The following is a 57,671-nucleotide window of genomic DNA, read 5'->3' on the forward strand; positions in this document are numbered from 1 at the left end:
TGATCACAGCTTCAATTTCTGATAAGTCTGCCCGGTGCCCACTCAGCATTAGCGGACCGGCTTCCGTTGCGGAAAACCCGACTCCTTTCTCCGCTAAGTATCTTGCCTGCCAGGGTGTTTTGATTACACTGACTCCCAGTTCCGGGAGCGGAAAATATAGCTGGCGACAAAGTTCTTCTTCCGTCAGATAATCACTGGCCAGGCCGGTACCACCTACACATAAACTGCCATATAAGCCATCTGCCTGTAATTTGTTGTTCCTGTTAACGATGTATAAAGCAGCTCCCGGTAAAGCCTGGTATAGTATCCTGGCATTTGTGGCGCCAGGTGCAGGAAGCGTACGTCCGCAGACAAAAATTGCATACTCCGGTGTTCCAAACATGTCTTCCAGCAGGATATCCGTATTCAGCTGGCTGAATTTGCGAACAGGATCTGCCCAGGCGCCGATACCGGTGAGAAAGATATGCTGAAGGGATTTAATTTTCTCCCGTCCCCGGCGTGTTAACACGTCAGTAAACGCACTGAATACCGGCGCTTCAAAATGTATGTGTGTGATGCCATAAACCTCTATCCAGCTTATGATCTTATCTATTTCGCTTTCGTTTTCCGGAGGAAGAATGGACAAGCATCCTCCTGATAAACACCAATTGAATATCTCCTGCACGGAAGATTGCAGACTGGTATCTGTTCTTAATAAGTAGCCGCCTGCTTCCTGTACCGGGTATGTATCCTGCATTCCTGCCAGGGCGCTGAAGAGTGCCTGGTGACTGAACATGAATCCAACAGGATTTGATAAAGACTCCAGGCTATATATGACGTATGCCAGATCATCGGCAGTTACACCGGAAGCCGATGGAAGTTCATTGCATTCCAATATGGAGTTCCACTCCTGCTGTATGTTAAGGACCTTTACATTTATAGCTAAAACATCTAACGTGTTGTTCGCCGTTATTAAAACCCCAACGCCCGCCTTGCTGATAAGCGTATCGGAAATACCGGGAGGATAAGCGGGATTCAATGGAACAAAGGCTGCACCGGTTTTGAGAATGCCTAATATAGCAGGAACCAGGTATTCATTCCGCTCCATCATTACACCAACCAGCATCGATTTCCCGACACCTGTATTTTCTTTAAGGTGATATGCTATCTGACCGGAGATACGGTCAATATCCGCATAACTCCAGGAAACATCCTTATATCTTATAGCGGTTTTTTCCTGGAAACGGCTAACGGATTTTTCGAACCGGGAGAGAATCGTTTCTGTTTGCATACTATTTCCATTTCCCGGGAAACGACCCAACAGTGCTTTCCGTTCGTCTTCGCTGACTACATCAATATCGGCAATTTTAATGTCAGGATCTGCTACCACCGCTGCTACTATTTTTCTGAAGTAAGCGGCAAATTTCAAGATAGTTTCCGGTTTGAACAGGCTGTCCTGGTAGCCAATAGCCAGTCTTATTTCACCATTATTTTCAAACGCAGTTAAAGACATATCAAATTCAGCTACGAGATGGCTGGCTTTGTAGGAGGATATTTTTAAATCAGGAATAACAAACCTGGTTTCTTCAAAATTCTGAAATACGAACATGACATCATACAATGCGCTGTGCGCTCTTGCCCGTTTGATCTTTAACCTGTCTAATAACCGGTGATATTCATAGGACTGATTCTCCAGGAAAGCGAATGTCCTTTCCTTCACCTCATTCATAAACTGCCGGAAGCTTAGTTGTTCTGCCGGAAAATTTCTGAAGGGCAGTATTTTAACAAACATGCCCAACATATGCTGCAGGTCACTATGATCCCTTCCCGATGCGGGGATACCGATCATGATATCCTCCTGGTTGGTAATTTTTTCAAGCAAAATATTGTAAACGGAAAGCAGTATAATGAACAAAGTAGCTCCTTCTTTATCAGCAATTGCCTTGAGACGACCGGTATGTTCCTCTTCAATTCTGAAGTTGACGTTTCCTGCATGATTGTTCTTTTGTTCCGGCCGTTCAAAGTCAACCGGCAAATCTAACTGCGGCATATCCCTGGAAAGCTCCTGGTACCAGAAATCATTCTGCTTGTCCATTTCGGTCCTTCTCTCCTCTGTATCCAGCCATTCCACGTAATCCTTATACTGTAACGTTAACGGCGCGAGTGTGCCATTATTAAACAATGTCTTGAATTCCCTGATAAATATTCCCCAGGATGTACCATCCATTACCAGGTGATGGGTATCCACTACCAGTACATGCTTTTCCGGTTGCATTTCAATTAATGCTACTCTTAACAACGGTGCGCGGGAAAGGTCGAAACGTGCAATGATCTGCTGCACCAGCTGTTTAACATCTTCCTCTTCAGCCACATGATGTGTTATGGTAAGCGCAGCACTATCTGCAATCTGCTGCACCACCTCTTCCCCTATCACCTGGAAAGAAGTACGGAATGCCTCATGCCGGGCTACCAGTTGCTCCATTACCTGTTTCAACTTGTCTTTATCCAGGTTTCCTTCTATCACCACTACCCTGGGCATGTTGTAAGCGAGGGTCTGTTTGTCGTATTCTGAAAAGTAGTATATCGCTTTTTGTGCCGGCGAGAGGCTATAATAAGGCTTGGGGGTTGCTTTGGGCACACGGGACACCTGCATTGCCCCCACCTGCCGGATATACTCCGCCAGGCTGGCAATCACGCGTCTTTCAAAAATTTCTTTGAGTGGCACCTCTGTTCCCAGCTCGCTCAATATTTTGTTCACCAGTACAGTTGCCCTCAGCGAATGTCCTCCCAGGTCGAAGAAGCTGGAATTTACACTGATCGAATCTTTATCCAGCTTCAATATATCAGCCCATATTTCCACCAGCTTCGTTTCTACTAATCCGGATGGTGGTATATACTCATCCGTAGCGGATACGTGAGGCTCCGGAAGTGCTGCTCTGTCCAATTTTCCGTTTGAAGTTAGTGGGAGGTGATCCAGGTAAACAAAGTAAGAGGGAATCATGTAGTCCGGTATTTTCCCTAACAGGTAAGTACGCAGCTCTGATACCTTAATCTCCTTCTCAGCAGTATAATAGGCCACCAGGTATTTGTCGTCTTCCTTTTCACGGGCTTCCACCACCACTTCACCAATATGGCTGTTACCTGATAAGGCATGCGCTATTTCTCCCAGCTCTATTCGGAAACCTCGTAATTGTACCTGGTGGTCTTTCCTGCCAAGGTATTCAATTTCACCACCGGGCAACAGACGGCCAAGGTCGCCGGTGCGGTAAAGCCGCCCGCCGGTTTTATACGGATCCTGTACAAACTTTGCAGATGTTAAGGCTTCGTTGCCCAGGTAGCCCCTGGAAACGCCCGATCCGCCTACGTATAACTCACCGGTGACCCCTGCCGGAACCAGCCGCTGATGCGCATCCAGCAGGTAAACAGATAAAGTAGGGATAGGTTTGCCGATGTTGCTGATATTACTGCCGATCTCTTTTTCTGTGATCTCTTTATAGGTAACATGCACGGTCGTTTCCGTAATCCCGTACATATTAATCAGCTTAACAGCAGGATACATCTCCCGCCACGATTGCAATTTCCCCGGCCTCAGGGCTTCTCCCCCGAAAATAACATAGCGTAAAGACAGCCCCGTTACAGACAATTGCAAAAGATTATAAAAAGCGCTGGGCGTTTGATTCAGCACCGTCACCCCTTCTTCCCCCAATAATTTAAGATACAAACCTGTATCACGCGCTGTCATCTTCGGAACGATAATCACCTTGCCGCCGGTTAACAATGCCCCAAAAATCTCCCATACACTGAAATCAAAGCAATGACTATGGAACATCGTCCAAACATCCGTGGGGCCAAAAGAAAACTGGAAATCATCGTTGCTGAGCAACCGCACTACATTACGATGCTCTACCATCACTCCTTTGGGATTCCCTGTTGTTCCCGAGGTGTAAATAACGTAACATAAGTTCGATGGTAACGGCTTGTCAGCCAAAACAGCGGGGAACTGCTCCCGGTCTTCTATCCGCACCACCGCTATACCTGGCTTTACCTGGTCAGCAAATTCCTCTGTTGTCAGCACCAGTCGCGTCTGACTATTATCCAGCAGGTAATTCCTCCTTTCCTCCGGATAGGTAATATCAACCGGCAAATAGGCGCCACCGGCTTTCAGAATACCCAGCATGCCTACTACCATTTCTATCGAACGGTCCATCAAAAGACCTACTACAGCATCAGGTTTCACTCCCCGGGCCGTTAGCTGCGCGGCCACCTGCCCCGCCTGTTCATCCAGCTGGGCATAGGTAATAGCGACGCCTTCATATTGTACGGCTGTATTCCCCGGCCACTTGGTTACCTGTTCATCAAACAGGTCCAGTATCGTTTTATCTTTAGGATAATGGCTGTTGGTATAGTCCAGGCTATCCAGCAATCCCTGCTTTTCTGCATCATCCAGGATATCTATCTCCCATAATTGCAGCGAAGGTTGCAGGAGCAAACTATCCAACAACCTGGAGAAGCGTTGCATCATTAACTCAACAGAAGCCTGGTCGAAGTATTCCGAGTTATACAGCATCTTACCTTCAACCCCATCTTCCGATTGAAGCAGCAAGAGATTGAGATCATACTTGCCATATCCGTAGTTGTACTCGTATAAATCAATATGCAGATCGTCAATCCGGGGAATTTCGTAAGATTTATTTTCATACTGGAACAGCACGTCAAACAATGCTGTTCTGCTCATATCTTTTTCAGGAGCCAGATAGCTTACCAGCTTATCAAAAGGGATATCGCTATGCGAAAGATCCGCATTAAACTGGTTGTTAAGCCTTGTCAGGTATTCCTGGAAACTATCTGAGGGAAATATCTGGCTGCGTACAGGCAGCAGATTCGCCAACGGTCCTGCCACGTCCTGTAATGCGCCATTGTTCCTGTTATCTGTACTGGTACCAATAACAATTTCTTCGTGCTGAACATATTTATAAAGTAAGATTTTAAAAGCCGCCATTAAGATCAGCCGGGGTGAAATGAGCCGTTGCTCTGCATAACGCAGCACCTGGGAAGAAATGTGCTGAGATAAGCTGACATCAATTGCCGCCCCTTTATAAATATGCACGGCAGACCGTGGACGATCTGTTGGTAACTCCAGTGCTTTAAGTCTTGTTCCCAACCGTTGTTTCCAGTAAGGGAAAAGATAAAAATACAATTTCGATAAGGGGCCCCGCTGCCATTCCGAAAACTGTGCATAACGCAGTCTCTCTGTTTCTTCCAGGAAAAGTTCACCCTGTGATCTTCTCCGATAGTTTTCCAAAATATCCCGCGCTATCTGTAAAGTAGCGTGCCTGTCCACCACGAGGTGATGAAAAATGAGCAGCAGCTTACAGCTATCTGTATCTATTTCAAACAGCACGGCCCTTATCGGGGGTTTGGCAGGATCAAAAGGCTTATCTCTCTCCGACGTAATTTCAGCTTCCAGGGAACTGTCTTTGTGCCGGTAGGTTCTTTTTTCCAGCTGTATACCAGCATCATTTACAGGTTGCTGGAAGATGATATCTTTCACCTCAACAAAACAGGTTCGGAGTGCGGAATAATGTCTTACTACGCTATTGACACTTTCTTCCAGCCATCCAACATTCAACGTTCCTTTCAGGTCAATCTCCAAAGGGATATTGTGATAAACGGGGCTTCCATTGTACAGATAGTCTTTCTCGAATTTATCAATAAACCATAATCTTTCCTGGTGATAAGATGTGCGTACCAGGACCAACTCTGCCTCGGAAGTACGATTGCCGGACACCGTCAATTCATTGAATACCTGCAGCCGCTCCTGTTCAGTGAGCAGCGGGATGTTTTGCAGGGAATTCCTGCTGTTCTGTGTGATCCTGGAAAGCAGGCTCAAAAAAACAGCCGTGATATTCTGAACAAAGTTGTAAGTGAACCTGCTATGATGATACCAGACATCCAGCTTCTGGTCCTCTTCTGCATGAAAAGAAAAGTAAAGATCCAGTGAGCAGCCATTGACATCGATTGGCAAGGCAATACCTTTCATACCCAAACCTACACCTGATATGCGTTTGATAGCCGGACTACCTGCCAGGATTCTTTCCAGCGGATACCTGGCGTGCCGGAAATCATTGAATAAATCTTCCTTAACAGCGTTGAGCAGCGCGCTAAAATCTGTGTCGGGAGCAATGTCAATGCCTACAGGTATGACGCCTTTTCCTGCATCCTGTTTCTCTTCTTCCGAATAAGTATGGGTAAACAGCAATACTTTGCCGGTCGATGAATATTTTTGTATCAGTACCGACAGCGCAGACAACAGCACAATATGCTTCGCTTTATCTGACGAGGCAATACCGTTCAGGTTCCCGCTGACATGCCGGGGTATTTCCACTGTATAAACTCCATAGGTATTCCCTGAAGGCAGCTGCTGATCGTCGGTAACGCCATCGAAGTAGTTTTCAGCCCTGAAGTCCTTTAATCGCTGCTTCCAGTAATTCCTGGCAGATATATTTTTGTTGGACTCTAAAGCTTTAATATTTAACATAGAATTTTCAGACATCGCCAAATACATTTTAGGGTAAAGAACATTGCAGCCGGGATAAACTGCGACAAAAAGAGAGGAAGTACCGGGTTAAAAATTGAAGGAGATATCATCTTCCATCAGATCTATTGCCTGATCCGAGCTTTGAATGATACTGGCAAGATCTTCATCCAGCCTGCCCACCACGTTCTCCAGCAATGCTTTGAACTGCTGGGCCAGCAATATTATATCGGGTCTTGTAAAATAGTCGGAAGAATATTCGAAACGGAAAGTAAATGACTGATCGCTGTCATATACATACAGTGTCAACGGATATTTGGAGCTGTTGTTTTCAAACGGGTATATAACAAACTCATCTTGCTGTCTCTCCTTTCTGTCCTCAAAATTCTGGAAAACGAAAGCCACATCAAAAAGGCTTTTAACAGGATTGGTCCTGTTATTATTCAGCTCTCTTACAATATCTCCCAGATCATATATCTGCCTGCTGTTGGCTTGCAGCATATAATTATGTAATTCAGCGATTGCATCTTTAAACCGGGTATACGGATTTATCTGGTAGCGGACAGGCAACATCTTCACGAACATGCCCACCACATTTTCTGTTTCCTCCTGCATCCTGCCGGAAGCAGCGGTTCCCACAACGATGTCTTCCTGCCCGGAAAGCTGGGAAAGGAACAAAAAATATACAGTAAAAAACCCTGAAAATGCGGTTACATGTTGTTCTTTCAGAAAATCAGTAAACGGCATTAAAAGATGATTGTCAATTTTGAGCGTAACATTCCCTCCATGATGAGATACCCCATCGATGATTTCTTTTGTTACAGGAAGCGTAAGCCTTGGTACACCGTATTCAAATGTCTTCAGCCAAAACTCCCTGTGCGAGAGGTATTCTTCCGTAAGCCGGAATTTATGCTCCCATTCGGAATAGTCCTTATACTGTATTTCCAGTTCGGGCAGGCGCTTACCGTAATAGCTGTTCAAGAAGTCGTGATGAAGAATTTTCTTTGAGATGCCGTCACAGATAATGTGATGGCAATCTATTACCAGTATTTTCCGGCCGCCTTCCTGGTGAATAAGTGTGCAGCGGAAAAGAGGGGCTTTATCCAGTTCAAATGGATGTATAAGTTTTAAAATAATATTATGGAGGTCTGGAGCAGATGTGGTAATATGCTCCAGGGAGAAATCTACTTTATCATGGAGATGCTGATAGAGCTCCCCATCCCTGATATGGAATTCGGTTCTAAGGCCTTCGTGTCTTTTCACAAGTGCGTGCAGCGCCTGTTCAATTCTGTCCTGGTCGAATGATTGGGAAACATCCCAAGCCATAGGAAGATTATAGGACGTCACTTTTCTATCCAGCTGATAACTGGCATAAACACGCCGCTGGGCGGAAGAAGCATGATAGGCCGGCTTTACATCTGCTTTGGGTATGATAAATACATCATCCTTCATCAATGATCCGACAAGCGTTGCCTGTTTCTTTATCGTAAGATTTTCAAACAGCTCACTTAAAGAAACCCTGACGCCAAACTCTTTGAAGAGCCTGGATGATAATCTCATTATACTCAATGAATTTCCCCCAATGCGGTAAAAATTTTCATTAACAGATATCGATTTATCTGTTAAAATATCTTTCCATATCTCCAGTATTTTTTCTTCCAGTTCATTCTCCGGGATGGAAATTTCCCGGGCTACAATTTTACTTTGCAGCGTCTGGTAGTCTACCTTTCCGTTGCCTAGCAATGGAAGCTCACTTACTTCTACAATAGATGCAGGCAGCATTGATGCGGGCATCAGTTCCTGCAAATGCTTCATGGCAGCGTCAGAGAGCTGTTGGGCACCGTCTTGAAAATTTTTCCTGGTGATATAGGCAACCAGGGCATCGTCGATATTTTCTCCTGCATGCTTTGTCACTACTGCCTCCTTTATAAAGGGGCTTGTCAGAAGCATATACTCAATTTCATCCAGTTCTATCCTTATTCCTCTTATTTTCACCTGGCGGTCTTCCCGGCCAATGAGGTCTACATTTCCATCGGGCATCAACCTTGCCCTGTCTCCTGTTTTATAGACGGCTGTTTCGTCTCCGGCAGCAGACCTGAAAGTCAGGAATTTCTGCGCAGTCAACTCCGGATTATTCAGGTATCCTTTTGTGAGATAAGCAGAAGCAATGTACAGATCGCCCACTATAAGCGGATCGCAAGATTCCAGGTTCTCATCCAGGATCAGCAGGGCTGCACCATCCATAGCAGTACCCACTGAAATCCTTGCAGCGTTTACATCTTCTGGCTTAATCCGGTAGCAGGATTTTATCATGGTGGCTTCTGTTGGACCATACAGATTCACCAGTTGGATGCGGACGCCAAACACCCCATACCATCCCCGCAGTTCCAATGGGTTAATTCTTTCTCCTGACAGCAAACAATATTTCAGGTGCCGGAAAAGATCCGGTGATAATGCTGCTGAACTTATTATCCTGAACAAACTGGGTACACAATGAATATACTGTATACCAGCATCATTTACCCAGGCAACCATTTGTTCCGGCAATGAAATCTCCTGTTTAGGAGGCGGAATGCAGATAGTACCACCTGTCAGCAGCGGTGCAAGAATATCCCGGAGATATGCATCGAAGTAGGGGCTGATGAATTGACTGAACCTGCTGCCTGCAGTAACCTGGAACGCGCCTGTTTCCCACTGCAAAAATTGTATCAGGCTACTGTTCCGGCCAACAATGCCTTTAGGTATCCCGGAAGAGCCAGAGGTAAAGTATACATATATGCTGTCATTTTCTTGAAACGCCGGGTAGTCAAATGGCTGCTCAATATAGTCCGCAGTGGATTCCAGCAGTTCCTCTGCAAGGATAACCCGGGCGGAACAATAATTGCCGGACATGGCGGCGATGTTGTCTGTGGTGGAAGTGATCAGAAAAGCAGGTTGCAGCTCGTCCAGGACGGCCTGCATTCTTTTCTGGGGAAGCGATGCGTCGATAGGAACATACACGCATCTGGCATTGAATATGCCAATCATGGCATAAATATTCAGCAGCCTGTTGTCAGTTACTACCACAACGATGGTGTCAGCCGGGCAAGCTTGCTGTATAAAAAAACCGGAGATTTTGTCAGAGATGGATAACAACCTGGAGTATGATATTTTCTCCTCGTCTACTTCAATCGCAATTTTGCCTGCATGTGCACGCAGACTTTTGTTTAATTCCGCTTGTAGAATCATGATAAAATTATTATGGGAAAACAGATTTACAAACTTTCAGCAACACAGTATGTTGCGTCTGTAAGAGAAGCGTGTGCGACAGCTTCAGGCAGGGTGGCCTGGCATAGTCCCGGGTTAATAAAGTAATAAGGTTTCAGTTGAATGTTCGGGCAAACATAGCTTCGCTAAAGGTTGTCACAACTTAAAGTTAACAACAAAACAAAAATGAGAACTTAATGAAAATTATTTGCCTATCTTCTCACAATATAATTATTTACTTCAGGTTTTCGAAACTATTTTAATGCTTTTCTAATTTTTTTATATTCGCTTCCTGTTCAGCATGTTTCAATAATAGTACTGCGATATCCCTGTGCCCATTCTTCTGCGCACATTCAACAGGAGACTCTCCTTTGCGGTTAACAGATGCCAGGCTGGCGCCGTTACAAAGCAGGGCATCAACGAAATTCACATGCCCTTTATCTACTGCACGCATCAACAATGATTCACCGTCAGCATCAGGCTGATCTATATCCACCCCCTTCTGCAGGAAGCGTTGCAGAAAAGATGACAACTCCGGAACACTAAACATATCAATGCCCTTTCCAATAGGAATGTCAAACCGGTGCCACCAGAAATTAACGCTGACGGACATATCAAGCGACAACACATTGTGCCACCAGCCTGTGGGTATATAAATAATGTCACCCGGATCAACAATACAATGATAAGGCTGCGCCTGTAAAAAGAGCGGAAATTGTTCTACATCTGCGTCGTGCAGTTCCACTTCGCTCATATGCCATTTACCCGGCAGCTGACTAGGATACAATAACGGTGTATCTTCCGGAGAAAATAACACCATGTCTTTTCTTCCGCAAACCTGGTAAAAGAAATTATGACTGTTGTCATAGTGCAGCCCTGAATCACAACCGGCTCCGCCCATCCATAAATTTACCTTATCCAGGATGTCCCCATCCCGGATGAATGCAGGTATTTCAAGATCATCCATCAGCATTGGAAAGAATCCGGGTATTGATAACTGCGCCAGGTAATAAGAGGTTCCCTTGCTGGCTGGCAAGGTGAATAAATCGGATACTTCATCGAAAGGGCCGCCGATCCACTTAACTTCCCTGATAGCATAGTTATAACTGCCCTTCTCCGTATAGGCCACCCGCACTGTGGTCGATCCGATCTTTTCCTTCAGATAATCAACCGACCATTTATTGAAGCAGGTGTTGCCTTCCAGGCCGCCTTTAATTACTACCGGCTTCCTGTTATAGTAGAATGTATTAAAATCTGCGTCAGATAAAGCGCTGACAGTGTCGATGTTTCCTGCGATATTCATAGCATTATATATTTTGATGGTGATGAACGGGCGATTCCATAGTCTATTTAGGGTTGGACTGACACTAAAAATATAAATCATGCAAAATGCCAAATGAGATAACGGTCATTAACAGATCATCTTCAAATGGCGCATTGATATAAAAACCTGGTTGTTTGTAAATATTGACAAGCCGCTGCACTTCTGCCGGATCAAAAACGCCTTGTTCCTTAATTGTTTCAAAAGACAACAGTTCATTGATATACGCGATATTGCGTTGTATCAGGTAGGGACTTCCGGGAGCCACAAAACCAAACTTCTCCCGATCCACTACCTTTTGCGGAACAAACCGTTCCGCCATTTTCTTCAGTATATATTTTTCCGTATAATCCTTTAATTTCAATTGAGCGGGTATCCTGGTAGAAAACTCCACCAGGTCCTTGTCCAGGAACGGATACCTTACTTCCACTGAATTCGCCAGCGCCATCCTGTCTCCGTGATCTGAGATCAGATGATCCACCAGCCGCAGTTTATAATCTATGTAGGCCCTTTTATGCAGCACATCCCTGTTCCTGATCCGGTCTGTATTCACAACAGGGTGCTGAAGGCAGTCAATGTCGTCAAAAATGGCTCTGAGTTCTTCGGAATATAATTGTTTCTTCACCTTATTAAACTGGAGAAAATCACGCTCGTAAAAAAAACTCCTATCATTCCACACATGATGCCGCAGGCGCTCTTCAGCCATCGTAGCCGGGCTTCCACCTCCGTTGTCATGCCTCATTTTATCAAAACGGTAACCCACATAACCGGCAAACAATTCATCCGAACCTTCACCGGATAATATGACCTTGACCCCTGCCCCGCCCGCAGCCTCAGATAAGGAAAGCGAAGCTGTATTATAGGTTTCCTTTACAGGGCATTCGCAATGATACACCGCATGTTTCAGGCGCAGGCTTATATCATCATAAAAAAAAGTCTTCTGACTCAGCCGGGCATTGGCACGATCCGCCACCAACCGCTGGTACATCGACTCTGACAAACCGGATTCCACGAAATCTATTGAAAACGCATCTATGTGCATAGAAGGCTGCAGGTGTCGCATTTTCATCAGGATCATGGAAGAATCCAATCCCCCGCTTAGATAGAGTCCAACAGGAACATCGGAGCGCAAACGCAATTTTAAGGAAGCCTCGAACAGCGACTCCAGCTGGTCAATATACCATGCTTCATGCTGAAACGGGATGTCTGCATGCTGTTCAGGATAAACAAGGTCCCAGTATTCGTGTTTTGTCAAACTTCCGCTGGCACCGATTTCCAGGTAGTGGCCGTTCTCTAGGCTGTAAATATCCCGGAACATGGTTCTGGGGCTAATTAATCCCGCAAACGTCAATACCTGGTCAAGCCCTACAAAATCCACCTGGCGGGGAGCATCCGGATGTTTTAAAATGGCTTTTATCTCCGATCCGAAAATGAAACTGTCACTCGTTTTGGTATAGAAGAAGGGAATAATACCCATATGATCCCTGGCACAGAACAGCGAGCCGCACTTTTTGTCATAAAGTGCAAAAGCAAACTGTCCATTGAGCATATTCAGAAATCCCATGCCGTGTTCCTCATACAAATGAACAATCACCTCCACATCGGAACCGGTGGCAAAGCGGTGTCCTTTCTCCATCAATTCCTTCCTGATTTCAATGTAATTGAATATCTCCCCATTGCATATAAGTACAACAGAGTTGTCCTCATTGTGAATGGGCTGCATCCCGTTTTTTAATCCAATAATACTTAACCGGCTAAATCCAAAGGCAAGGTTTCCGGACACCAGCGTGTCCTGTGCATCCGGCCCTCTGTGGATCAACTGCGCATTCATTTGCTGAACAATGGCCTGATCATTTCCGGAAGCCGGGCGTTTAAAATTTATAAATCCGCAGATACCACACATTTGCTAAAGAATTTAATTTTCTGTGAGTTTAAATAGAAATGGCAACAGATACGTTCAGGATTTTTTCATATTTATATCCAGGATACGACCGTGAGGATTATTGAGAACATTCACCAGGATGTTTTGGTAGTACCGCATAAATATTTGAATAGTGGCATGTTCATACAACTCACTACTGTACACAAATGCAATGCGAATGCCTTCTCCTTTACCGGGGTATACTTCCGCTTTGAGTTCGTACCGGGTTAGTCTCCGTTCCTTTCTCGTGTCTATTGTTGTGAACGCCAGCAGATCCAGCTCCACTTCATTGTCAAGAAAGTTTGCATAGGAAAAATGAATATGAATAAGCTTTTCATGTTTATCTCTTTTTATCAGCGACAACATCTCATCAAATTGAAAACCCTGGTTGTCAAATGCATTTAAAACGCAATCTTTCACCGCTGCTAAAAAACCGTCGTATGGCAATTCCCTTTCTACCTGCACTCTCAGTGGCAGCTCATTTACAAATGTGCCGACTATATCGCGGAACTCAGGCCTGTTCCTGCCGATTGTATCAGACCCAACTATAATATCGGTGTTACCTGACACCCTGGCTAGCAGGATATAATACACGGAGAGCAGGAACATAAATTCCGATACGTTTGCACTGGCAGTAAATTCCCTGATCCGGGCATAAAGTTCATCATCAATTACCAACTCGCTGCTGGCGGCGGTGTAAACAGTCACTTTATCCCTGTTCATCATCACCGGCAGGTCGGGAGCACGCAGCTCGCCAGACAACTGCCTCCTCCAAAATTCCCTTTGAGCAGTATACGCACCTCCTTCAGCGTGTTGCCATACTGCATAGTCGATATACCTGTAGGGAAGATGTTTCAGTTCTTCACCCTTATACGCCAACTTAAATTCATTCATTAAAATGTTAAGCGAAATGCCATCACACACAATATGATGTATGTCAATCAACAAAATATTCCCCAGTCTTTTGTCCTTTAACAAACCTACTCTTAGCAGCGGAGGGGTGGACAAATCATGCGGTTTGACAAAATCAGCCAATGCGGCGGCGGCATCGTTATATTTCCCGGCGTCCAGCCTGGAAATACTGAACGTTACCACTTCTTCCACTTGTTGAACCACTGTATCATCTGCCATAAACAAGCAGGTTCTCAATGCCTCATGTCGCCGGATCAGGTATTCAAATGTTTGCTGTAAGTTATCAGGATCTACTTCCCCTTCCAGCTTGTAGGCACTGTTGATGTTATAAGCAAGGCTGTCTCTTTGGGACACCTGTTCATAATACAACCGGCGCTGCGCCGCAGAAGCCGGGTAAAAAGGTGCTTCACCGGCTCTTATAAAAGCAGGCAGGAGATTTTTATGATGGTTCACAATAAGGCTGCTAAGCCCTCTTACGGTGGGGTGTTCGAAAATATCCCTTAAAGTAACTACCGAAGAAAATGTACTGTTAATGGCATTAATTAAGCGATGGGCGATAATGGAGTGTCCGCCGATGGCGAAGAAGTTGTCCTCCACCCCAACATTATTTTTCTCCAGGTGCAAAACATCCGCCCAAACTACGATCATTTTTTCCTCCATTGCATTCGCGGGCGGTGCATAGCTTTCTGATGGCAGGAATTCAGGATCCGGCAAAGCCTTCCTGTCCAGTTTGCCGCTGGCTGTGAGCGGCATCTGTTCCAGCTGTACAAAAGCCCCAGGAATCATATAACCGGGCAACTGGCCTTTCAAAAAGTCCCTTAGCCGGGTTTCATTGATCTGATCTTCCGCAGTATAATAAGCTACCAGGATTTTGTCGTTGCCTCTTTCTTTTACAGTCACCACTACTTCTTTCAGCATACCGGACAAAAGCAGTTGATTTTCTATTTCCCCCGGTTCTATCCTGATTCCCCTGACCTTTACCTGGTTATCGATCCTGCACAAAAACTCCACATTACCATCGGGAGTCCATCTTGCAAGGTCTCCTGTTTTGTAAATCCTTTCCCCTTTTATAACGGGGTGCTGTATAAATTTTGAATCTGTCAGCTCCGGATTATTCAGGTATCCCCTGGCCAGTCCTGCACCCGCTATGTGCAGTTCACCGGCAACCCCTACCGGTACAGGTATACCATTTGCACTGAGTATATATAGCCTGGTGTTATCAATTGGCTTACCTATCGGCACAGGCTTCGATGTTTCCTCCATCGTGCAGTTGTAGTGCGTAACGTCCACCGTTGCCTCTGTAGGACCATATAAATTGATCAGCGAGCTGCCACAATTCCTGAATAAAGAATCCCGGAACATGACAACATGTTCGGCCTTCAACTCCTCCCCACTTGAAAATACCTGTTTCAGGGTATGCAGGCGGGTAAAATCAAATGTGGCATCTAGCGCCGGGAGAAAGGCACTCAACATAGACGGAACAAAGTGTATGGTAGTCACGCCATTTTCGGATATGGCAGCAACTATTTTCGAGGGTTCCTTTTCAGCTCCCGGCTCCAGCAGGCAAAGCGAAGCACCGGTAAATGCCCACCAAAAGAGTTCCCAAACAGAAACATCAAATACCAGCGGCGTTTTCTGTAGCAGCACACTCTCTTCCCGGAGCGGGTATTCCTTTTGCATCCAGTATAGGCGGTTGATAACTGAATGATGTTCAATCATCACCCCTTTGGGTTTTCCGGTGGAACCGGATGTAAATATGATATAGGCAAGATCCTGACCTGACAACCCCGCATTTTCAAATCCAGCCGGCTGTGAAAGTATTTCAGGGATTACCCTGTTCAAATCCAGCAGCTGGTAATCATTGCTGCATTGCATGTCGCCGGAAGGATTCCGGGCCAATACCATCCGAATACCGGCGTCTTTTAAAACGGACTTTATTCTTTGCGCGGGATGGCCGGGATCAACCGGAACATACACACCACCGGCTTTAAGGATACCAAATATAGCCGGTATCAGCCACTCATTGCGCTCCATCATTACCCCAACCAGCTCTCCTTTCTTCAGACCTTTTACTTCACTCAGATAACGGGCTGTTTTGTCAACCCTTTCCTTGAGTTCCAGGTAAGTATTGCTCCCATGATGAAAACGAAGCGCAATATTATCCGGCGTCTTTCCCACCTGCTCATCAAATACCGCGGTAATGGTCTTATTGGGGTAGGCTGTGGCGGTATCATTAAACCGGTGAAGCAACAGGTGCTGCTCATCGGGGGGAACCATTTCAATATTTGCCAGGCTGATGTTGACATTATTGACTACCTCATTGATTATCTGCTGAAAATAGCCAGCCCATCTTTCAATCGTCTGCCTTTCAAATAAATCCGCTGCATACTCAAACTCGAAAGTAAATAAGGACTGGTGTTCTGCCACTAGTAGGGAGAGGTCGAATTTGGAAATTTCCTTTGTTGCTTTCAGCCTCGACAATTTCATCCCTGGCAGTGAAAACTCCTGTTGTTCAAAGTTCTGCACGGCCATAAAAACATCAAACAGGGGATTACGGCCGCTTCCTCTATCTATCTCCAGGTCTCTTACCAGCATTTCATAATCCCGGTCCTGGTGATCGAAAGCCTCAATAGCTGTTAATTTTATCTCCTGCAGGAAGTCCCGGAAAGAGCGATCCGCACGTGGAAAATTTCTCAATGCAATCGTATTGACAAAGGGGCCTATTGTCCTTTCCACGTCTTCATGAAACCTGCCGGAAGTTGGTGTACCCACTACGATATCTTCCTGATTTGTCAGCTTACTGAGCAGGATATTATACACAGCTAGCAACAGCATGAATATAGTAGTATGCTCCTCCCTCGTTATACTCCTAAGCCTGGCCGACTGAAGTTCATCTAACTGAAAAATAACTGCACTGCCTTTATAGGTCTTATGAAGCGGTCTTGAAAAATTGTATGGCAGATCAATCACCGGGGGAACGGGCGAAAATTTGGCAACCCAGAATGCCCGCTGCTGCTGTATTTGCTCTTCCTTTATCCTATTTTGTTGCCATTCCGCATAATCTTTATACTGCAATCTCACCCCGGGCAGCGGCTGATCATTATACAGGGAGAGGAATTCCTGCATAAGCACACTGTTGGATATTCCATCGGAAATGATGTGATGAATATCTACAATCAGTATTTTTTCCACGTCAGATTCAAAAAGCCCCACCCTTATAAGAGGAGCGTGCTTCAGGTCGAAGGGCCGGATAAATCCCTGTACCTTTGTTTGCATATCGGTGTGTTCCTGCTGATAGTGTTCGATGGAAAAACCGGGTGCTGCCAACACGCTTTGCACTATTTCTCCATCCACCACTTTAAATTGTGTCCGTAAAGCTTCATGCCTGCCGATCAGCTGCCTGAAGCTATCCTCCAGCTTCAGCACATCTAACGCACCTACAATTCTTACGCCCTGCGGCATATTATAAGCGAGGGACATCCTGTTCATTTCATGGAGAAAATAAAGCCGTTTCTGAACGGCCGACAGCCGGTAACAGCCGGTACCGGACGTTATGCGAACAGGAGGGGCCAGTTCATTTGAACTCGCTGAACTGAAAAAGTCAAGTATCTCTGGCTTCCGGCTCCTGATAGATGCAATAACTTCGGGTGTAAGTGCCGCCTTATCGCCACGGACTTTTACATCGTTATCAGCAACAGAGATTACAATGTTATTCTCTTTTCTTAACCGGGTGATGTACTCATCTATTCTCATAACGATATTTCAATTACGTCATCATCGCCTTCGAACGCATGTTCAGCCGGCAGTATGGTGGCAATATAAGATGCAAGCTCTGTTATGGTTTGTCTGACAAAAACTTCTTTTAGCGGAATTCGTACTCCCAAAGTTTTATTCAGCCTGTTTAACATAGTAATTGCTTTCAAAGAGTGTCCCCCAAGCTCAAAAAAGCTTGTTGTTACCCCTATCTGTTGCTCATCCAGTTTCAGCACTTCCGCCCAGATGATGACCAGTGCCCTTTCCAGGTCATCTGCAGGCGCTGCAATATCCATTGTTTGTTGTATTTCCGGAGGAGGCAATGCATTGCGGTCCACCTTTCCGTTAGACGACAAGGGGAACTGATCCAGTTGAACCAGGTATGCCGGAAGCATATATCCCGGTAGCAAGGTGCTTAAATATTTTCTCAGGTCTGACTTATCTGTTTTCTGTCTGGCAACATAATACGCGCATAAAAAAGGCGCTGCACCATTGTCGCTTCTCACCATGACCACCGCATCCGTTATGCCATCATACCGGAGAATATTATGTTTCAGGTCATCCGGCTCAATACGTATACCGCGTATTTTAATCTGCTGGTCTGTACGACCTAAAATTTCAAGTTTACCATCTTCATGCAGGCGGCCAATATCCCCTGTTCTGTATATCAGGTCATTGTTGTCTTCAGCAAACGGATTCTGTATAAACAGGGCATTGGATATCCCGGCATCCACGAGGTAGCCGGCGGTTCTATATGGCGTACGTATATATACTTCGCCCCTTACTTTCTCCGGACAAGCGTTCAATGTATCGTCCAATACCATGAACTGGGCTCCCGGCATAGCAGTTACAGGTATGAAGGACGCGAGGTGGTCTGTTGGTTTGATGAAATAAAATCCTTTTACCAGTGTTGTTTCTGTAGCACCATAGAGATTAATCAGCTGAATGCTGTCTCCAAACCTGGCATACCAGTCACTCAACTCATAGGGTAAAATCTTTTCACCGGCCAGCAATATCCATTTCAGCTGGTGAAAAACCGGCCCGGACAAATCGCCTGTCCTGATCAGTTTGAAAAGACTGGGGACACAATGAATCAGATTTATCCGCTCGCGCTCTATCCAGGCAATGAGACTATCTCCGTCGGCAAAGATGTCTTCATCCGGAATACAAAGCGTACCGCCGGCACAAAGCGCTACGAAAATATCTCTCATGGATGCATCGAATCCCGGGCTGGTGAACTGACTGATCCTGCAGGACTGTTCTACTTTCAATGTACTGATTTCCCAACCGATGAAATGCGAAAGGCTTCCGTTCCTGCCCGCCACTCCTTTAGGGGTACCGGTTGTGCCGGAGGTAAAGTAAGCATATATAATATCCTCTATTGTATAATCGTTTGCCCGCTCAAACAGTGAAGAAGCACGCTCAGCTTCCTCGCCGGTAACAGACACCCACTCCGGCCGGCCAGCAAAAGGTAACTGCGCTACCACCTCCGATTCCTGATCAGTGAGGATCAATTTCATTTGCACACTGTTCACCATTGCGGCCAGCCGATGATCCGGCAAAGTTGGGTCCAATGGTACAAATGCCAGCCTGGCTTTTAAGAGTGCTACCATCGAACATACCTGCAGGTATTTGTTTCTGCAAAAAACACCCACAAATGAACCGGGCGCTAACCTCAACGATGAAATAGTATTGGCGATTCTGTTGATGGTTGATTCCATTTCCGCATAGGAATGTGCAACACCGTTATATACTACCGCATCGTTCTGGCTATGTTGACGAAATGATGTGCGGAGCCGTTCCTGTATGGTCATCCTGCCATGCGCTACTTCGATGTCAGCTGAAAACGTTGCTTTCATTGTGGCATCAGCCGCCTCATCGAACACACTGATACTGCTCAAAGTGGACAATGGACGGATGGCAATACTGTGAATAATATGCTTCAGTCCACTGAGCACCTGGTCAATAGTAGCCTGATCGTACCTGCACTGATTAAAATCAAGTTGTATGGTAAAGTCATTCTGCGGCAGTATGCGTACAATAAGGTCATAATTGGTTTTGACATTATAGGCTGCAGAGATGATATCAAAGCCTTTCCCATTCTTCTCTGCAGCTGACATATCTTCCAGTTGCCTGGCAACGGGGTAGTTTTCAAATACCATGATATGATCTATCAGCTTCCTGCCCAACTTACTGAAAGACTGAAGTTCTGATAAAGAATGGTAGTGATACTGCTCGCTCCGGAGGTCATCCTCCTGCGCTGCCTTCAGCAATTCGCTCAAACTGCAGTCCAGGTCTATTTTAAGCCTGACAGGGACTGTATTAATAAACAATCCAACCATGGTTTCCACCCCTTCAATCTCCGCAGGGCGACCTGAAACCACGGCTCCATAAACAACATCTTTCACATTGTTAAAACGGGCAAGCAGGATACCCCATGCCACTCTTATAATGGTGTTAATTGTTACGCCATATCCGACGGAAACCTTTGCCAGTGATGCGACCACTTCCTGTGTCAGCTTTAACTCACTGATCAGGTGACTGCCCTGCGCCATTTCACCCACAGCAATTTCTTTTTCTGGTAAACCTGCCAGCAGATCATATCCTTCCAGGTAAGTTTTCCAGTAACGTGCGGATTCGTTCCTGTCTCTGCTCTCCAGCCAGTCTATATACCGGGAATACGGTTTAACAGCAGCATTGATAAGGGATTCACTTAATTGCAGCTTCGTATAAATTTCGTTGAAGTCCTTTACGATAATACCAATACACCAGCCATCCATCAGTATATGATGGTGGCTCCATATCAATTCATATTTCCTGTAACCAGTTTGGAGTACGGTCAGTCGCATCAGCATATCTTTCTGTAAAAGGAAAGGTTTCAACCGGTCGTGGTTCCGGTATACTTCCAGGACCTGTTCCCTGCCCGATTCCAGGCATTCATCCTGCACGTCGTGATAATGGAAGTCCATCTTCCTTTCTTTTAGTACTACCTGCAACGGGCGATGATACCGGTCATGTAAAAACTGTGTCCGTAGCACTGCGTAACGTGCTACCAGCATATTCATGGCCGATTCAACCGCGGCAATATCCAGCTCGCCTTCAATATGAATGACGGTTTGACCATGATAATCTTCTGCATCAGGATTTAATAACGAGTGAAACAGAATTCCTTCCTGCGTGGGAGACAGCGGATAAATATCTTCCACCTCCTGCTGCTCCTGTAATTCGTCCAGCAAACCTACGGGGATACTTTTGCAGGTAAGATCGGAAGGACACAGTAATAGCCTTTGTCCGGAGCCGCAGTAATCAATTAACTCACCTAAGCATTCCCTGTATGCATTCATGAACGAGCTTATCGTATCCGGACGGTACTGTGATGTGCTATAGTTCAGCTGTACCTGCAGCTGGCCGGAGCTGATCATTGCAACAATATCCCAATCATACAATCGCACATCTTCCGGCGAGATCGTTTCTCCATGAGGATCCGAAGTGATCTTATAAGATCTGCCCGCGGTATCACTATCGAACTGACCCAGGTAGTTAAACATGATTCCGGCGCCTTTCTCCTGCCCTTCCGGACCTGACCTGCGCTGCTGCATGAGCAGGTAGTCCATTCCTCCGTTCGGGACATTTCTGAGTGTTTCCCGAATATCGCGGATCAATACACCCAGGTCATCGCTGTTGCTGGTTAGTACTACAGGATAAATACTCGTAAACCAGCCTATAGTGCGGCTCACATTGACCGTACCACCAATATCCGAGCGGCCATGACCTTCCATGTCAACGCGTAGTTCCGGCACCGCATACTGCCTGTGCATACTCAGGTAAAGGGCGGCCAACAATATATCATTCACCTGCGTATGTTGCGCATGGTGTATTAGCTTCATGGTAAGGTTACTGTCTAAGGCAAAAACCTCTCGACGTATGGAGGCCTGCATTCCCCGGGCACCTGGATAATCTTGAGGTAAACGGAAAACCGGTTGTTCATCTATCCGGAGCCAATGCATGCCGGCTGACCGGTAGGCATCACTTTCCGCATACGACAACAAAGCAGCGGACCATTGCTGGAAGGCGTCTGTCTTCAACGGTAGTGACAGTGTCTCTCCCTGCACAGCCTGACGATATAATGTTTCGATATCCTCGAACAGTATCCGCCAGGAAACACCATCGATGACCAGGTGATGAATAATCAATACCAGGCGGCTGCCGTCCGGTACATGAAACAGCCCGAGCTTTAACAACGGGCCCGTGGCAAGGTTGATACCTGATTGAAGGGCATTACAATGTGATATGAAATCGGCCTGCCAGTCATCTTTCTTATACAGGTCAACCACCTCCAGTGATACCGGCATACCAGTATCCTGGTTGCGCTGAACCACTGTATCGCCCTGTTCTTCAAACACCATACGTAATGCATCATGATGATCCGTCAGCTTCCTGAATATTTTAAGCACCCGATCTTCGGCTAGCTGCTCCGGGAAGTGAAGCACCACCGACTGGTTAAAGTGATGCTTTTGTTCCAGTGGGCCATCAAAGAACCATTGCTGGATCGGCGTCAACCCAACTTCCCCCGATACCGCTGCCTGAGAAGAAATAGCGGACAAACGTCTCAGTTTCAACGACAACTCACGGATAGTCTGACTGCCGAAGATATCCCTGATTGTTGTTTCATATCCTGCGGAACGAAGACGTGAGGTAATTTGTATGGATTTGATAGAATCGCCACCCAATGAAAAGAAGTTGTCGGTAACGCTTACCTGTGCGATGCCCAGTACACTTAACCATATTTCTGACAGCAGTTTCTCTTCCGGCGTAACAGCTGGTACGAACGCTCCTGATGATGACACTTCAGGATCAGGCAAACCACGCCTGTTTATTTTTCCGTTCGGAGTTAAAGGCATGGATTCCAGTTGCACAAACAAGGCAGGAATCATATAATCCGGCAGCTGTTGCTGCAGGAAAGTACGCAATGAAGCTGCCGGAACAGGTGAAGCCGACACGAAATACGCAATCAGGGATTTTGTTCCATTCAATTCCCTGATAATCACCGCCGCCCCCTGAACTTGTTCGTGTTTCAGCAGGCAATTCTCGATTTCACTCAATTCTATTCTGAACCCACGTAACTTTATCTGGTTGTCTATTCTGCCCAGGAACTCGATATTACCATCCGGCAGCCACACGCCAAAATCGCCTGTTCTATACATTAATCCCGACCCGCTGATGGTATCGGGTAAAAATTTCGTGTTGGTCAGATCGTTATTATTCAGGTATCCTTTTGACACCCCGATACCTGCAATACAAATCTCTCCTTTTACGCCAGGCGGTTGCAGCTGTTGACGACTATCCAGTATGTATAACAGGGTATTGTCCACCGGCTTTCCAATCGGTATAATGTGATTCTTCTGTACATCATAATCCTCCACTACATAGTAGGACACTACATCCGTACATTCGGTAGGGCCGTAAGAGTTCATGACCTTTGCCTGGAAGTGGCCGGATTTTATCCAGCCGGCAAAAACACCCATATTGATATTCTCTCCTCCCAATACAACATATCTGATGTATTTGAGGCGATCATATTTATTGGGAGCACATTCTTCCAGTAAAGGATAAAAGGCTGCAGGCGCACAGTTTACCATGGTTACTTTTTCAGCTGCTATTGTAGCTAACATTTTAAGATAATCATGCTGTATCTCCTCTGCCAAAGTCAACCTTGATCCTGTTACTAATGGTGCGAAAAAGTTTTTCTGTGCCAGGTCAAAGGCGATAGGGGCTATCAGCAGGAAATTATCGGCTGTGGTTGTATCCAGCGCCCTCACATACCAGTTCACCAGGTTCAGGAACGAAATATTTTTAATGGCGGCACCTTTCGGGTTTCCGGTAGACCCTGAAGTGTAGATCACGTAGAACAGGTCGGCAGCGGAAGCCCGCGGGAAAGTCCCGGTCACAGGAACATCCTTTATGCTTTGTTCCAGTGTATCATACCGCAAAATGTTTGTATCAGTTATGCTATATACATCTTCTTCCGGAATATCAGTGATCAGTACTTTCATTTTGCTATCCCTGGCCATAAATCTGATCCTTTCAACAGGCGTTTTGGGATCAATCGGAAGATAGCAGGCGCCCGACCGTAAAATTCCCATGATAGTAAACACCAGGCGTTCTGATTTTTGCATCAGTACGCCTACCACGTGATTTACGCCAACACCGTGCTCTTTATTCAGGTACAGTCCGATCCGGCGGGCTTTGTGCATTAGTTCAAGGTATGTCACGGCTATGCTACCAGATGTGACTGCAATATTATCCGGTGTTTTTGCCACCTGTTTTTCGAACAGTGAAATAATATTTTCTTCCTGATCAATGTCAACAGCGGAATCATTGAATTCAACCAGCAACTGGTCTATTTCTGTCTGATTCATCAGGTTGCCTGTAATTACCAGGGCATGAGGGGACATTACAATATTATTCAGTGCGCTTTCAAAATATTGAATGAATCGTTGAATAAAGGTTTGTTTGAATTTCTGTGTCGAGTAGTTTATGCTGATTTCAAAATTCCCATTCCTGGTACTGATGTTAAAATCGAGATCGGTATTTGTAACTGCATAAGATTTGATATCCAGGTCGGCGGATATCGTTGCGGGCGCATGCCTGTCAGTCTCGTATAAGGCCTCATTGTAGATATGGAAATCCACGTAATTAAAGATCGAATCAAACAGCGGATTTTCGTTAACCCCTGCGCGATCAATGAGTTTAAGTATGTCAAATAATGACAACTGCTGATACCTGCCAACATCAATCATCTTTTTATCGACCAGCTGCAGCAATCCGTTCCAGGAAAGCTCATTGGGGAACCTGAATCTGTAAGGCACGGTATTCAGGAAGCAGCCCAGTACCTGGTCTCCGCCTTCTTCCGCGGGGCGGTTGCTGGATACCAGTCCTACAATTACCTCATCGTTATAAGTAAACATCTTCAGAACAGCCAGGTAGGCCGACACCAGGATTGTTTTTATACCAATCCCTTTATCCCTGGAAAAAGAGGTCAGTTTTTCATATAGCTCGCCTGAAAGCCGTTGCTGTTCCTGTCCTACACTATGCCGTTTTACATGCCCTGTATCCGCCAGTTCCTGTTTGGCAACGTCATGCAATTCCTCCTGCCAGTACTGGGATATTGCCTTATTACGTTTGGCGAGCAGTTCCTGTATCACATAGTGTTTATAGGAAACGTTGATGGCTGCCGGGCGGAACGAGCGATCCGCCAATAATTTCAGATAAGTGTTATTGAGTTCCGTCATGAATGAGGCAACACTCCATCCATCCATAATCGAATGGTGACATACCCATACCAGGAAATAGTTTTCATGAGACAACCTGAAAATATTCATTCTCCAGAGAGGAGGCTGTTCATAATTGAAGGGCGCCTGCCTGTCGGATGCCATAAATTCAATTACAGTGGACTGTTGCTCATTTTTCTCCAGGTGTGAGATATCAGAGAAACGGATAGCTGCGTCAATGTGTTTGTATTCAACATGCAACGGCACTTCATAATCACTCATATTGAAGGCAGCCCGGAGCACCCCATGCTTTTCAACCATCAACTGCAAGGCTTGCTGAAACAAATCGGCGTTGAATGAGATATAGCGAACATTGAATGTACTCTGATCATGATACAAAGCGCCTTCACTGGCAGAAAGAGAATGATAGATCATTCCTTTTTCGATATCGCTCATCGGAAAAACTTCCGCTATATTTTCACGGCCCATAAAACTGGCATTCAGCTCATCCAGCTCCTGCATAACCTTCCCGGCAGCGGCAACAGCAAGAGGTTCCTGTTGCTTTGTTTCGAATCGCTTTGCCAACAGGGAGATAGTAGGACACTCAAATATGTCAATTAACCCGATACCCGTAGCGGCCCGTTTCCTGATGGCGGGCAGCAGCCTTATCGCCTTGATGGAATCGCCTCCTATAGCAAAGAAATTATCTGATAAAGAGATGGCACGCGTACCAAGTACTTCTTCCCACGCATCCAGCATTATTTTCTCGCTGTCTGTTTCAGGCGCTGTACCGGCATCCTGTTTTCCAACCCCCGGCATGGGTAACGCTGCTTTGTCAAGCTTTCCGTTTGAGGTTAACGGGAAGTAATCCAGGTAAACAAAATAAGACGGGATCATGTAGTCCGGTATTTTCTCCAACAGGTAGGTGTGCAATGTGGTACTGCTTATTTCCTCCTCAGCAGTATAATAGGCCACCAGGTATTTGTCGTCTTCCTTTTCACGGGCTTCCACCACCACTTCACCAATATGGCTGTTACCTGATAAGGCATGCGCTATTTCTCCCAGCTCTATTCGGAAACCTCGTAATTGTACCTGGTGGTCTTTCCTGCCAAGGTATTCAATTTCACCACCGGGCAACAGACGGCCAAGGTCGCCGGTGCGGTAAAGCCGCCCGCCGGTTTTATACGGATCCTGTACAAACTTTGCAGATGTTAAGGCTTCGTTGCCCAGGTAGCCCCTGGAAACGCCCGATCCGCCTACGTATAACTCACCGGTGACCCCTGCCGGAACCAGCCGCTGATGCGCATCCAGCAGGTAAACAGATAAAGTAGGGATAGGTTTGCCGATGTTGCTGATATTACTGCCGATCTCTTTTTCTGTGATCTCTTTATAGGTAACATGCACGGTCGTTTCCGTAATCCCGTACATATTAATCAGCTTAACAGCAGGATACATCTCCCGCCACGATTGCAATTTCCCCGGCCTCAGGGCTTCTCCCCCGAAAATAACATAGCGTAAAGACAGCCCCGTTACAGACAATTGCAAAAGATTATAAAAAGCGCTGGGCGTTTGATTCAGCACCGTCACCCCTTCTTCCCGCAATAATTTAAGATACAAACCTGTATCACGCGCTGTCATCTTCGGAACGATAATCACCTTACCGCCGGTTAACAATGCCCCAAAAATCTCCCATACACTGAAATCAAAGCAATGACTATGGAACATCGTCCAAACATCCGTGGGACCAAAAGAAAACTGGAAATCATCGTTGCTGAGCAACCGCACTACATTACGATGCTCTACCATCACTCCTTTGGGATTCCCTGTTGTTCCCGAGGTGTAAATAACGTAACATAAGTTCGATGGTAACGGCTTGTCAGCCAAAACAGCGGGGAACTGCTCCCGGTCTTCTATCCGCACCACCGCTATACCTGGCTTTACCTGGTCAGCAAATTCCTCTGTTGTCAGCACCAGTCGCGTCTGACTATTATCCAGCAGGTAATTCCTCCTTTCCTCCGGATAGGTAATATCAACCGGCAAATAGGCGCCACCGGCTTTCAGAATACCCAGCATGCCTACTACCATTTCTATCGAACGGTCCATCAAAAGACCTACTACAGCATCAGGTTTCACTCCCCGGGCCGTTAGCTGCGCGGCCACCTGCCCCGCCTGTTCATCCAGCTGGGCATAGGTAATAGCGACGCCTTCATATTGTACGGCTGTATTCCCCGGCCACTTGGTTACCTGTTCATCAAACAGGTCCAGTATCGTTTTATCTTTAGGATAGTGGCTGTTGGTATAGTCCAGGCTATCTACCAGTGCTGCTTTCTCCAATTCAGAGAGCAGCTCGATTCCGTATAGGGTTAATGCAGGTGCAGCTACCATCCGGCTAAGTACCTGTTGCAGGTGATGCAACATATTTCTGATAATCTCATCAGCATATGTGTTACTATTATAACTGATTTTCAGCAGGATGTCTTTCCCGGGATATATCGTTACCCAAAGGTCATAGTTCGTTTTCTCGTATGTTTCTACCGCTGTGATGCTGAGTCCATCGCTGATATTCTTCACGTCTTCATCAAGCGGGTAATTCTCGAAGGCCATGATGTGGGTGAACAAACGGCTGCCCAATTCATTTAGTCCCTGTATTTCTGACAACGGATAATAATGGTGTAAATTCGCTTCCAGGTCCTGCTGCTGTGTATCTTTTAGCAGTTCTTCCACTACCGCTGCATTATCCAGTATAATTCGTACTGGTACGGTATTAATAAATAAACCGACCATCGATTCCACACCGGCAATTTCACCGGGGCGGCCGGATACGACCGTACCAAATACAACATCGTCCAAATTGCAATAGCGACCGAGCATTATTCCCCAGGCTACTTTAAATATTGTATTAATGGTTACCCCCACTTTTGCAGAAAGTGATTCAATGGATTTTGTCAGCTCCTCACTGATAGGCGCCTGATGTGTAACGATAGTATAGGATGAACTATCTGAAATACGCAAGGCTTTCCCGGGCAGATCCGCCTGTTGGGTATATCCCCCGAGATACTCCTTCCAGTAGGCGGCCGATTTATTTTTGTTTCTCGTCTCTAACCACTCTATATAACGGGAATATGGCGTTACCATACCCATTGAAATGGATTCGCCGGACAACATCCTGGTATAAACTTCTTTAAAATCCCTGACGATAATACCAATACACCAACCATCCATCAGTATGTGGTGATGGCTCCATAAAAGCTCATACTCCCTGTGCCCCGTTTTGAGAACTGTCAGCCGCATTAACCTGTCTTCCTCCAACAGGAAAGGTTGGGACCTGTCAAGATGCCGGTAAGCTTCCAGCACCTGCTTTCTACCTGATTCCAGGCATTCTTCACGAACGTCGTGATATTGGAAGTCGATTTTTCCACTCTTTAACACTACTTGCAGCGGGCGATGATAACGATCATGCAAAAACCGTGTCCGCAGTACTGCATAACGTGCTACCAGTGCATTCATGGCCGATTCAACCGCCGCAATATCCAGTTCGCCATCCATATGGATAAGCATCTGTTCAAAGTAATGATCGGATCCTTTATCCAACAAAGCGTGAAATAAAAGCCCTTCCTGTGTGGGAGACAGCGGGTATATATCTTCCACCTCCTGTTGTTCCTGTAACTCATCCAGCAAACTTACCGGGATGCTTTTCCAGGTGAGATCAGAAGGACTCAGTAATATTTTCTCTCCGGAGCTGCAGTAATCAATGACTTCACTCAAACACTCCCTGTATACATCCATGAATGCGGCTATCGTATCCGGACGATATTGAGACGTGCTATAATTCAACTGTACCTGTAACTGACCGGAGCTGATCATCCCGATGATGTCCCAATCATACAACCGTATTTCTTCCGGCGAGATGGTTTCCCCATGTGGATCTGAAGAGATACCATAAGATCTGCCCATGGTGTCGCTGTCGAATTGTCCCAGGTAGTTAAAACTGATCCCGGTGTACTTGTCGTGCCTTTCCGGAACTGACCTGTGCTGCTGCATGAGCAGGTAGTCGATCCCTCCGTTAGGAACACTGCTGAGCGTTTGCCGGACATCGCGGATCAATACGCCGAGGTCATCGCTGTCGCTTGTTAGTATAACGGGATAAATAGTCGTAAACCAGCCTATAGTGCGGCTTACATTGACCGTAGCGCCAATATCTGAGCGGCCATGTCCTTCCATGTCAACACGTAATACCGGTATCGCATACTGCCTGCGCATACTCAGGTAAAGGGCGGCTAACAACATATCATTCACCTGCGTGTGTTGCGCATGGTAAAGTAACTTCACAGTGGTATTACGGTCTAAGGTAAAGGCTTCGCGTCGTAAGGAAGTGCGTCGTCCCTGCGCAACGGGGTAGTCCCGATGCAGCCGGAAGACAGGCTGCTCATCGATCCGGGACCAGTACGCACTGGCCGAACGGAAGGCATCGCTTTCTGCATACCGCAACAAAGCAGCAGACCACTGCTGGAAAGCATCCGTCTTCAACGGTAGCAATAGCGTTTCTCCCTGCGCGGTTTGACGATATAACGTTTCGATATCCTCAAACAGGATTCGCCAGGAAACACCATCAATAACCAGGTGATGAACAATCACCACCAAGCGGCTGCCGTCTGGCGTATAAAACAATCCAAGCTTCAACAGCGGGCCTGTGGCCAGGTTGATACCCGACTGAAGGGCATTACAATGTAATATGAAATCTGCGTGCCTGTCATCTTTTTTATATAGTTCAATTACTTCCAGGGACACCGGCACACCGGTACCTAGGTTGCGCTGAACAATTGTCCCTCCCTGTTCTTCAAACACCATGCGTAAAGCATCGTGATGATCAGTCAGCTTTCTGAATATGTCAAGTACGCGGTTTGTCTCTATCCTCCCGGGGAAGTGAAGCACTACCGACTGGTTAAAATGATGCCGTTGTTCAAATGGGTTCTGGAAGAACCATTGTTGAATGGGCGTCAATCCAACGTCTCCTGTTACTGCTGTTTGGGAAGAGATGGCTGATAAACGTCTCAGCTTTAACGATAATCCCCTGATGGTCTGACTGTCGAAGATATCCCTGATCGTTGTTTCATACCCTGCCGAACGAAGCCGGGACATGATTTGTATGGATTTGATAGAATCACCTCCCAGTGAGAAGAAATTATCCGTTACACTAACCCTTGCGATTCCCAGTACATTTAACCATATTTCTGAAAGCAGCTTTTCCTCCGGTGTAACAGCCGGTACGAACTCTCCGGTTGAGGATATTTCAGGATCGGGTAAACCGCGCCTGTTGATTTTTCCGCTCGAAGTCAAAGGCATAGATTCCAGTTGTACAAACAGGACAGGCATCATGTACTCCGGCAGTTGCTGCTGCAGGAAAGCACGCAACGAAGCTACAGGAACGGGTGACGCTGATACGTAGTAGGCGATCAGTGATTTTGTTCCATTCCCTTCCCTGATGATCACCGCTGCTCCCTGAATCTCTTCGTGTTCCAGCAGGCAGTTTTCAATTTCACCCAGTTCTATTCTAAAGCCACGCAACTTTACCTGGTCATCTGTTCTGCCCAGGAATTCGATATTACCGTCAGCATCCCACATCCCAAAATCCCCTGTTCTATACATCATTTCACCGGGATAAAAAGGATTTGGCACAAATTTCTGCGACGTGAGATATTCATTATGCAGGTATCCCTTTGCCAGTCCATACCCGGAAATGCAAAGTTCTCCCGGTACGCCAACAGGTTGCAATTCATTATTCAACCCAAGGATCAATATCCTGGTATTGGCTATCGGCTTTCCAATCGTAATCTGTGCCGGCGCCTCATTCTTCATAGCAAGAATGGAAGTACAAACTGTATATTCCGTAGGTCCGTATGCGTTCAGGAAAGTCCGCCCGGGCGCCCATTGCAATGCAATCTTCCTGTCACAGGCCTCTCCTGCAGAAATAATGGCCCTCAGCTGGTGCAGGCCCTCAGCGGGCAACACCCTTAAAACAGATGGAGGAAGCGTAACAACATCAATAGCCTGTTCTTTCAGCACTGAATACAGAACATCCGCAGAAAAAGTATCAGATCTTTTGAAGATGACTAATGTAGCTCCAGAAGATAGTACCGGGAAAATTTCCGCAACAGACGCGTCAAATCCCAGAGACGAAAACTGTAGCAACCTGGTTGCAGGAGCGAGTGCCAATACGTTTGTAAAAACCGTTGCCAGGTTAGCCAGGCCTTTATGCCCCAGGAGCACGCCTTTCGGCCTTCCGGTAGATCCGGATGTATAAATAATATAAGCATTATCCCTTTCCTGCACTTCCCGGCCACCGGGCGTACCGGAAAACAGATCTCCTTCGCTGAGCAAATCATCCTGTAATAGAAAATCCGGCAGGAAGCTGTCTGGCAGACCCTCCTGGCCTGTTATAACCCGTGTGCCTCCGGAAAGAAAGTCACGATATTGCCTGTCAGTGATACAATATCCCGGTTTACTCTCTTCCAGGATTGACCAGATCCTCCCCGCCGGCCAACGCGGATCCAGTGGCAGGTAAACTGCTGCGGCCTTCATCACGCCCAGTATATTGGCAATTGTAGCAGCGGAGCATTCCTGCAGGATACCTACAATATCACCATGCAATACCCCTTTCTCCATCAGTATCCCGGCCACCTGATCAGACCTCTCATCCAGCCGTTTATAGGTCATGCTTTCATACACCTTCCGGCTGCCTGTGGTTACAACGGCGCCCTCTTCGCTAAAGATTTTATGGTAGAATGGTTCACTACGGAAACGTTGCGGGAAATGAGGCAAGTCGGTATTAAAATCAATTTTCTCACCGGAGGTCCGGGTCAAACAACCTTTGATGCTAAAGTCGGGATTAATTCCGTTATCATTCAGCCGCCTGTCAATCACCATCTCAATCATATCGCCCTTGCCAACCGCAAGCCCGGGGTAAAAAACAGGCACGAATACCGGCAGCCAGCAATATTCATAGTTAATGGTATCCAGTACTTCTCCATTTGTGCCTGGCATTGTTAACCACACCAGGAATCCCTGTATAGTATCCACCCTCCGGATATAGAATTTCACAGCGTGGCTATCTTCCGGTTTTACCGCTCCCTCACTAAAATCCAGGTCCTCAAATGTTTCAGGGCCGGATAAAAGATATTCCTTTGAAAAGTTCTTCAGACAAAGCCTTATATCTACACTTCCACCGATGTAATCAAATGTTTTGCGGACATAAGGAGCAGAAACATCAGAAAAACCTGGTGTATCAATAAAATATCCGGGTAAGCTAACCGGTGCAATCCTGGTGAGATTTCTGCCGGGAATCATAATACCGTCTTCTTTCAGAAAACGCCTGGCATTATTCAACACCACAGCGGCGCCTTCGCAGCCTCCTATAGGGCCTACCAACTCCGACAAACATATATCAGCTTTCTCGGGTAAGTTCACCAGCATGGCATCTCCGTGAATCAGGTGAATTTTCTGATCCAATCCGGCATCCTTTAAAAACTGTTTTGCTTTGTTATAGGTTTCTTCCAGTATTTCGATCGCATACACTTTTTCCGCACCAGCTTCTATGCATAACCTCGACAATATAGCATTCGGACCTGTTCCGATTTCCACCACCACCTTTCCTTTCACATGTCTTCTGATCTCGTTTTCATACCATGCATTTCGTCTTACATCGTTCGTCATCGCATGGTACAACATGTCATCATAAATAAAATACTCTGCCGTAGAAGGCCATAATTCCATCGGGTTAGCTACTTCATCCCGAATGGCCACGGTATCCGGATGCTGTGCTGCCTGTTGCTTAAACCGTTCCAGCACGGTAGCCGCCTGCGTGCCGGCAGGTGTAATACAGTTGAATTCGTGCAGGATCTGATGCTGTTCAACAGGATTAATCAGCTGGATCGTAGCGATACTGATGTTCCTATCGGAGGTAACCGCCGATACTACATTTGTGAAAAATTGCACAAACCTTTTTATGGTGGCTTCCTTAAACAGATCTGTCGCGTACTCAAAACTTAAAAACAGCTGACTGTCTTTCTCGTATGCCCGTAGGGTAATATCGAATTTTGAAATGGCATGTGCTGTTTTAAAAACAGAAATCTTCAGACCAGGGAGTACGAGCTCCTTTTCTCTGTAGTTCTCGTACGAAAGTGCCACATCAAACAAGGGATTGCGGTTCGTCTTTCTTTCAATACTGAGATCATCAATTAACTGTTCATATGGGTAGTCCTGGTGATCAAAGCAGGACAACATCTTGTTTTTCACTTCCAGTAAAAATCCACTGAAAGATTTGCCGGCAGCAGGATGATTTCGTATAGGTAATGAATTAACAAACATACCCACCATCGTTTCCAGGTCTGCATGCTGTCGCCCTGCTACCCCTGTTCCGATAACAATATCGTCTTCCCCCGTTAGTTTGCACAAAAAGATGTTAAAGACGGACATTACTGCCATATACATGGTAGCGCCGGCTTTTTCTGCTATTGATTTTAGCTGCTGTGTTTCCCGGACGGGGATAGAAAAATCAACCGCATGTCCATTAAAGCTGTTAATTACAGGTCTTGGAAAATCTGCCGGCAAATCCAGCTGCTGAGGCGATTCCGAAAATTCCTTCAACCAGAAGTCCCGCTGGGTAAGCATCTGGCATTGTTGCACTTCACCGGCCTGCCAAACTGCAAAATCCTTATACTGGCGTTTTAGTTCAGGGAGGTGCACTCCGTTATACAAAGACATAAACTCATCAAAAAGCACCTGCTGGGAAACGCCGTCACTAACAATATGATGGGTATCTACCATCAGGATATGCTCCTTCTCCGACAACTCAATAATACCCACCCTGATCAATGGGGGTTTTTCAAGATCAAATGGTTTAACGAAGCTTTTCACCATCTCCTCCACATCCGGAAGCTGTGCTTTATAGTATACACAATTCATCGCTACATCCGGAAACACACACTGCACCGGCTCTCCATCTTTCACAAAAAAACCAGTCCGTAAAATTTCATGACGGGATACGAGTATTTTTAATGACTGTTCAATCCTCGATTTGTCGAGGGCCCCCTCCAGCATCATCACGATACCACCATTGTAAGCAATGGAATGCTTATCATACTGATATAAGAAATAAAGGCGGTTTTGCCCGGATGAAAGCTTATAATATTCCTGCGCGGGCGCCTTTTGAATGTCTATATGCTTACGGGTTTCCGACTGCGCCAGTAATAACGCTAAACTTCTTACTGTCTGGTGTTGGAAGAAGTCTTTTATGGAAACAGATACCTGAAATACCTTATAAACCCTGCTCGCCAGCACTATAATGTGCAGGGAGTGACCGCCAAGCTCTGTGAACGTACGATCGATACCAATGTCCTCCTTATTCCGCTTCAGAATAGCCGACCAGATCTCAATCAATTTTTCTTCTGTTTCGGTGGTGGGAGCGGTATAACCAAGTTGTTTTACGGATGGCGCCGGCAGGGCATTCATGTTAATTTTGCCATTCGCAGTTAAAGGCCATGCTGTCAGATGAACAATAAACGCAGGAATCATATAGTCCGGCAACACATCAGCAAGAAAATCTTTGATGCCCACTTCGCTCAACAGACTTTCAGAGAGATAATAGGCCATCAAAATAGTATCGTCATCCTGCGCTTCGGCCTTCACCAATACCTGGTCAACACCATCAAGCGACAGCATCGCCGTTTCAATTTCAGACAGCTCTATCCTGTATCCTCTTACTTTTACCTGGTGATCCTTTCTTCCTAAAAATTCAATATTCCCATCCTGCAGCCACCGGGCAACATCCCCTGTCATATACATTCTGGCCCCGCCTTCAAAAGGATTAGCGATAAACCGCTCATCAGTTAAGTCCTGTTGCCCCAAATATCCAATGGCCACTCCTGCTCCTGCGATATACAAATCTCCTTTCATGCCGATAGGAACAGGCATAAGGTGTTGATTCAATATATAACACCGGGCATTGCTGATTGGTTTTCCAATAGTGGGTGCTTTCTTAAAGTCCAACAGCTGATCGCGGCGAACATATCTTGCTACCGCGCCAATAGTTGTTTCAGTTGGTCCGTAGTGATTGATAATTTCTATGGATGGATGCTGTACGAATGTTTGTTCTATTGCCCGCACCCTGATCTTTTCTCCGCCCAGTATCACCAACCTTAAGCCGGTTGCGGTTTTAAAATCAGGATGATCTGTTACAGCGCCATACAGGGAAGGCGTCAGCTTCAGGTAAGTAATATGGTTTTGCCGGATGTACCGGAGAAAAAAGGCGGGCTGCATGTAAACTTCCGCAGGTAATATATGCAATTCTGCACCGGACAATATGGAGGAAAATATTCCTGTATAACCCAGATCGAATGCAAATGATGTTACCAATGCGGTTTTATCAGTATAGTTTATCTTTGCGAATTTGTTAATCCAGGCGGTATAATTAATCACATTCTCATTTGAAATCATGACGCCCTTAGGTATGCCACTGGTTCCTGAAGTATATATCACATACAGCAAATCACCGGGCTTAATGGTCACCAACGGGTTTTCCGGGGAACTGTTATTCAGGTCCGGATTATCCAGCGCCAGCTGATCAATTCCAACAGGAACATCAACCAACAGTTGTTGCTGCGTCAATATTAACCGGCAGCCTGCATCCTCACAAATTTTCTTCAGCCTGGATACAGATGTTTCAGGGTTGACAGGCAAAAAGGCAGCCCCGGCTTTTAATATTCCCAGCATTCCTATCATCATTTCAACGGAGGGTTCTACCCGCAAACCGATGATATCCAGACCCGGATGACTATTCAGTACCGCGGCCGCCACCTGATTGGCCCGCTTATTTAATACGGCATAGGAAAGCCTGGTTTCTCCAAATACTACCGCAATATGATCCGGGTAAGCAGCCACCTGCCGCTCAAACATTTCAATAACAGACTGATAAGGTGGTATATCGGCCTTCGTATCGTTAAAAGCATACAGGATGGTATCCTTTTCAGCCGCGTCTAACAGCAGCACCTCACTGACAAGCCTATCCGGGTAAGTTAGCACATCCCCGATAAGGCGAATGAAGTAGCTTGCAAATTTCTCTATATAGTCCGTTGAAAAAATACTGCTCTTGTAGTTGAAGTCGATCACCAATGCTTCATCGGTAAATACCTGGATAGACAGCGGCAGGTTTGTATTCTCATAATACCCGTACAGGACGATATTCAATCCATCTACGCTGTCTAGAATATGCTGATCAACCGGATAGTTTTCAAAGCCGATACTCGACTGAAACAGGCTCTCATTTGCGGTGATGCCAACTGCCTGGTTAATTTCGTGCAAAGATGAATGATGAAATTGACTTCTCTCTATCAATCCCTTATTCACACTTTTCACCAGCGATTCGATCGTTATCCGCTCATCAACATGAATTCTTATTGGAATAGAATTGATAAAATTCCCCACTACCGCCTGGCTCCCCTGCACAAAGGGGTTCCTGTTAGATACGGTCGTTCCAAACACCACATCATTTGTATTACCATACTGTTGCAGCAGCAGGCCATAAGCCGTATAAATAACTGCCGCTTTCGTAACTTTATTCTTTTTCACAAATTCATCAAGGCCATCCAGTTTTTTATTGATCCTAAGCTTGCTGACATCCTGCGACACTTCTCCCTGGTTAGCAACCTCCGACAAAGGGTGTCCAATTTCATATCCCTCCAGGTAGTTCTTCCAGTAATTTCCTGACGCCTCGTGATCCACCAGTTGCCAGCTATCCGCATAAACAGCGCCAAAGCCAGGTTTATCAGTGTGTTCAGGCCGAGCCCCCTTATTAAGGCTATTATAATACCGGAGCAAATCTTTTATCACGATTGCTGTACTCCATCCATCATATAAAATATGATGATGTGTGATGACGATAATGAAATCTTCCGTTGCTTTCTGAAAGACACGAACCCGCAGAGGCAAGACTGTCAGGTCAAATTTCTCCTGCTGATCGTTCAACAGTTCCTGCGTGATTATACCTGCAGCTGTCTCAGGGTTATCTTTTGAGTAGTCGTAATATTTAATGTCGAGATCACAGGACTTCAGAATTATCTGTATAGGAGCCTTTATTTCCTCCCATCTGAATACAGATCTCAATACATCATTCTCCGACTGTAGCAGGGAGAATGCCTGTCTCAGGACGTTCATATCGAGCGGTCCCGATACCGCGAAGGATATCTGGACATTATAAAGATTATAATCTGCTTCCTTCAAATAATGATACAACATGCCCTTCTGGACCATACTAAGCTCGCTGATCTCCTGCACATTTGATTTCTCAAGCTTCTTTTTCAAGGGAATAGGATTTAAGTGGGTAATATTTTGAAGAAATAACCGGTAATTTTTAATTAAAAAGAACTGACAATTCATCGTCGTCAAGTCCATCCGGCCGTACGCCCAGGGAAAAAGAAGTAACTGGTAACTCTTCCCTGAATTTATTATATGCCACCATATGCAGCAGCCATTTCACCAGGTTGTCTGCAAATGATTGAATGGTAGCCTTCTCATGGGCTAAACGATTATACTGTATATCTATTTCCAGTGTATTCTTTAATACAATAACATTGAGCTCCACCTTAGCCGTCATCACATTGTCCGGGTCCACATTACTTCCCGTGGTGTCATCAGAATAAGCATACAGATCATTGTCGAACTCCTGGTCAAATTGTCCGAGGTAGTTAAACCTGATTTCAGACAATTTCTCCCTGTTAACCTCCAGGGCCCGATGCAGGTAGTTGAAAATACCGTATCCCAGCCCATTGCCGGGAACGTGGGTCATCTGCTCCCTGACCTCCCATATAACAGCTTCAAGAGACCCCTCATAGAGTTGCAGTCGCTGAGGATACATAGAAGTAAACCAGCCAACAGTCCTGGAGATATTCAGATCATCGAGATATCTTCCATGATTTTCCTGCTCGATAACACATACATTCTTTCCTGTCCAGTCCCTGACAGACAGCGCCAAAGCCGCATTTAACAGGATGGTTATGTCTGATTTATATACCTGGTGTGCGAGCTTCAATAACGCCCGCGTGCCTGCTTTATCTATCGTACGTTTTTCATTTGCAGCATTCATCGTGCGCCAGTCTGCCGGACGCTCATCCAGGGGAAGTGAAAATGGAACATCGGCCACTGATTGCCAGAATGCCAGCTCAGCTGCATTGCCTTCAACATGCGGATAACGCAGCAAAGCGTCGCACCACTCTTTGGCAGTTGCTGTTTTAGCGGGGAATTTTACCGGGGTATTGTTTTTCAGACTTTTGTACGTAGTATAAAGGTCCTTCAACAAGATTCTCCAGGAAACCCCATCAACAATTAAATGATGTGCTGTGATAAATAACATCCTGCGGTTTCCTCCTATTCTGAAAACAGCTGCTTTCAAAAGAAGATCCCTTGAAATATCAAAGCTGTTTTTAAGAGACATGCATATTTCACTCATTTCCTGGCCCTGAACTTCCAGGTCATATGATGTTATGGTGAATGGACTATCGCGGTGATGCTTGTTATAGAATAATGTTTTCCGCCGGCAATCATAGTTCATTCTCACTCCATCGTGTTGCCTGATGAGCGCCTGAAACGACAACTGCAGCAAATGGAGATCGATCTCTTCATGAAACGAAAGCAACATGGAATGATTGTAGAAATCAGGACGTTGAAAATCCTGATCAAAAAACCAGGCTTCAATGGGCATCAGCTCACGGGAGCCCTCTATATATCCCTGCTCATATTCCCGGCGACTTTCCGTATTCTGCAGGTTAGAGACGATCTGCCGGATTGTTTGATAGATGAGAATATCCTTTATGGTCAGCATAAAGCCTTCATCAGCCAACCGGGACAATATCTGGATAGCCTTGATAGAATCCCCGCCAAGTTCAAAAAAATTATCACTGGCCGAAATATTATCTACCCCAAATACGTCATTCCAAATCGCTATAAAAGTTTTATCACGTGCATCTATCTCCTGGACATTCGAGGCTTCAGAAAATTCCACCGCCGGAAGTGCTGCATGATCTACCTTTCCATTAGAGGTAAGCGGATAAGCATCCAGTTCAATAAAATAAGCCGGCATTGCGTAGTAGGATAATCTATCTGACAGGTATGACCTGAGCAACGGTTCAGCAATGGTCTCCTGCATCCCCGAAACAATGTAATAAGCTATTATAACAGGTGATTTCTTCCCTTCTCTTATGATGGCTACCGAAGAAGTAATGCCCTCGTATGTTGCCACCTGGTGTTCAATTTCAGTCAGATCAATTCTATGGCCGCTAATCTTAATTTGCTTATCCGTCCGGCCTACATACTCAATAAGGCCGGAAGGGAGGCGCTTCGCAATATCGCCTGTCTTATACATTCTTAACCCTTCCACAAAAGGGTCGTTGATGATTTTCTGCCCGGTGAGTTCCTGGCTACGCAGATATCCTCTTGCCACCCCTTCGCCGGAAATATACAATTCCCCTTTAACTCCGATGGGTACCGGCTTAAGCGAATCATCCAGCACATATATGCGGGTGTTAGCGGCAGGTATGCCAATAGGCACTGCCACGGCCTTGTCTGCCGGGTCAAATTGATGGATCATGCATCCTACAGTCGCTTCTGTCGGTCCATATTCATTATAGATCTCTATGTGATCACCAAAAAGCAGGTGTATTTCCTCCGCGGTGGAGCGGGTCAATTCCTCACCACCAACGATAAAGCGTTTTATTTTACTGTTGCGTGCAACCTCTCTGGAAATGCAGGACGCGATCAATATCAAATGCGAGGGAGTAGCTTTAACCACCGCCACTTTATTATCAAGCACCACTCTCCGCATCAAAAACTCGTCTTCCGCTGCGCTATAAATAACGATCCTGTTACCGGTTACCAACGGTAAAAATAAAGAGGTGATGGTTAAATCAAATGAAATAGAGGTATACAGCGGGAAAGCTGCTTCCTCTTTTTTCACATACATGTCAGAAGCCCAGGTAATATAATTGACTAATGAATGATGCTCAATCATTACGCCTTTGGGATTACCGGTGGTACCGGAAGTATAAATGATGTAAGCCAGGCTGTTTGGCTCAGCTGGGCTATAAGTGGCAGGAACATTTTCCGGTAGTGTCAGCGAACTGATATCCAATACCTCCAACATGGGCAACTCAGAAAGCAGCAAAGCTACTTCCGGCAGATTATTTTCCTCTTTGCCAGTGATCATCATGCTTGCCCTGCTGTCTGTAAGCATGTAGCTGATTCTCCGGGCACCCGTTGATATATCAATGGGCAAAAAGCAGGCACCCGTTTTCAGCACCGCCAGTATGGCCACCATCAGTTCAGGACGCCTGTCCATCAGCACTGCCACAATACTCTCCGCGTTGATACCTTTGCTTCTCAGAATAAATGATAACCGGTCAGCCTGCTCATTCAATTGACGGTAAGTGATAGTATCATCCCCGTATTCTATCGCAATCGCCTCCGGCGTGGCTTCCGCCTGCCGCCGGAACTGTTCATGGATAGTGGTATGGAGCGGGAAATCTGCGGCGGTGTCATTAAAATGATGAATGATATCCTGGTACTCTATCTCACTCAACAAATTTATTTCATGAATGCTGATGTCCGGCTTCTGCGTTATTTGTTTTACCAGGTTAGCAAAGTGACCGGAAATCCGTTCAGCCGTTTCCTTTTTGAAGAGGTTTGTGTTGTATTCAATGACATACTTTAATGTCTGGTCATAATAAAATACTTCCATCGAAAGATCAAACTTGGCAATTCCCGGATCGAAGAAATAGCGCTGCACCTGCAGATCGCCGGTCTTCATATCTTCGTAGCCAATGTTCTGATAAACGAACATGGTATCAAAAAGACGATTACGACTGGCATCAGCCGGTCCCCCCGCCTGTTGTATCATTCCTTCAAAGGGATAATCCTGGTTATCCAACACGGCCGTTAACAGGTGATGATGTTTTTCCAGGAGGTCAGGAAAAAAAGTATTGGCGGGAATATCGCTTGTCACAGGCAGGCTGTTGACGAACATGCCGACTATATTCAATAGATCGGGGTGCGTTCTGCCAGCGGCGGCAATACCTATCACAACCTGTGGCTGTCCGCTGTACTTTGATAACAGCACGCTGTATAATGTGAACAGGAGTGTGTTCAGTGAGCAGGCATACTGTGAAGCTATCCGGGAAAGACTGGCGGTGATATCTTTATCCAGCACTACTTCCAGCTTTTCTCCTTTAGCATTAAAAATAACGGGACGGTTGAAATCAATGGGCAGGTCTAGTACCGGAACGGATTGAGCCAACTGCTGTTTCCAGAATAATTCCTGCCTTTGGAGGCAGCCCGATGCAAACATACGATGCTCCCAATCTGAGTAATCACTGTAATTAACGGCAATGGAAGGCAGCTCATGCCCCCTGTAGCATTCGAATAATTCCTGTATGAAAATATTCACGGATATGCCATCGCAGATGATATGGTGAAAATCTAAAAACAAGTAATGTTGCTGCGCCGGAATGTTTACCAGGCGGACCTTGAACAGTGGTGATTGATGCAGGTCGAAAGGGGTAATCAGCTCCCGTAATAATTGATCCGGGTTCTCACGAGTGGAAGTTATATAATCAAACGGCAAAGCCACTGTTTCATGAATCCTGTATGCCGGCTGTTGAGAGCCTTTAAATGACATACGTAACACTTCATGCCTGGATATCAGTGTTTCTATGGCTGCCTCCAGTTTCTCCCGGTTAACAGGACCGTCTATCTTAAATATAACAGGTATATTGTATGCGGTAGACGTTTGATCTACTTCCCAAGTATAGTACATCCTTTTTTGTGCAGCAGACAATACATATGTATCTGCCGGTGCTACACGGGAGATGGAATGATAAGGCGCCGCTTTCTCCAGGTTGGCTATTTCAGCAGCGAGTGCCGGGATGGTAGGATAGCGGAAGAGTACTTCCAGGCCCATCTCCACTCCCAATTCCTTTTTCACCAACATGCATACCTCAGATGCCCTTAAAGAGTCCCCGCCATTTTCAAAGAAGTGACCTTTCCCCTCAAAATGCTGATGCTTTAGAATCCGCTGCCAGATATCAAATAGCTTTTGCTCGATAGGTGTGCCCGGGCGGAACATGTCAAAATCATTGGCCGCATCTTCCGTTAAGCGAAAGAATGCATTCATTGTTTCCCTGTACTTACCGTCGAGGTATTGAGCTATCAGCTTAAAGCGTTGCAGCTTACCACTGGTAGTTCTGGGTATATTCTTTACAGGAATCACCTCGTCAATCTCAAATCCACACCTGGTATTGATCAATTTCCTCAGCTGCATTGCGGTTTGAATGAACGAGGAAAGCTCGCCCCGGTGAAGCACAAAAGCAATCACTTCGTCTTTCTGTGTACTCCTGTTAAAAAAGCCACCAACGGCTACCTTGTTTAGTTCTATGGCATCAATTTCCTCCGCTATGCGTTCAATGTCGTGCGGGTAAAAATTCTGACCATTAATAAAGATGATATCTTTCGCTCTTCCGGTGACAAATAATGATCCCTTGTCGCTGAGGAAGCCAAGGTCACCTGTTTTCAACCATCCATCCGCACTGAATACTTGTCCGGAAGCATGCTTGTCATTGTAGTAGCCCTTTGTTACGTTATCTCCCTTTATCTGTATATGGCCTATTACAGCAGCATCAACCGGATGATCATAATCATCCGCTATTCTCAGTGAACAGCCATCCACCGGTTTGCCAACATCTGCAAAAGAAACAGCGTCAGTAGATTCTTCACTAAACACAACCTTATCATTGATATTAACATGATTTCTACTGACCATTACAGATACCACATCGCTATCAAGATCCGATATGGTAACTGCCACACTCGCTTCTGCCAGTCCATACACCGGGCGCATTGCCTGTTCCCTCAACCCAAATCTTTTCATGCTATCTGTAAACTCTTTACAGATTTCTGTAGATATGGGCTCAGCGCCGTTATAGATAATCCGCAGGTTGGAGAGGTTCCAGTTGTGATGATCATCGGGCGTATAATGCTTCAGAAAATACCGGTAACCGAAATTAGGTGAGCAGGTAATGGTGGCCCCGTGCCGGGAAAGCGCATCCAGCCAAAGTGCAGGCCGGCGAACAAACAGGCTTGTTGGTATCAGACACTGATTCATTCCATGCAGTAAAGGATTAAGATGAAAGCCGATCATACCCATATCATGGGTCAGTGGCATCCAGCTCAATGTAGAATCTGAAACCGAATATCGGGCAGCATTACTAATGCCCTGTATGTTGGCAATAAGATTTTCATGAGTAAGCACAATGCCTTTGGGATTTCCGGTAGAGCCTGAAGAAAACTGGATAAACGCAATGTCCTGCGGGCTTACCATTACCGGCTCAGCAGCCGCGCCGGCCGATAGCACTTCCGACTCATTAATGTAACGCTTGCTGATCGCGTCACTGTTTACAAAAAGAGAGTTTGAGAGGTCATATTCGGTCATCTTTTCAAAGTGCGCTGCAGAGGAGATGAGGTGAGGCCTGTTCAATATCTTCCAGACATTAAACAGCTTTTGCCGATGCATATCCGTTCCTCCCGTTGCCAGCGGCACCGGGATCATTCCTCCTAATATGCAAGCCCAGAAAGCAATGAGAAGAGATCTATTATCATCGGTTTGCAGGATCACCTCGTCATTTCGGCAAACGCCCCGTTTTTGCAGCACCAGTAAACACTGCAACGCTTTTTCATACAAATCTTCATACAACAGGAAATGTTCATCAGTATGGCTTTCAATAAAGGTAATACCAGCATTTCCTAATGTACTTTGTGCCTGTATAAGTTGAGTGAGATTTGTTATACGCATATCGCTTAATTAACTCAGATCTGGCTTCCAAACTCAGCGGAATGCTCGCGTGGAATTACAGGAAAATCCTGTCAGTGCAATCACATAGTGGCACAACATAAATTTTTATCGCATAGCTTACCCTATTCGCAGAATTATTACATGCTGAAAAACAAGTACGCTAACGGCAAAATGAGTGTCAGGTTGAATTTGAGTGGAGCAAGACACAGCTCCGCTGAAGGTTGTTACAAATCGAGGGTCAATAAAAAAAACTGAGAAATTCGGGTTTAATATTTGCAAAATAATGTTTTAAATGATAATTTCAAAATTATTAGAAGAGTCAAAACTGCTTTTCTATTTTTTGTATAATAACCCAATGTTTACTGTGCTGTATCCATATGCCTTCCTATAGTGCATCACACATTTTGAATCTTCAATTATCAATTAATTTCTGTTTATGCAATCCAACGTTACAAAACCCGGTTTATTAACGAAGCTCCAAACCTCATCTGTAGCCAGATCCTTAAAAGAAAAAATCCTTCTTAAAATAAAATCACGCTACGGGATAAGCGCAGATCTCGGTATTATCAGCATCAACAGCATCAACAGCATAAAAATAAAGCCTGTTAGCTTATATAATAACGCCCGGAATATGATATGCGAAACCGGCAGTATCCATGTTAAGTTCAGCTGGTATTCCCTTTTAAAAGGCAGGATAAAACTCATCTCTGTAAAAATATCTGATTGCAAAATTGTCATTAACAAAAGAGAAAACATACCTGCAAGTATGACAGCGAAGAGCACGGTAGTTACCAATCCCCAGGATATGATCAGAAATTTTTACAAACGCTTATCCACCCGGGTAGACACTGCGTTTGAATCGATTCCTCCGCAGGTTAACATTGAGAACCTGGAAATAATTCTTTCGGGCTCCAAAAATGTCCAGGTAAAAATCAGTTCGCTTGCTTTGAACAAACGCTATTACAACTCGGCGCCTGACACCCGTCTCCAGGATGGACGCTTCCAGCCAAAAGGAATATCCAGGAAGCTGGTTGCGGAAAAACAGCTGACGGTAGATGTCGGTAATTTCACCATGATCGCTGATCTACAGACAGATACTCCTTCCACCGCAGTAACCGCCAAACAATTAACATTCAGACTTAGTCGGGGTAAAGACGAAAACAACGGGACCTCTTATGATCTTGAAACCAATACGCATAACCTCACCTTACACAATAGTAAGGTAAGTAATCAGCAGGCATTTACCTGTGACCTGGGCCTGATGCTGTATGCCAAACCCGATCTGGAAGGATTTCATATCGACCGTCAATCCTGTTTTCATCTGAATAACCTCAGATTCCCATTCTACCTGGATCATTTTTACAGGGAAAATGACATTATCGAATTGGGAGTAAACCTGGTTTCTTGTCAAATGGAGGATATATTGAAATCTTTTCAGGACTTCAGTACACAAAGTTTATACAGCAGTTCGTTTTCCGGTACCCTGGGCTTCCTTTCCCGCTTACGGTTTGAGTTAACCAACTCATTCAAAAGAGAATTTGAAATCAAACTGGATAACAACCTTCGCATTTTGGATCATGGCGGCGCAGACTATTCTTATTTAAAACAACCTTTTGTTCATAACGTTTATGATGGAGATATCGCTGTAAAATCAATTAACCTTGACAGCGGCAATTCTCTTTTCCTTCCGCTGGACAAGATCTCAACAGATCTTAAAAAGGTAATTATCTGTACCGAAGACCCCCATTACTACACTCACAAAGGAATTGACTCTGAGGCTATCTTTCTTGCTATTGCATCCAATATAAAAAGCAGGAAACTAAGCCGTGGCGCCAGTACCATAACCATGCAGGTGGTCAGAAATCTTTTCCTGTATCATAGAAAAAATTTTCAAAGAAAAATAGAGGAAGTTATCCTGACGTGGTACCTGGAAGAAGTGTTTTCCATTGGAAAGGACCGGATATTAGAGATATACCTTAATATCATTGAGCTGGGTCCAGGTATCTATGGCGTCCAGGAAGCGGCTTACTTCTATTTTGATAAACCGGCTAATCAGCTCACCCTGACTGAATCGCTTGCCCTGGCTTATATTATACCAAGACCGAAATTCTTCCTGGAAGCCCTTAAAATGAATTCACCGAAATTAAGAAAGAACCTGACAGCACACATCCTGCACAATTCAAAAGTGATGCTTAAAAAGGACATCATATCTTTGGAAGAATTTGAAAACATACAATACAAAATAACATTTGCACCCGGCCTGGGAGAGTTGAATCTAACAGAAGCGGAGGCAGCCATCACCGGTAATTAACCTGACAAAACGATATAAATCATTATTCAGATAAGACAGCCATCTGGGATTCGGAAAAAATGTTTTCCGTATGTCCATCCGCGTAAGCCGGTCTTGACAATGAAAAATAGGTATGTTGCAAGAACCGGCTATAAAGCTCACTGGACCTCAGTTCTTTAAGTATTTCGAGGCATCTGATTTCATAGTCGCCGAATAGTTCCCGGAATGAAACTGTTTCGACATCCCCACCCAGATCCAGAAATTTCAACTTGATTTTCCCTCTATTTAAAAATTTCAACCTGAATAACCTGGTGGTTCCCGGCTGGTATCTTTTGATGGTTGTCCACATGATCTCGTCGTTCTTCATAATATCCCATTTGAACCAGTTTCTGTGGAGAAATAATATTTCCCCAGCCGGGTCATGTTGTACCATTGACATACCGCAGAAGCCAACGGTAGATTCTTCCATTCCACATAGTCCTACGCCGGCTGCAATCATATAATAAGGAGTATGCAGCGCTTTCCAGGCAAATCTGAAGGTATCTTTATCTCCCAATAACATCCTGTAATAGTCTTTTTTATTCAGGTTAAAATGCAGGCAAAGGTTAAGTTCTTTCCAACACTTTTCTTTGTTAATCAATAGCTGCCCGCTCTCCTGCTCTATCGAACCATCCTCTTCGGAATCAATAATTTTCCAAATAGGATTATGGCGGTCGGTTGTCCAGAAGTCGGGCCAAAAAACCGTTCCATACTCCAGGTATTCTTTGCTGTCAAATAGGAATGCAGGATCTGAGATACAATTATTATCTGCATCCAGGTATAACACTTCCCTGAAATCACTTTGTAAAATGGCAAATGGCTTCATGGCGTAGCTCGTGAGTGCAGTAAGATCGGTTGTAGTGTGGTCCTGGCAATTCCTGCACCTTACATTCAATCCTTCCAATGCCGCGATGGCCTCTGCATTCAGCTCTATTCCGGTATACCATACTTCTATGGGGAGAGTGCAGCCATTTCTCCTTAACATATTGATGTTGATCCAGGCACAGGTGAAATAATTCACGCCCCCTGCACAAATTACAATCCCTCTTCCTGAAAAACGGGCAGGGAAAGGTTCTATTTCCATAACGAACTTTCTCCATTGGGTATTTAATTTCCTGATCCATTGTCTATTACCTGTACAATGGACTTTTCTCACACAATCATCCGTAAATGTTGACTTTCCTTCTTTTAAAGATCCGGAGGTACGCCTTTTAAAAAGTTGGAGGAACTTAGTCGTGAGCATAATAGTAGTGTCGGGTTTAAACAAATTAATGAATCCGTGGCATCAGACTAATATAGGAAATAATTTGAAAACTATTTCCTATATACAATCAAATGGAATAGGAGATTCAAATTATTGCACAAGAGTTTGACAAGATTTCGTCACCCTTTTTTCTCATTTCCGGGTTTGCCTTCTTTTCATTTATAACGTAGTTTTTCCCGGTTCATTCCTGAAAGCGGAGCGTCTTTTCCGGGCACAGAATCACAAACAGCGATAGAAGAGCACTGTTTCTGCAATACTATATCCTGTCAAAATTGTTTTGGCAAAAGAATGCGAATTTTGAAACGCGAATCCGCACTTTTCGCGCTTTGATAGACTAACAAATAGACCAAAAACAAAAAACCCGCGCTAAGCGCAGGTTTCAAGTTTCTCCAGTGATCCCCTTGGGACTCGAACCCAAGACCCATACATTAAAAGTGTATTGCTCTACCAACTGAGCTAGGGAATCTTCCTTTTTTGTTTAACGGAGTGCAAAGATAGGAATTTCTAAATTACTTCCAAACTCATTTTGAATAATTTATCCACATCAATTGAAATGAATATATAAAACGCCCTTTCTGCGCAACGCAGAAAGGGCGCAAAGCAAATCATTTCGAAGAAACAGAAACAGCAGCAGGATTAAACTTCGCATCCAGCATCTTCATAAAATACCCTCCTACTACACTCCTTGCCTGAAATCCCACCATCTTCCCATTGGTAGTTTCATGCCAGTCGCTTAGCGGCACCCGTGTAGTCGTGCCCGTTACATAGGTATATAAAGGTGCTACGAGCGCATCAAAGTCGGAAGAGTTATCCGTGAGTACAGCCGTCCACATAATCCAGTCTGATTTGGTGTAGGTTTTACGGCTGTCCAGTGGTAGTCCGAATTTATGTTGTTTGGTCAGGTAAAAGTCTGTTTCCTTTTTGTACACCGCCGCGGGGAATAAGTTAAAGTTGAGCACTTTGTCCCATACCATGTTGTATTTCTGGCTCCAGGTGTTTTTGCTTTCGAAAGCAAGACTGAAATGATCGCCATCATCAGCGAGCTTCACCCAGTTGGCGGCCATTTCTTTTGCGGCGTTTTCGTATTTGGTAGCAACATCGGTAAGACCTTGCAGCTTCGCCAGCATGGCGTATGAGCGGATACCCGCAATCGCTTTCAGGGAAAGATTGGTATTGCGCGCAAGGTGACCCGCAAAGTCATCGGTACATAACTGGTTAGCGGGATCAAAGCCTTCTTTCAGCAGGTATTCCGCCCAGGTGGTGAGCGTTTTCCAGTTTTTTTTGGCGTAGTCCGCATTACCTTCTGCGCGGGCAATAGCGCCTGCCAGCACCAGCATATTACCGGATTCTTCTACCGGCATGCCTTCGCCGTAGGCTTGTCCGTTGGCGAGTGGATAAGTACCCAGGTCGTGTGCGGCATAAGGCTCGGTGAATTTGCCGCTTTCAGAGAAATAGAAGATGCCGTTCATCATGCCTTTCAGCAGGTCCGGGTTGTAGAGCAGGAACAGCGGGGCAGATGGGTAGGTAACATCTACCGTGTTAATACAGCCATTGCTGAAGTTTTCTTTAGAGAGGAAAAGGATTTCTCCCTGCGGACTCTTAGCCAGTTTATGTGCGGAAATAGCTTGCCTGTAGGCCAGTTCGCAGAGTTTGGCGTACGTTTCGCCACCGGCGCTTACGGCATCTTTATGCAGTTGCGCATTGAATTTTGCGCATTTATCGAGGATGGAAGCGTAATCGGTATAGGCGGCATTCAGTTGTTTATCGATGGTTTGGGTGGCATCATTTTTCCACCATGCTTTCAGGTTGGTATTGAAATACTGTAAGGCGTAAAGGTCATCGTAGCCGAGCAGGAACAGCTGTTCTTTAGGCGTAGCGTTTACGGTGCCCAGGTCCACAGCGGTGCTAAGCACCAGTTGCTTATCCAGTTTGGTGCTGGCGGTGGTACCGTTGGCAAATGCGGCCATGGCATCACCGGCGTTACTTACATATTGCACCGGGCGGGTGGCCGTTGGTGTGGCAATGTACATGTAACCCCAGTCTATCCGCAGGTCGTCGCCTTTCTTTTTCAGCATAGGTTGTTCTTTGGTGCCGGCTTTCAAAATGGAGAGCTGGCCGTTGCTATATTTAGAAGTCGTTACTGCCTGTGCGGGCACGTTTACGCTGATGTTGGTAGATGCGCCAAAGTACACCTGCACTTTGTGAGCGGCGTTATCGTTGGAAGTTACTTTATAGGAAATATAAGAGATGGGCCTCGACAGCAGCATCAGGTCGTCCATCAGCAAGGGAGAGGTAAACGTGAGGGTTACGTCAGCTTTGCCGCAGGTGAACTGGTAGCTGGTTTGTGTGGCGTTGATGTTCACCGCTGTCTGAATCCCTTTCTCTATGCCTTTGTTGCCCGGAGGAGGCACCAAACGCGCAATGCCTGCATCCAGGAAGGCGCCGCCGGCGGTGTTGAGGATATGTACGGCCAGTACGTTGCCTTTCGCCTTCAACTTACTTTTTACGGCATCTGGTATCGGTTTGTAGATATATTGATTCAGCCAGCCTTTATGCCCGTAAATCTCTTCTCCGTTGAGGTATACGGTAATATTATCATCATGAGAGATTTTCAGGAATAACTCCGCGGCGCTCAGGTCGCCGGCATCGAAGGTTCTCCTGGTCCACAGCTCGCGGCTTTCCCAGTGGGTGCCTCCGGAGGCTACGTTATCGCCAAACGGCGCTTTTCCTGATTTCCAGGCTTTGTCGTCAAAGGAGTTTTGCATCCAGCCCTCTGCAGAGGTGGTTTCGGTGTACTTCACCTGGTAAGGCGCTTCATCGCTGGTAGCGGCTATGGCCTGGTAACTCTGCTCGTTTTGCCCCAGCACCCGGTAGGTAACGCCGTCCACCTTTACAAGCCCGGTGAGCGATTGAGATGCGCCGGTCCAGTGTTTGGTGGTGCTGCCATTCAATTCATCGGTGGCCGACCAGATACTGAAGTAAGGATCATGCGTGATCAAAGGATAAGACGGCGCCTTCTGTTGTGCTACGGCGCTGCCGCCAATGCCCAGCAGGGCTAAAAATGCAAATGTTCTCACCATAACGGGATTTGATAAATCGATTAAGCGTATAAAGTACAATTATTAAATGTATTACATTTTCCGGGGGATTCATAACCGTTCATAAAAAAACGGCCCGGTCACTTGTATATCATCCATAAACGTGGTTAGTACTAGCTGTCGAATAAAATATCTCCGGAGGAAAGAAAATAAAAAAGCGCAAACCCTACTTCCGCCTTGGAGGCCCTGAGAAGCCTTGTCAGTACGTTTTCGGATCTGCGCGTATCTTAAATTAATTAAATGCCGTGCATGTAAGGAGCGCAAAAATACACTTTTGCATCAAATTCTTCACTAAATATTAGTGAAAGAACGCAAACCATTCGGGACGGGAACGGATCAATGTGGCAATCCCCCATATCAGCGCAGCCATACCCAGCGCCCCCGTCAGGAAAACAGTCAGCATCAGCAATGCCTCCTTCAGCAGTACCGGCGCCCATAACAACACCCCCCACAACACCGCACCGGATGTAAGAAGCGCCGGCACAGATACATATAAAAAGTCTGCAACGGCGTGTTGTAATGATCAAAACTCTGCAGAATGATATGCGTATACTGCTTCGCAAAATACCGGCGTGTAAGGATGGCCGTTAGTTGCGTCCACAACAAAAGCGGCCACCAGTGCAGCCAGCCCCAGCAACAGCCGGGACGCGGTAAACACGCCCCGGAGCGCCTGCAACCGCGAAGCTTTGCTCAGAACTAAGGGAGGCGCGGATAGCTTACCGCTACCCGCTTCCTTTATTTTTAAAACACATCTTTTTATAGTCCTGCTCCCAGCCAGCTGTCCGGCACGGGTTGCAGCTTGCTGCTGTTTACGCTGTATTCCAGCTTCAGCGTGTATCCGCCTCCGCCTTCTACAAACGCTACTTTAATGGGATGCCAGCCTTTCTCCAGCGCTACCTGCCCGCTTTTCTGCAATGGTGCATGCCAGCCATCATTATTCACCACTTCCTGGTCGTCGATATATAATATGGCGCCGTCATCTGCGGTCAGGTAAAAGCTGTAGATACCAGTAGCTGGCACGTTGATATAGCCATACACCCTTGCGCCAAACGGACCGCCGCCTTTACCCATGCCTTCCGGGATGAGGACGTTGTTCACACGGATGAAGCTGTCGGCCTGCTCCTTGATTTTGGTAGCGCTTTTATAGGCGCCTTCAAAATAATCCAGCTTTAAACCCGGCCGCGCATCTTTCACTACGGTAGCCTTGCGGTAGGCTTCTTTGCGGTAACGAAGGGTGTAAATATCACCACGGTTGCCCGCCGGACTGAAAGCCGCCAGCTTTATCGTTTGCGGCTCACGGATAACATAGTTGTCCGGTAACACGGCTGCCTGCTCACCGGGAATAGTACCATCCGTTGTATAGCGGATAGTCATGTCCGTTAGTGGCTTCTTTACCTCCAGTGTTACGGAGTCTACAAACACATTATCTTCTGTAAAACCATCCAGGTCAGGTAAGCGGTAATGTACACCCAGCAAATCCAGGCGTTTGTATTGTTCGTTCAGGCGTTGCAGGTAGTTGTCGTAGTTGTTGCGGTTGGTCCACAACACTTCGGCCAGCGCTGTCATGCGCGGCATAAACATATAGTCCGCACGCTTCTCTGAAGGAATGTATTCTGTCCAGATATTCGCCTGCGCACCCATAATGTGCTTTGCTTCATCGGGCGTTAAGCCTTTGGGCACCGGTTGAAAATGATATACATTATAAATGGAGTTGCGATCGGGAACGGCATCGAAATACAGCGGGTTGCCTGGCGTCATGATCACTGCGTTGCCGTGCCGCGCTGCCTTTACAGGAGCATCGGGCACCCAGGCGCGCCAGTACATCAGCACCGCAGTAGAACTGATACCGCCTTCCAGGATCTCATCCCAGCCAATCAGCACCTTGCCTTTTGAGTGGAAAAATTTCTCCATCCGTTTTACAAAATAACTCTGCAGCTCTTCTACTGTTTTCAGGTTATTGGCCTTCATTACTTCGGCACACAGCGGAGAGGCCGCCCAGCTGGTTTTCTCTACTTCATCGGCGCCGAGGTGAATATATTTGGAAGGAAACAACGCGGCAATTTCTGTAAACACATCTTCCGCAAAAGCAAAAGTAGATTCGTTACACGGACAAATCGGCGTGGAAAAAGTCTTACCCCAGCCTGTTTCACCGCTGCAGGCAAGAAAAGGATACGCCCTGATGGCTGCCATCATATGACCCGGCATGTCTATTTCAGGAATAATTTCCACCTGCCTGTCGGCCGCATAGCGGATAATATCCCGCATCTGCTCCTGCGTATAAAAGCCGCCATACAGCGTTTTACCATCTTTATGAATAATATGCTGCGTATCAATGGCCATGTCAGGGTTGTCAACAGCCATCTTCATACAAACAGAATCCTGGTTATTAAATTCTCTCCAGGCGCCCTGTGAGGTGAGCAACGGGTACTTTTTTATTTCTATGCGCCAGCCCTGATCATCGGTCAGGTGCAGGTGCAGCTTATTCATTTTATATAATGCCAGTAAGTCGATGAATTTTTTGAGATAATCAACGGAGAAGAAATGACGGGATACATCCAGGTGCATACCACGCCAGCCGTAGGCCGGATGATCTTTCAGGAGCATGGCCGGAATGGCGATGCTTTTTAACGCAGGTGCTGTTTCTACAGCAGCCGGCATCAGTTGTCGTAATGTTTGAATAGCGCGGAAAAATCCTGCCGGTGTACCGGCGGTGATCAGCAACTGCTGCGCGGTTACGTCCATCGTATAATCTTCCGCTCCTGCCAGCGCCGTGTTCTGTTGCAGCACAATGGCGCCTTTCACGGTCTTCTTTGCCACGCGTAATGGTTTGCCCAATGCCTGGGTCAACAACGATTGCAGTTGCGCCGTTTCGGTAGAAAAGGTCGTCCGGTTAGCCGGCAGCACCAGTCTGGTAACAGGCGTAATTACAAATGACCCGGTCCTGGCCTCCAGTTGCTGCGGATAAGGAATTAAGGGATAGCGCTCAGATTGCGCGAAGGTAGCCTGCATCAGTAAACACAAAGCCCCTGCAAGCAAGAAAATCTTCTTCATAAAAAATCTCGTTAAAGCATGATGTCCAAACGGCAAACCTAATAAGAAACGTTGCAGTAAACTAATGGGATCTTCGCTTATCATGTAGCTATATTCATCCGCCGCAGATGCTAATCGCTGTAATCTGTTATCTTCAACAGGTGAAAAAACTCTTCTTCGGGCAGTTCCCTTACTTCGCCGGGTTGCAGATCCCCCAGCAGCAGGTTTTCGATGGACACCCGGATCAACCGCTGGCAGCGGTGACTCACCGCCCCCACCATTTTACGCACCTGGTGGAATTTCCCTTCAGTTAAGGTGATCAGCAGCCAGGTATGCGGCACTTTAATGGGCAGCTCCCGCGGATGATCAAACAATCCATCCGGGCGCTCCACTATCTCCACCCGGCACGGTGTGGTAATATATTCCTCGCCCTCTCCCACACAAATAGGCACCCCCTCCTTCAAACGCTGCAGGGTGGCTTCACTCATCTCCCCTTTTACTTTTACGAGATAGGTTCTCTCATGCGGCATCTTCCCCTGGAACAACAACCGCGTCACCTTTTTATTGGTGGTTAATATCAGCAACCCTTCGGAATGATTGTCCAGCCGGCCAATAGCATGGGTCCCTTCCGGGAAATCAAACGGCAGCTCCCCCAGCAATCTCACATCATGAGAGCTGACAAACTGCGACACCATATCAAAAGGCTTGTTAATAATGAAGTATCTGTGCATAAAGAGGCTGCAAAGTAAGGAATTATATCAGCAGGATATCGATCCGGTGCGCCTGTACCAGCTGCTGGTGATGCGACCAGGAAAATATAGTAAAGTACCCATCCTGCGAAGCTACCAGCGCCTGCGAATCGTGCTGGTCGTGTACAAACTGGGCGGCAGATAAATGCCGCGTTCCCCCGATGGCAGACGGATGAATCAGCGTAGGAACGCCGCCTTCTATCGGCTCGGCCAGCAATACCTTATCGATCGGCCAGGCATCTTTGGCACGGGTGATCTTGGCGCCAAAAGCCAGCAACTCCTGCTGATCGTTTACAATGGTGGCGCCATCTACAGCAGTAAGCCCGGTGATGTTCTCCACTTCGCGGCGGAGCGCATTCTGCCAGAAGATTTCGGTTACGCTTTTGCCATCATAACGCATCAGGTCCGCCACCCCGGAAAAGGCCGGGTTGATGGGGTATTGAAGCGGGTGGATAATGGATTCGCGCCAGGCGTCGCTGCTGGAGGGCGTTACCAGTAAAATACCGCCCCGCTTATGCGCCCGCATGGACACGGCTATTTGTATCAATACATTTACGCTGTTGTTCCATAAACAGGAAGGCGTTAAGCCCAGCAGGGATTTCAGGATCGGCGGACTATCAGGCAATGTCCCGCTGTCTTCATTCACCACCTTCACCTGGTCGCCGCGGAGCATGGCCACATTGGTGAATTTACCCAATCCGGCTGCGCGGCGGTGTTTTACTACCAGCAGTCCCGGCTCCGATACATCCAGCACAAAGCAGAGGTTGGGTAGTTTTATGGTAGTGCCCCATACATACAGCTCGTCGCCCACAGGCCATACGCCAATATGAATACCGGGACGTTCCACGCCCGGCGCCAGTTTGGTGAGCAGCTGCGGCGTAAGCAGCAGGGGTTTCTCAAAAAGCAGGGGTTTGCCGGCCTGTACAGGAGGCAAAAACGCCAGGGAAATCCGGATGGCGTTCCCTTCTTCCTTACGTAGGCTGGCCCAAAAGGCTACGTCAATGATCTTCTCCACCTGCCGGGCGGCCGGCACCGTGGCGAGATCATCCTCTCCGTTCTCTTTCGCGGCGCAGAGATGTTTCTTAAAATGTGCTTCTATTGTTCCGGCCACCTTTGAAGCGGCCTGGTATGTTGCGTCATTTGCTATTTCCATAATCCTGGTCACATTTAATCGTCCTTATATAATATTAAACCGCTAATTTAAATCATTTAGGAATAGCAGGCGGTGACCGGCGCCAACACCATCTTTCCGCAGGGAAACACTAAATCTTCCCCGCAAAATGAACCATATCCGCGTTGCCGGTGTTTCCAATTATACGATATCCCTCTCCCGTTTTTCCTTCCTGGCATAAAACAGCAATCTTCACCGGTTCCAATTTCAAACACCCAAAATAACCGTAGTATGAAGAGTACAATGTTAATGCTGTTATGTATGTTGCTGGCCGGCTGGCTGCCATCCGCCACTGCACAAAAGAAGCCAAACATTATTATCCTCATGTCCGACGATACCGGCTGGGGCGATCTTGGACCTTATGGCGGCGGCGAGGGTCGCGGAGCGCCTACGCCGGCGTTCGATCAGATGGCCCGGGAAGGTATGCTGTTCTGGGACTTTTATGGCCAGCCCAGCTGTACCCCCGGCAGGGCCGCGGCTATTACCGGCCGTATTCCCAACAGGAGTGGTATGACTACCGTTGCCTTCCCCGGCGATGGCGGCGGGCTGCCAAAAGAAGAATGGACGCTGGCCTCTGTACTGAAAACCGCCGGATACGCCACTTTCTTTGCAGGCAAGTGGCACCTCGGTGAAGCAGATTATGCCATGCCCATTAGTCATGGATTTGATGTAATGAAAAACGTAACCCTTTATCACCTCAACGCCTATACTTATGCTGATCCCAAATGGAATGCGGACATGCCCCCTTCCCTGCGGGACCGCTGGGCAAAAGGCACCAAAGGCGCACTGGAAGGCGAAGCCGGCAAAGGCTTCCGCGAAGTGAAGAAAATCGATGGCAGTGTAATTCCATATCTTGATGAAACCACCGAAAGTGAATCTATTAAATGGCTGGAACAGGCAGCTAAAAGCGACAAGCCATTCTTTATGGAGGTTTGCTTCGCTAAAAATCACCAGCCTAACCTGCCGCACCCCGACTTTGTAAATAAATCAACCGGAAAAAATAAATATGCCGATTGCGTGGTAGAACTGGACACCCGCGTGGGTCAGATCATGGATAAGATCCGCAGCCTGGGCATTGCCGAAAATACGCTCGTGATCTACACAGTAGATAACGGCACCTGGCAGGATGTGTACCCCGACTGCGGTTATACACCCTTCCGCGGCACGAAAGGTACGGTAAGGGAAGGCGGCAACCGCATACCCACTATCATGTGGTGGCCCGGTACCATCAAAGCAGGCAGCCAGAATCATGACATCCTCGGCTCACTCGATTTTATGGCCACCTTCGCGGCACTGGCAGGCGTTGCCCTTCCCCAAAACGACCGCGGCGGAAAACCCATCATCTTCGATAGCTACGATATGTCGATGGTATTAAAAGGTACCGGCAAATCAAAACGACATACATGGATGTACTTCACAGAAAACGAGCTCTCGCCCGGCGCCGTACGCATCGATCAGTTTAAAGCAGTGTTCAACTTAAGGGGAGATGGCGGCATGGCTACCGGCGGCCTCGCAGTAGATGCCAACCTCGGATGGAAAGGCGAAGAAAAATATGTAGCCACTGCTTCACAGATCTTTGATCTCTGGCAGGACCCGCAGGAAAGATATGATCTGTTCATGAACAACTTCACAGAAAAAACGTGGTTCCTTCCAAATATACAGGACGAAATCAGTGAGTTTATGAAAACTTATGCAAAATATCCTCCCCGCAAGCTGCAGAGCAATATTTATACTGACCCGATCACTATCACAGATTATGAAAGACTGGAAATAATAAAAGAAAGAATCAAAAATTATAAGGTAGGCACCGGCGGCGGTATGTAAACTTCATAAATTTTTTAGTAAATGCAGTGGACCACCTCTCCGCTGCATTTACTAAAAGCTAAAATACTATTAATCGCGGCGAATTTACGGTTAACAAGCTATCTGTAAATCAAGTAATTTGGGTGCACTTGTAACCACGTATGGAAATTAACACCTACAATGAAAGGGAACTTTTGTTGAGCCTCGCTCAAGGCAACGATCATGCCTTTGCGGGTGTATTCCATCACTACCGTCACCGCATATACGCTATTGCCTTCCGCCTGCTCAACTCTGCCTCGCAGGCCGAGGATATTGTACAGGATGTTTTTCTGAAGATGTGGCTGAAGCGCTATGAACTCCATGAAATCAGTCACTTCAAAGCATACCTCTTTACCACTACCCG

17 protein-coding genes and 1 tRNA gene (2 of these 18 running past the window's edge) are annotated in these 57,671 nt (G+C 46.2%); 3 read left to right on the plus strand and 15 right to left on the minus strand.

Translation table 11 applies throughout. From position 1 onward, the window contains the following. The 7 genes from ACMXI2_RS14455 to ACMXI2_RS14485 form a co-directional block, all read right to left on the minus strand. Positions 1-6,517: the 5' portion of an amino acid adenylation domain-containing protein gene (locus tag ACMXI2_RS14455; RefSeq protein WP_483782270.1), read on the minus strand. It extends 515 nt beyond the left edge of the window; only the first 6,517 of its 7,032 coding nucleotides appear in the window; the start codon lies at positions 6,515-6,517; its stop codon lies off the left edge, out of view. Between the two features lie 87 nt (positions 6,518-6,604). Continuing rightward, a complete protein-coding gene (locus ACMXI2_RS14460) occupies positions 6,605-9,742 on the minus strand; it encodes an amino acid adenylation domain-containing protein (RefSeq protein WP_483782271.1) in 3,138 nt (1,045 codons plus the stop codon). A gap of 277 nt (positions 9,743-10,019) precedes the next feature. Then, a complete protein-coding gene (locus ACMXI2_RS14465) occupies positions 10,020-11,063 on the minus strand; it encodes a cupin-like domain-containing protein (protein WP_483782272.1) in 1,044 nt (347 codons plus the stop codon). 64 nt (positions 11,064-11,127) lie between these two features. Beyond that, complete coding sequence (asnB, locus tag ACMXI2_RS14470) at positions 11,128-12,984, minus strand: asparagine synthase (glutamine-hydrolyzing) (RefSeq protein WP_483782273.1); 1,857 nt, start codon at positions 12,982-12,984, stop codon at positions 11,128-11,130. A 54-nt stretch (positions 12,985-13,038) separates the two neighbouring features. Further along, complete coding sequence (locus ACMXI2_RS14475; protein WP_483782274.1) at positions 13,039-17,667, minus strand: amino acid adenylation domain-containing protein; 4,629 nt, start codon at positions 17,665-17,667, stop codon at positions 13,039-13,041. Continuing rightward, positions 17,664-37,292, minus strand: a complete 19,629-nt coding sequence (locus ACMXI2_RS14480) for an amino acid adenylation domain-containing protein (protein WP_483782275.1) — start codon at positions 37,290-37,292, stop codon at positions 17,664-17,666. The genes ACMXI2_RS14475 and ACMXI2_RS14480 overlap by 4 nt, the downstream gene beginning before the upstream one ends. A 49-nt stretch (positions 37,293-37,341) precedes the next feature. Next, positions 37,342-43,824: an amino acid adenylation domain-containing protein gene (locus tag ACMXI2_RS14485; protein WP_483782276.1), complete on the minus strand. Its 6,483-nt coding sequence runs from the start codon at positions 43,822-43,824 to the stop codon at positions 37,342-37,344. A 766-nt stretch (positions 43,825-44,590) separates the two neighbouring features. Here ACMXI2_RS14485 and ACMXI2_RS14490 point away from each other — a divergent pair. Next, positions 44,591-46,135 carry a transglycosylase domain-containing protein gene (locus ACMXI2_RS14490; RefSeq protein ID WP_483782277.1) on the plus strand — a complete coding sequence of 515 codons (1,545 nt, stop codon included), beginning with the start codon at positions 44,591-44,593 and terminating at the stop codon, positions 46,133-46,135. Positions 46,136-46,157: 22 nt separating this feature from the next. Here ACMXI2_RS14490 and ACMXI2_RS14495 read toward each other — a convergent pair whose 3' ends face one another. From ACMXI2_RS14495 to ACMXI2_RS14530, 8 genes are all read right to left on the minus strand, one after another. After that, the gene (locus tag ACMXI2_RS14495; protein ID WP_483782278.1) at positions 46,158-47,237 is read right to left on the minus strand and encodes an alpha-mannosyltransferase; all 1,080 of its coding nucleotides are present in this window, start codon (positions 47,235-47,237) and stop codon (positions 46,158-46,160) included. Positions 47,238-47,810: 573 nt separating this feature from the next. Beyond that, a tRNA-Lys gene (locus tag ACMXI2_RS14500) sits at positions 47,811-47,883 on the minus strand. Positions 47,884-48,022: 139 nt separating this feature from the next. After that, positions 48,023-50,497, minus strand: a complete 2,475-nt coding sequence (locus ACMXI2_RS14505) for a glutaminase family protein (protein WP_483782279.1) — start codon at positions 50,495-50,497, stop codon at positions 48,023-48,025. Positions 50,498-50,813: 316 nt separating this feature from the next. After that, positions 50,814-50,999: a hypothetical protein gene (locus tag ACMXI2_RS14510; protein WP_483782280.1), complete on the minus strand. Its 186-nt coding sequence runs from the start codon at positions 50,997-50,999 to the stop codon at positions 50,814-50,816. A 39-nt stretch (positions 51,000-51,038) separates the two neighbouring features. Next, positions 51,039-51,191 carry a hypothetical protein gene (locus ACMXI2_RS14515; protein ID WP_483782281.1) on the minus strand — a complete coding sequence of 51 codons (153 nt, stop codon included), beginning with the start codon at positions 51,189-51,191 and terminating at the stop codon, positions 51,039-51,041. An 80-nt stretch (positions 51,192-51,271) separates the two neighbouring features. After that, positions 51,272-53,566 (minus strand): family 20 glycosylhydrolase, encoded by a 2,295-nt coding sequence (locus ACMXI2_RS14520; RefSeq protein WP_483782282.1) that lies wholly within the window; start codon positions 53,564-53,566, stop codon positions 51,272-51,274. Between the two features lie 110 nt (positions 53,567-53,676). Beyond that, the gene (locus ACMXI2_RS14525) at positions 53,677-54,276 is read right to left on the minus strand and encodes a pseudouridine synthase (protein WP_483782283.1); all 600 of its coding nucleotides are present in this window, start codon (positions 54,274-54,276) and stop codon (positions 53,677-53,679) included. A gap of 22 nt (positions 54,277-54,298) precedes the next feature. Further along, on the minus strand, positions 54,299-55,447 hold the full coding sequence (locus ACMXI2_RS14530) for a putative sensor domain DACNV-containing protein (protein WP_483782284.1): 1,149 nt from the start codon (positions 55,445-55,447) through the stop codon (positions 54,299-54,301). A gap of 249 nt (positions 55,448-55,696) precedes the next feature. Here ACMXI2_RS14530 and ACMXI2_RS14535 point away from each other — a divergent pair, with 249 nt between their 5' ends. Then, a complete protein-coding gene (locus tag ACMXI2_RS14535) occupies positions 55,697-57,289 on the plus strand; it encodes an arylsulfatase (RefSeq protein WP_483782285.1) in 1,593 nt (530 codons plus the stop codon). A 140-nt stretch (positions 57,290-57,429) separates the two neighbouring features. Beyond that, on the plus strand, positions 57,430-57,671 hold the start of the coding sequence (locus ACMXI2_RS14540) for an RNA polymerase sigma factor (RefSeq protein ID WP_483782286.1). 343 nt of this gene lie beyond the right edge of the window; only the first 242 of its 585 coding nucleotides appear in the window; it begins with the start codon at positions 57,430-57,432; the stop codon falls past the right edge of the window.

This window comes from Chitinophaga sp. G7 BAM 1005 (genome assembly GCF_057126945.1).

What these genes read in the sequence shown, in the direction of transcription:
- ACMXI2_RS14460 (WP_483782271.1), bottom strand. Translation starts at nt 9,742, where the DNA reads ATGATTCTACAAGCGGAATTAAACAAAAGTCTGCGTGCACATGCAGGC.
- ACMXI2_RS14465 (WP_483782272.1), bottom strand. Translation starts at nt 11,063, where the DNA reads ATGAATATCGCAGGAAACATCGACACTGTCAGCGCTTTATCTGACGCA.
- asnB (WP_483782273.1), bottom strand. Translation starts at nt 12,984, where the DNA reads ATGTGTGGTATCTGCGGATTTATAAATTTTAAACGCCCGGCTTCCGGA.
- ACMXI2_RS14475 (WP_483782274.1), bottom strand. Translation starts at nt 17,667, where the DNA reads ATGAGAATAGATGAGTACATCACCCGGTTAAGAAAAGAGAATAACATT.
- ACMXI2_RS14485 (WP_483782276.1), bottom strand. Translation starts at nt 43,824, where the DNA reads ATGCGTATAACAAATCTCACTCAACTTATACAGGCACAAAGTACATTA.
- ACMXI2_RS14490 (WP_483782277.1), top strand. Translation starts at nt 44,591, where the DNA reads ATGACAGCGAAGAGCACGGTAGTTACCAATCCCCAGGATATGATCAGA.
- ACMXI2_RS14495 (WP_483782278.1), bottom strand. Translation starts at nt 47,237, where the DNA reads ATGGAAATAGAACCTTTCCCTGCCCGTTTTTCAGGAAGAGGGATTGTA.
- ACMXI2_RS14505 (WP_483782279.1), bottom strand. Translation starts at nt 50,497, where the DNA reads ATGGTGAGAACATTTGCATTTTTAGCCCTGCTGGGCATTGGCGGCAGC.
- ACMXI2_RS14520 (WP_483782282.1), bottom strand. Translation starts at nt 53,566, where the DNA reads ATGAAGAAGATTTTCTTGCTTGCAGGGGCTTTGTGTTTACTGATGCAG.
- ACMXI2_RS14525 (WP_483782283.1), bottom strand. Translation starts at nt 54,276, where the DNA reads ATGCACAGATACTTCATTATTAACAAGCCTTTTGATATGGTGTCGCAG.
- ACMXI2_RS14530 (WP_483782284.1), bottom strand. Translation starts at nt 55,447, where the DNA reads ATGGAAATAGCAAATGACGCAACATACCAGGCCGCTTCAAAGGTGGCC.
- ACMXI2_RS14535 (WP_483782285.1), top strand. Translation starts at nt 55,697, where the DNA reads ATGAAGAGTACAATGTTAATGCTGTTATGTATGTTGCTGGCCGGCTGG.